At 42.1% G+C, this 57,671-nt stretch carries 54 protein-coding genes (2 of these 54 cut by a window edge); 32 read left to right on the top strand and 22 right to left on the bottom strand.

Annotation, left to right across the window (positions count from 1 at the left end):
* The 7 genes from urtB to lpoB all read left to right on the top strand — a co-directional run.
* Positions 1-811: the end of an urea ABC transporter permease subunit UrtB gene (urtB, locus tag AC2VOY_RS14535; protein ID WP_491833290.1), read on the top strand. Its footprint begins 857 nt before the window's first position; 811 of the gene's 1,668 nt are visible here — the last part of the coding sequence; its start codon lies beyond the left edge, outside the window; it ends in the stop codon at positions 809-811.
* 8 nt (positions 812-819) lie between these two features.
* Positions 820-1,938 (top strand): urea ABC transporter permease subunit UrtC, encoded by a 1,119-nt coding sequence (gene urtC, locus AC2VOY_RS14540; RefSeq protein WP_491833291.1) that lies wholly within the window; start codon positions 820-822, stop codon positions 1,936-1,938.
* A 1-nt stretch (position 1,939) separates the two neighbouring features.
* Complete coding sequence (gene urtD / locus AC2VOY_RS14545) at positions 1,940-2,761, top strand: urea ABC transporter ATP-binding protein UrtD (protein WP_491833292.1); 822 nt, start codon at positions 1,940-1,942, stop codon at positions 2,759-2,761.
* A gap of 14 nt (positions 2,762-2,775) precedes the next feature.
* Positions 2,776-3,471: an urea ABC transporter ATP-binding subunit UrtE gene (gene urtE, locus AC2VOY_RS14550; RefSeq protein WP_491833293.1), complete on the top strand. Its 696-nt coding sequence runs from the start codon at positions 2,776-2,778 to the stop codon at positions 3,469-3,471.
* A gap of 154 nt (positions 3,472-3,625) precedes the next feature.
* Positions 3,626-5,038, top strand: a complete 1,413-nt coding sequence (locus tag AC2VOY_RS14555; protein ID WP_491833294.1) for a glycoside hydrolase family 1 protein — start codon at positions 3,626-3,628, stop codon at positions 5,036-5,038.
* Between the two features lie 110 nt (positions 5,039-5,148).
* Complete coding sequence (locus tag AC2VOY_RS14560; protein WP_491833295.1) at positions 5,149-6,060, top strand: ROK family protein; 912 nt, start codon at positions 5,149-5,151, stop codon at positions 6,058-6,060.
* 106 nt (positions 6,061-6,166) lie between these two features.
* Positions 6,167-6,787 (top strand): penicillin-binding protein activator LpoB, encoded by a 621-nt coding sequence (gene lpoB, locus AC2VOY_RS14565; protein WP_491833296.1) that lies wholly within the window; start codon positions 6,167-6,169, stop codon positions 6,785-6,787.
* Positions 6,788-6,902: 115 nt separating this feature from the next.
* Here lpoB and sstT read toward each other — a convergent pair whose 3' ends face one another.
* From sstT to AC2VOY_RS14625, 12 genes are all read right to left on the bottom strand, one after another.
* A complete protein-coding gene (gene sstT / locus AC2VOY_RS14570; RefSeq protein ID WP_491833297.1) occupies positions 6,903-8,138 on the bottom strand; it encodes a serine/threonine transporter SstT in 1,236 nt (411 codons plus the stop codon).
* A gap of 238 nt (positions 8,139-8,376) precedes the next feature.
* On the bottom strand, positions 8,377-8,874 hold the full coding sequence (locus tag AC2VOY_RS14575) for a MarR family winged helix-turn-helix transcriptional regulator (protein ID WP_491833298.1): 498 nt from the start codon (positions 8,872-8,874) through the stop codon (positions 8,377-8,379).
* A 208-nt stretch (positions 8,875-9,082) separates the two neighbouring features.
* A complete protein-coding gene (gene proX / locus AC2VOY_RS14580; protein ID WP_491833299.1) occupies positions 9,083-10,177 on the bottom strand; it encodes a glycine betaine/L-proline ABC transporter substrate-binding protein ProX in 1,095 nt (364 codons plus the stop codon).
* A 129-nt stretch (positions 10,178-10,306) separates the two neighbouring features.
* Positions 10,307-11,473: a glycine betaine/L-proline ABC transporter permease ProW gene (proW, locus tag AC2VOY_RS14585; protein ID WP_491833300.1), complete on the bottom strand. Its 1,167-nt coding sequence runs from the start codon at positions 11,471-11,473 to the stop codon at positions 10,307-10,309.
* Between the two features lie 45 nt (positions 11,474-11,518).
* Entirely contained in the window at positions 11,519-12,772 is a 1,254-nt protein-coding gene (proV, locus tag AC2VOY_RS14590; RefSeq protein ID WP_491833301.1) for a glycine betaine/L-proline ABC transporter ATP-binding protein ProV, read from the bottom strand.
* A 482-nt stretch (positions 12,773-13,254) separates the two neighbouring features.
* Positions 13,255-13,989 carry a DUF3157 family protein gene (locus AC2VOY_RS14595; RefSeq protein WP_491833302.1) on the bottom strand — a complete coding sequence of 245 codons (735 nt, stop codon included), beginning with the start codon at positions 13,987-13,989 and terminating at the stop codon, positions 13,255-13,257.
* A gap of 56 nt (positions 13,990-14,045) precedes the next feature.
* A complete protein-coding gene (locus AC2VOY_RS14600; RefSeq protein ID WP_491833303.1) occupies positions 14,046-14,558 on the bottom strand; it encodes a YgjV family protein in 513 nt (170 codons plus the stop codon).
* 85 nt (positions 14,559-14,643) lie between these two features.
* Entirely contained in the window at positions 14,644-15,708 is a 1,065-nt protein-coding gene (gene uxuA / locus AC2VOY_RS14605) for a mannonate dehydratase (RefSeq protein ID WP_491833304.1), read from the bottom strand.
* Positions 15,709-17,190, bottom strand: a complete 1,482-nt coding sequence (locus tag AC2VOY_RS14610; RefSeq protein ID WP_491833305.1) for a mannitol dehydrogenase family protein — start codon at positions 17,188-17,190, stop codon at positions 15,709-15,711.
* Positions 17,191-17,276: 86 nt separating this feature from the next.
* Complete coding sequence (locus tag AC2VOY_RS14615; RefSeq protein ID WP_491833306.1) at positions 17,277-18,248, bottom strand: TRAP transporter substrate-binding protein; 972 nt, start codon at positions 18,246-18,248, stop codon at positions 17,277-17,279.
* 79 nt (positions 18,249-18,327) lie between these two features.
* Positions 18,328-19,617 carry a TRAP transporter large permease gene (locus AC2VOY_RS14620; RefSeq protein ID WP_491834150.1) on the bottom strand — a complete coding sequence of 430 codons (1,290 nt, stop codon included), beginning with the start codon at positions 19,615-19,617 and terminating at the stop codon, positions 18,328-18,330.
* A 68-nt stretch (positions 19,618-19,685) separates the two neighbouring features.
* A complete protein-coding gene (locus AC2VOY_RS14625; protein ID WP_491833307.1) occupies positions 19,686-20,213 on the bottom strand; it encodes a TRAP transporter small permease in 528 nt (175 codons plus the stop codon).
* 303 nt (positions 20,214-20,516) lie between these two features.
* On the opposite strand from AC2VOY_RS14625, the gene uxaC reads away from it, so the two are divergent.
* Positions 20,517-21,917 carry a glucuronate isomerase gene (gene uxaC, locus AC2VOY_RS14630; RefSeq protein WP_491833308.1) on the top strand — a complete coding sequence of 467 codons (1,401 nt, stop codon included), beginning with the start codon at positions 20,517-20,519 and terminating at the stop codon, positions 21,915-21,917.
* 94 nt (positions 21,918-22,011) lie between these two features.
* Positions 22,012-23,523, top strand: coding sequence for a UxaA family hydrolase (locus AC2VOY_RS14635; protein ID WP_491833309.1), 1,512 nt, complete (start codon positions 22,012-22,014; stop codon positions 23,521-23,523).
* 42 nt (positions 23,524-23,565) lie between these two features.
* On the opposite strand, the gene AC2VOY_RS14640 is transcribed toward AC2VOY_RS14635, so the two are convergent.
* Positions 23,566-24,294: an FCD domain-containing protein gene (locus tag AC2VOY_RS14640; protein ID WP_491833310.1), complete on the bottom strand. Its 729-nt coding sequence runs from the start codon at positions 24,292-24,294 to the stop codon at positions 23,566-23,568.
* Positions 24,295-24,450: 156 nt separating this feature from the next.
* Positions 24,451-25,500: a dihydroorotase gene (gene pyrC, locus AC2VOY_RS14645; RefSeq protein WP_491833311.1), complete on the bottom strand. Its 1,050-nt coding sequence runs from the start codon at positions 25,498-25,500 to the stop codon at positions 24,451-24,453.
* 276 nt (positions 25,501-25,776) lie between these two features.
* On the opposite strand from pyrC, the gene AC2VOY_RS14650 reads away from it, so the two are divergent.
* The 6 genes from AC2VOY_RS14650 to AC2VOY_RS14675 all read left to right on the top strand — a co-directional run bounded on the left by AC2VOY_RS14650 (position 25,777) and on the right by AC2VOY_RS14675 (position 31,425).
* The gene (locus tag AC2VOY_RS14650; protein ID WP_491833312.1) at positions 25,777-26,973 is read left to right on the top strand and encodes a YcbX family protein; all 1,197 of its coding nucleotides are present in this window, start codon (positions 25,777-25,779) and stop codon (positions 26,971-26,973) included.
* 96 nt (positions 26,974-27,069) lie between these two features.
* A complete protein-coding gene (gene puuE, locus AC2VOY_RS14655; RefSeq protein ID WP_491833313.1) occupies positions 27,070-28,026 on the top strand; it encodes an allantoinase PuuE in 957 nt (318 codons plus the stop codon).
* A gap of 11 nt (positions 28,027-28,037) precedes the next feature.
* Complete coding sequence (gene uraD, locus AC2VOY_RS14660) at positions 28,038-28,553, top strand: 2-oxo-4-hydroxy-4-carboxy-5-ureidoimidazoline decarboxylase (RefSeq protein WP_491833314.1); 516 nt, start codon at positions 28,038-28,040, stop codon at positions 28,551-28,553.
* A 43-nt stretch (positions 28,554-28,596) separates the two neighbouring features.
* Positions 28,597-29,583, top strand: coding sequence for an allantoicase (gene alc / locus AC2VOY_RS14665; protein ID WP_491833315.1), 987 nt, complete (start codon positions 28,597-28,599; stop codon positions 29,581-29,583).
* A gap of 28 nt (positions 29,584-29,611) precedes the next feature.
* The gene (locus tag AC2VOY_RS14670) at positions 29,612-30,145 is read left to right on the top strand and encodes an ureidoglycolate lyase (RefSeq protein ID WP_491833316.1); all 534 of its coding nucleotides are present in this window, start codon (positions 29,612-29,614) and stop codon (positions 30,143-30,145) included.
* 53 nt (positions 30,146-30,198) lie between these two features.
* Positions 30,199-31,425 carry a urate hydroxylase PuuD gene (locus tag AC2VOY_RS14675; RefSeq protein WP_491833317.1) on the top strand — a complete coding sequence of 409 codons (1,227 nt, stop codon included), beginning with the start codon at positions 30,199-30,201 and terminating at the stop codon, positions 31,423-31,425.
* A gap of 146 nt (positions 31,426-31,571) precedes the next feature.
* On the opposite strand, the gene AC2VOY_RS14680 is transcribed toward AC2VOY_RS14675, so the two are convergent.
* Complete coding sequence (locus AC2VOY_RS14680; protein ID WP_491833318.1) at positions 31,572-32,657, bottom strand: mechanosensitive ion channel family protein; 1,086 nt, start codon at positions 32,655-32,657, stop codon at positions 31,572-31,574.
* Positions 32,658-32,890: 233 nt separating this feature from the next.
* On the opposite strand from AC2VOY_RS14680, the gene AC2VOY_RS14685 reads away from it, so the two are divergent.
* The 4 genes from AC2VOY_RS14685 to AC2VOY_RS14700 all read left to right on the top strand — a co-directional run bounded on the left by AC2VOY_RS14685 (position 32,891) and on the right by AC2VOY_RS14700 (position 35,168).
* Positions 32,891-33,280, top strand: a complete 390-nt coding sequence (locus AC2VOY_RS14685; RefSeq protein ID WP_491833319.1) for a YccF domain-containing protein — start codon at positions 32,891-32,893, stop codon at positions 33,278-33,280.
* Positions 33,281-33,328: 48 nt separating this feature from the next.
* Entirely contained in the window at positions 33,329-34,081 is a 753-nt protein-coding gene (locus tag AC2VOY_RS14690) for an alpha/beta fold hydrolase (protein ID WP_491833320.1), read from the top strand.
* A gap of 9 nt (positions 34,082-34,090) precedes the next feature.
* Entirely contained in the window at positions 34,091-34,495 is a 405-nt protein-coding gene (locus tag AC2VOY_RS14695; RefSeq protein WP_491833321.1) for an OsmC family protein, read from the top strand.
* 148 nt (positions 34,496-34,643) lie between these two features.
* Entirely contained in the window at positions 34,644-35,168 is a 525-nt protein-coding gene (locus AC2VOY_RS14700; RefSeq protein ID WP_491834151.1) for an NUDIX hydrolase, read from the top strand.
* Positions 35,169-35,213: 45 nt separating this feature from the next.
* Here AC2VOY_RS14700 and AC2VOY_RS14705 read toward each other — a convergent pair whose 3' ends face one another.
* Positions 35,214-36,641, bottom strand: a complete 1,428-nt coding sequence (locus tag AC2VOY_RS14705; RefSeq protein ID WP_491833322.1) for a toxin-antitoxin system YwqK family antitoxin — start codon at positions 36,639-36,641, stop codon at positions 35,214-35,216.
* A 729-nt stretch (positions 36,642-37,370) separates the two neighbouring features.
* Here AC2VOY_RS14705 and AC2VOY_RS14710 point away from each other — a divergent pair.
* The 3 genes from AC2VOY_RS14710 to AC2VOY_RS14720 are packed head-to-tail and all read left to right on the top strand — an operon-like array spanning position 37,371 to position 39,279.
* Positions 37,371-38,204 carry a TPR end-of-group domain-containing protein gene (locus tag AC2VOY_RS14710; RefSeq protein WP_491834152.1) on the top strand — a complete coding sequence of 278 codons (834 nt, stop codon included), beginning with the start codon at positions 37,371-37,373 and terminating at the stop codon, positions 38,202-38,204.
* Positions 38,197-38,961: an AzlC family ABC transporter permease gene (locus AC2VOY_RS14715; protein ID WP_491833323.1), complete on the top strand. Its 765-nt coding sequence runs from the start codon at positions 38,197-38,199 to the stop codon at positions 38,959-38,961. The genes AC2VOY_RS14710 and AC2VOY_RS14715 overlap by 8 nt, the downstream gene beginning before the upstream one ends.
* Positions 38,962-39,279: an AzlD domain-containing protein gene (locus tag AC2VOY_RS14720; RefSeq protein WP_491834153.1), complete on the top strand. Its 318-nt coding sequence runs from the start codon at positions 38,962-38,964 to the stop codon at positions 39,277-39,279.
* A 20-nt stretch (positions 39,280-39,299) separates the two neighbouring features.
* Here AC2VOY_RS14720 and AC2VOY_RS14725 read toward each other — a convergent pair whose 3' ends face one another.
* Positions 39,300-40,472: a DUF3541 domain-containing protein gene (locus tag AC2VOY_RS14725; protein WP_491833324.1), complete on the bottom strand. Its 1,173-nt coding sequence runs from the start codon at positions 40,470-40,472 to the stop codon at positions 39,300-39,302.
* Between the two features lie 267 nt (positions 40,473-40,739).
* Between AC2VOY_RS14725 and AC2VOY_RS14730 the strand changes: the two genes are divergently transcribed.
* Positions 40,740-41,651, top strand: coding sequence for an ROK family protein (locus tag AC2VOY_RS14730; protein WP_491834154.1), 912 nt, complete (start codon positions 40,740-40,742; stop codon positions 41,649-41,651).
* Positions 41,652-41,755: 104 nt separating this feature from the next.
* Entirely contained in the window at positions 41,756-41,965 is a 210-nt protein-coding gene (locus AC2VOY_RS14735) for a YtxH domain-containing protein (protein WP_491833325.1), read from the top strand.
* A 128-nt stretch (positions 41,966-42,093) separates the two neighbouring features.
* Here the strand turns inward: AC2VOY_RS14735 and AC2VOY_RS14740 are convergent, their stop codons facing one another.
* Positions 42,094-42,912, bottom strand: coding sequence for a phosphate ABC transporter substrate-binding protein (locus AC2VOY_RS14740; RefSeq protein WP_491833326.1), 819 nt, complete (start codon positions 42,910-42,912; stop codon positions 42,094-42,096).
* A gap of 295 nt (positions 42,913-43,207) precedes the next feature.
* Between AC2VOY_RS14740 and AC2VOY_RS14745 the strand changes: the two genes are divergently transcribed.
* A complete protein-coding gene (locus AC2VOY_RS14745; RefSeq protein ID WP_491833327.1) occupies positions 43,208-43,633 on the top strand; it encodes a DUF3024 domain-containing protein in 426 nt (141 codons plus the stop codon).
* A 71-nt stretch (positions 43,634-43,704) separates the two neighbouring features.
* On the opposite strand, the gene rnb is transcribed toward AC2VOY_RS14745, so the two are convergent.
* Positions 43,705-45,786 carry an exoribonuclease II gene (gene rnb / locus AC2VOY_RS14750; RefSeq protein ID WP_491833328.1) on the bottom strand — a complete coding sequence of 694 codons (2,082 nt, stop codon included), beginning with the start codon at positions 45,784-45,786 and terminating at the stop codon, positions 43,705-43,707.
* Between the two features lie 192 nt (positions 45,787-45,978).
* Between rnb and AC2VOY_RS14755 the strand changes: the two genes are divergently transcribed.
* The 3 genes from AC2VOY_RS14755 to AC2VOY_RS14765 all read left to right on the top strand — a co-directional run bounded on the left by AC2VOY_RS14755 (position 45,979) and on the right by AC2VOY_RS14765 (position 50,580).
* The gene (locus AC2VOY_RS14755) at positions 45,979-46,932 is read left to right on the top strand and encodes a bile acid:sodium symporter family protein (RefSeq protein ID WP_491833329.1); all 954 of its coding nucleotides are present in this window, start codon (positions 45,979-45,981) and stop codon (positions 46,930-46,932) included.
* A gap of 254 nt (positions 46,933-47,186) precedes the next feature.
* Complete coding sequence (locus tag AC2VOY_RS14760) at positions 47,187-49,064, top strand: DEAD/DEAH box helicase (protein ID WP_491833330.1); 1,878 nt, start codon at positions 47,187-47,189, stop codon at positions 49,062-49,064.
* A 322-nt stretch (positions 49,065-49,386) separates the two neighbouring features.
* Positions 49,387-50,580, top strand: coding sequence for an acetate/propionate family kinase (locus AC2VOY_RS14765; RefSeq protein WP_491833331.1), 1,194 nt, complete (start codon positions 49,387-49,389; stop codon positions 50,578-50,580).
* Between the two features lie 162 nt (positions 50,581-50,742).
* Here AC2VOY_RS14765 and AC2VOY_RS14770 read toward each other — a convergent pair whose 3' ends face one another.
* Positions 50,743-51,957: an MFS transporter gene (locus AC2VOY_RS14770; protein ID WP_491833332.1), complete on the bottom strand. Its 1,215-nt coding sequence runs from the start codon at positions 51,955-51,957 to the stop codon at positions 50,743-50,745.
* A gap of 38 nt (positions 51,958-51,995) precedes the next feature.
* On the opposite strand from AC2VOY_RS14770, the gene AC2VOY_RS14775 reads away from it, so the two are divergent.
* The 3 genes from AC2VOY_RS14775 to AC2VOY_RS14785 all read left to right on the top strand — a co-directional run bounded on the left by AC2VOY_RS14775 (position 51,996) and on the right by AC2VOY_RS14785 (position 54,874).
* Positions 51,996-52,424, top strand: coding sequence for a pyrimidine dimer DNA glycosylase/endonuclease V (locus AC2VOY_RS14775; RefSeq protein WP_491833333.1), 429 nt, complete (start codon positions 51,996-51,998; stop codon positions 52,422-52,424).
* Between the two features lie 441 nt (positions 52,425-52,865).
* Positions 52,866-53,684 carry a hypothetical protein gene (locus tag AC2VOY_RS14780; RefSeq protein ID WP_491833334.1) on the top strand — a complete coding sequence of 273 codons (819 nt, stop codon included), beginning with the start codon at positions 52,866-52,868 and terminating at the stop codon, positions 53,682-53,684.
* 119 nt (positions 53,685-53,803) lie between these two features.
* The gene (locus tag AC2VOY_RS14785) at positions 53,804-54,874 is read left to right on the top strand and encodes a YcjF family protein (protein ID WP_491833335.1); all 1,071 of its coding nucleotides are present in this window, start codon (positions 53,804-53,806) and stop codon (positions 54,872-54,874) included.
* Between the two features lie 71 nt (positions 54,875-54,945).
* On the opposite strand, the gene AC2VOY_RS14790 is transcribed toward AC2VOY_RS14785, so the two are convergent.
* A complete protein-coding gene (locus AC2VOY_RS14790; protein ID WP_491833336.1) occupies positions 54,946-56,025 on the bottom strand; it encodes a hypothetical protein in 1,080 nt (359 codons plus the stop codon).
* A gap of 190 nt (positions 56,026-56,215) precedes the next feature.
* Between AC2VOY_RS14790 and AC2VOY_RS14795 the strand changes: the two genes are divergently transcribed.
* The gene (locus AC2VOY_RS14795; RefSeq protein ID WP_491833337.1) at positions 56,216-57,130 is read left to right on the top strand and encodes an aldo/keto reductase; all 915 of its coding nucleotides are present in this window, start codon (positions 56,216-56,218) and stop codon (positions 57,128-57,130) included.
* 104 nt (positions 57,131-57,234) lie between these two features.
* Here AC2VOY_RS14795 and AC2VOY_RS14800 read toward each other — a convergent pair whose 3' ends face one another.
* Positions 57,235-57,671, bottom strand: the final stretch of a protein-coding gene (locus tag AC2VOY_RS14800; protein ID WP_491833338.1) for a TolC family protein. The gene runs 970 nt beyond the window's last position; only the last 437 of its 1,407 coding nucleotides appear in the window; its start codon lies beyond the right edge, outside the window; the stop codon is at positions 57,235-57,237.

The following is a 57,671-nucleotide window of genomic DNA, read 5'->3' on the forward strand; positions in this document are numbered from 1 at the left end:
GATCACCTTTGGGGTGATGGGCGTGATTAATATGGCGCATGGCGAGCTTATCATGATCGGCGCATATACCACATATGTTGTCCAACAATTGCTGCCAAATTCGTCATTTTCGCTGATTTTATCGATTCCAACAGCCTTTATTATTACCGCATTAGTTGGGATCTTAATCGAACGTTTGGTGATCCGCCGTTTATATGGCAGACCACTTGAAACCTTGCTTGCAACTTTCGGGATCAGCCTGATTTTACAACAAGGGGTTCGCTCAATTTTCTCACCATTAAACCGCTCGGTGACGACGCCAGAATGGATGAGTGGCGCACTTGAAATCAACTCTATGCTTTCAATTACTTATAGCCGCTTATATATCATTGTGTTCGCTTTAGTGGTTTTCTTTGGCTTAATGATGATTTTAAAACGTACGCCACTTGGCTTGCAGGTTCGCGCTGTGTCGCAAAACCGAGCGATGGCGCGTGCAATGGGCGTGCATTCAGAGCGTGTGGACTCATTGACCTTTGGTCTTGGCGCAGGGATCGCTGGCGTTGCAGGGGTTGCCTTGTCGCAACTTACCAATGTCGGACCAAGCATGGGCCAAGATTATATTATTGACTCCTTTATGGTGGTTGTATTTGGTGGTGTCGGCAACTTATGGGGCACCTTGGTTGCAGGATTTAGCCTTGGGATTTTAAATAAAGTGATGGAACCTTGGGTCGGCGCAGTGGTTGCGAAGATCTTGATCTTAGCCTTCATCATTTTGTTTATTCAAAAACGCCCATTAGGTTTGTTCCCACAAAAAGGCCGTATGCCAACCTAGGAGGAAATATGATTTTTAATTCGATTTTAAAATCCGATCAAGGTGGCAAGATCCTCGTTAGCCTTTTGATTGTGTTAGCCATTGTGGTGCCAGTTTTAAACCTTGTGGTACCAGAAGGCAATGTTTTACACGTAAGCAGCTATACCGTTTCACTGCTTGGTAAATATCTATGTTATGCCTTAGTGGCGCTGGCGCTCGATCTGGTCTGGGGATATTTAGGTATTCTAAGCCTAGGTCACGGGGTGTTCTTTGCCTTGGGCGGTTATGCCATGGGCATGTATTTGATGCGCTCAATTGGCGATCGCGGCGTATATGCCAACCCAGATCTACCTGACTTTATGGTGGCGCTGAACTGGGATAGTCTGCCTTGGTTTTGGAATAGCTTTGAGCACTTTGGCTTTGCGGCATTAATGGCCTTGGTAGCGCCGGGTATTTTAGCTTTTGTCTTTGGTTACTTTGCTTTTAAATCAAGAGTTTCTGGCGTATATCTATCGATTATGACCCAAGCGCTGACGTTTGCCTTTATGCTTGCTTTTTATCGCAATGAAACTGGCTTTGGTGGCAACAATGGTTTAACCGACTTTAAAGATATTTTAGGTGCAAGTTTAGCCGAAGATAGCACCAAAGTTGCGCTATTTGTCGCCACTTGTATTGCCTTGGTGATTGGTTATTTAATTTGCCGCACCTTAATGAATAGCCGTTTAGGTCGGGTGTTAATTGCTGTGCGTGATGCAGAGCTGCGTACGCGTTTTACCGGTTATGATGTTGACCAAATTAAACTTTGGGTGTTTGTGCTGTCAGCCTTGATTGCAGGGGTTGCTGGCGCTTTATATGTGCCACAAGTTGGGATCATTAACCCAAGTGAATTTACCCCACTTAACTCAATTGAAATGGTCGTCTGGGTTGCCCTTGGCGGACGTGCGACGCTTTATGGCGCAGTTGTTGGCGCATTATTGGTGAACTTTGCAAAAAGCTGGTTCAGTGTCGAGTTTCCAGATATTTGGTTATTCGCCTTAGGTCTTATCTTTGTGCTCGCAACTATGTATCTGCCACAAGGTGTGGTCGGTTTATTTAAGCGTCGTCAGGCAGATAAAAGCGAAACGGCAACAGCAGTGAAGGAGCACTAATATGTTAGAAAGTTTAGCCCGCCGCGACCAAGTTTTTGAGTTTTTAAAGCCAGATATTCACCCTATGATTGATACTACGCATAATATGATGCTGTATCTGGAAGGCGTGAATGTGAGTTTTGATGGTTTTCAGGCGATTAATGACTTAAATCTGTATATTAAAAAAGGTGAGTTGCGCTGCATTATTGGGCCAAATGGCGCAGGTAAAACCACCATGATGGATATTATTACCGGCAAAACACGCCCAGATTCGGGCGAAGTTTGGCTTGGAAGTAAGACCAACTTACTGAAAATGAATGAAGCCGAAATCGCTAATGCCGGCATCGGACGAAAATTTCAAAAACCAACTGTGTTTGAAAGCTTATCAGTTTGGCACAACTTAGAGCTTGCGATGACAGGTGTTCGCCGTGCTTGGCCGTTATTTCGCGCCAAACTTGCGCACAAAGAAGCCGCTGAAATTGAGCATGTGCTTGAAGTGATTGGGCTTATTAATCAGCAAGGGTTATTGGCTGGCGCTTTGTCGCACGGTCAAAAACAATGGCTTGAAATTGGTATGTTGTTAATGCAAAAACCTCAGCTCTTGTTAGTTGATGAGCCGGTGACTGGCATGACGCACCAAGAGATGGACAAAACCGCGCAACTGCTTAACCAACTGGCTGGGGATTACACGATTGTTGTGGTCGAACATGACATGGGTTTTGTGCGCCAAATTGCACAAACCGTAACAGTGCTGCACCAAGGCCATGTGCTGGCAGAAGGTTCGATGGATGCGATGGCCAATCACAGTGAAGTGAAACGTGTCTATCTTGGCAGTGAAGACTAAATCAAGGAAGAAAGATGTTAAAAGTAGAAAAATTAAATCAATTTTATGCAGATAGCCATATTCTTTGGGATCTTGATTTTGCTATGCAGCCAAAAACCTGCCATGTCTTAATGGGGCGCAACGGGGTAGGTAAAACGACTTTGTTGCAATGCATTATGGGGCTGTTGCCTATTCGTGATGGGCAGATAAGCTTTGATGGTCAAGCGATTCATTCGCAGAAAACCCAAGCGCGTCCAAAAATGGGCATAGGGTATGTGCCGCAAGGGCGTCAGGTATTTCCACAATTAACGGTTGAAGAAAATCTAGAAATTGGTCTGATTAACCGCGCCCGTGGCGATCGCAAAATTCCAGATATGATTTATGATTTGTTTCCTGTCTTAGCTGAAATGAAGCAGCGCCGTGGCGGGGATTTATCCGGTGGTCAGCAGCAACAATTAGCCATTGGTCGCGCCTTGGTGTTTGATCCTAAATTATTGATTTTAGATGAGCCAACCGAAGGTATTCAGCCTAATATTGTGCAAGACATTGGCAATATCATTCGTCTTTTGATTGATGAGCATGACTTAAGCGTGCTGCTGGTGGAGCAAAAATTGCCCTTTGCGCGCAAAGTTGGCGATGAATTTAGCATTATCGAGCGTGGTCAAAGTGTCGCAACAGGTCCAATGGATACGCTCGATGATAAGCTGATTTCGCAATATTTGACGGTCTAAGCTATTGGTTTTTTATTGGTTTTAAGTGGTCATTATTTTCGACGCAGATCGCATATTTAGTATCGATTCAATAAAAACCATATAGTTTTACTTTAAAGATAAACATCCTTTGTTATAGTCGATCTCGTATTGGCTATTCAAAGGATTTTTTATTATGGCGAAGTATCAGTTTCCACAAGATTTTCTATGGGGCGCAGCTGCCTCTGGGCCGCAAACCGAAGGCATCACCAACAAAGCTAATCTGTCGATTTGGGATGCGTGGCATCAAGCTGATCCACAGCGTTTCTATAAAGAGATTGGCCCCAATCTTGTTACCGATACCTATAATCGCTATCAAGAAGACGTTGCATTAATGCTTGCAGCGGGGATGAACTCTTATCGCACTTCGATTCAATGGAGCCGCTTAATTAAAGACTTTGAGACAGGCGAAGTATGCCCGGACGCACTTGAGTTTTATCACAAGTATATTGATGAAATGCTGGCAAATGGCATTACGCCCATGATGAACTTATATCACTTTGATATGCCGATGATTTTGCAAGAAAAATATGGCGGTTTTGAGTCCAAAGTAGTGATCGATAAGTTTGTTGAATTTGCCCAACTTGCGTTCAAACACTTTGGCGCTAAGGTCAAACATTGGATCACATTCAACGAACCCATTGTGCCGGTCGAAGGGGGCTATCTGTATGATTTTCATTACCCGAATAAAGTCGATGGCAAGCTTGCAGTGCAAGTTGGCACCAATATTTTAATTGCGCACGCCAAAGCTGTTTTGGCTTATCAAGAAATGAATCAAGGCGGTAAATTACACCCAGATGGTCAAATCGGCGTGGTGCTAAACCTTACTCCATCTTATACCAGAAATGACAGTGACGCCGACAAAGAGGCTGCTTACTACGCAGATCTTTTGTTTAACCGCAGCTTTTTAGATCCTTGCGTGAAAAACGAGATCCCCGCAGAATTATGTGATGTCTTTGAAAAGCACGGCATCACGCCAGATTTAAGCCAAGATGAAATGACCGCGATTAAAAGCGCTAAGATTGATTTCCTTGGGGTAAATTATTATGTCCCGCGTCGGGTCAAAGCGCGTGAAAGCGCATATGAATTGGATACCTTCACCCCAGATATTTATTTTGAAAACTATATCAATCCAAACGGGCGCTTTAATCCATATCGTGATAATAACGAAATTCTGCCAACCGCGATTTATGATATTTCGAAGAATATTCAAGACAATTACGGCAATATCCCATGGTATTTGGCGGAGATCGGCATTGCGATGGATTTAGAATCTGAAGGTCAAGTCCAAGCTGATGGCTACATAGACGATAGTTTTCGCACTGGCTTAATGGAAGAGCATTTAATTCAACTGCACCGTGCGATGCAAGAGGGGGCAAATTGCTTTGGCGTGCATCAATGGACCTTTATTGATAACTGGTCTTGGCTCAACTCATTTAAACGCCGTTATGGACTTTATCGTAACAACTTAGAAACGGGTGAACGTGAACCTAAGCAGCATTTGAAGTGGTTTAAGGACTTGTCGCAAAAAGGTTATTTTGACGTTTAATCTAATATAATGTGAATTGAACGGGTTGAGCCTGCATGATAAATGACGTTGCAGGCTCAATGATCAAGAGTATAGTCAATATATCTATTTTTATATCTAGGTAAACCTTTATGCAGCAGACTTATTACGCAGTGTTTGATATTGGCGGCAGCGCAGTGAAATGCGCCGTCATGGATGAAACCAGTCATATTTATGAAAGAGATAAATTGTCGACAGATGTATCTAATTTCGATGAATTTATCGCACAATTTGACGATTTTATTCATTCTGTAGCCGATGAATATAAACTTTCAGGCATTGCAATTAGTACCTGTGGCGCTGCTGATTGCCAAGAGGGGGTGATTTATGGCGCGAGCGCGATAGATTATATTCATGGCCCGAACTTTAAAACTTGGGCGCGTGAGCGTCATGGCCTTGCATGTGAGATTGAAAATGATGCCTGTTGCGCGCTTTTAGCTGAAGTGTGGCAAGGTGAGGCGCAAGCGGTGCAAGATTGCTGCTCTGTGGTGATAGGCTCTGGGATTGGCGGCGCACTGGTGCGGGATAGAAAAATTATTCACGGCAAGCACTTACATGCTGGTGAGTTCGGCTATATGACAATGATGCAAGATGGCGAGATCAAAACATTTAGCGATTTAGGCTCAACCAAAGGATTAATCAAAGCCGCGGCTAAGGTGCTTGGAAAAGATCCTAAAGAGCTTAACGGCTTAACTGTGTTTGAAGCCGCGCAAGACCCAGACCATCCTGAGCGTAAGGCGCTCAAAGAGGTGATTGATACTTGGTATCAACATCTTGCATTAGGGATCTTTAATATCCAATATGCAATTGATCCTGAAAAAATTATTCTAGGTGGCGCAATCAGTGAGCGTGATGAGTTAATTACTGAGCTTGATAAGCAGATTGATAAGATTATGAAAGCCTTGCCACATGCACAAATTCGTCCTGTGCTCAGTCGTTGTCAGCTTGGAAATGATGCGAACTTGGTTGGCAGCTTATACCATTTTCTCAAGGCGAGTGCGTGATTTTCCCAGTAAATCCGTTACTTGTATAAGAATTCGCTTTTATTTTGCGTCGATCTGAGCTAAAAATAGGAAATAAATAGCTATTTTCTATGGAAAAGGAATCATTATGAAAAAGAATATTTTTGCCTTGCTTGGGCTTTCTATTGCCTTAACCGGTTGTTCGTCACTTAGTTACGATGAAATCTACGGTTCGCAACCAGGCGTGCCACAAACTACAACGCCAAGTAACCAAAGCACACCAGAAGAATCGCAGCAGCAAACTCAAGATGAAGATTATGCGCCGCAAGAAGAAGTGGTGGAGCAAAAAGCAGACACAGCCCAACTGCAAAACGCAGCCTCGCAACTTACAGAAACGATGCTCAGCTCGGCAGAAGTTTCTCAAATTGCAGCAAGTGGTGCGCCAGTGCTTTATGTTGGCACAGTCAATAATGCCTCAGCAAACTACCTTGATACCACAAGCTTAACGACGGCGATTGCCAATCAAATTTATGTTTCGGGCAAATTCGCCGGGATCAGCCAATCGAAAGTGGACGAAGTGCGCTCACAACTTAGCCTAACTTCAGATGAAGAGTTGCCGGATCTAAATAGCGCGGTTCAATATGGCAAGATGCTTGGCGCGCAATATATGTTGTTTAGCCAAGTTTCAGGCGGTAGCCCTACCTATCAAGTGGCGATGCGTATGATGGACTTGAATTCAGGTCTTATTGTCTGGAAGGGCAATCAATAAGCGGTTCTGAGCCTTAGACATAAAAAATTAAGCCATAAAAAATGCTGCATCGGAAAATTTCTCGATGCAGCATTTTTGTTTCAGCGAAAGTTAATTCGATAGCTTATCGCATGGCTTACGCAATTTCTTCAGCTTGCGCCTCTGCTTTACGGCATACCGCAGCAGTGAAGACCACGTCAGTTGAGCTGTTTAGCGCTGTTTCTGCTGAATCTTGGATCACACCAATGATAAAGCCAACACCTACCACTTGTAGTGCGATATCGTTTGAAATGCCAAACAAGCTACACGCAAGTGGGATAAGAAGCAGTGAACCACCAGCAACGCCTGAAGCGCCACATGCTGAAACCGCCGCCACAACACTTAGCAAGATAGCTGTGAAGATATCCACATGAATACCTAGCGTATTTACTGCAGCAAGCGTCAAGATTGTGATAGTGATCGCCGCGCCGCCCATATTAATGGTTGCGCCCAGTGGAATAGACACAGAATAAGTATCTTCATCTAGATCCAATTTACGACATAAGTTCATGTTTACTGGGATGTTTGCAGCACTTGAACGAGTGAAGAATGCCGTTACGCCACTTTCACGCAAGCATTGGAAGACCAATGGGTATGGGTTTTGCTTGGTCATGAAGTAAACAATTGCTGGGTTGATGATGAGCGCCATAATAAACATTGCGCTTAAGAGTACGGCAAGAAGCTGCACATAACCTGCCATTGCAGAGAAACCTGTGTCACCCACAACATAAGCTACCAAACCAAAGATACCAAATGGCGCAAGGCGAATGATAAAGCGAACAAGGGTAGAAACGCCGTGGCTAATGTCATGGAAAACAAGTTTAGTGCTATCACTTGCGTGACGCAAAACTAAACCAAGACCGATACCCCAAGCCAAAATGCCGATGTAGTTTGCTTGAACCAGCGCATTGACTGGGTTATCCACAATTTTCATCAATAAGCTGTGCATGACTTCTGTGATCCCTTGTGGTGGCGTGGTGCCAGAGACCGCATTAGTGAGCTCAATACTGGTTGGGAAAAGAAAGCTTAATGACACCGCAACAAGCGCTGCGCAGAAAGTACCAATTAAATAAAGCACCACGATAGGGCGCATATTGGTGTTTGAGCCTTTGGTTTGATTTTGGTTTGCAATCGACGCTGCTACCAGAACAAATACAAGTAAAGGTGCAATCGCTTTCAACGCGCCAACAAAAATATCCCCTAAGAGTTTGAAGCTTTTGGCGGTTTCTGGTGCGATTGAGGCAAAGATTGCCCCAAGGATGATCCCGATAAGGATCTGCAGCACTAAATTGCCATTGGCAAAACGTGCAACGAGTGAGTTGTTGTGTGACATAACATGAGTCCTAGTTTTAATTTATATCCATGTGTTTATTATAATAATAATCACCCGCGCATTATATCAAAGAAGCATAATGCTAAACGGGTGATTGATTGTAGCTGATTTTTATTTTTAATTGCGAGTGGCAATTGAGGTTTTCTATAAGTTTTTTTGAAAAATTACAGAATTAATCTTAAAAAATCGGATGGATATCCAGTTTTTTGTAAAAACCTTAGCTTTTTAACTGTTATGCTTACTTTTCAATTGGCGCGCTGGATTGAGCTTTATCAATGGCGCCTACTTCCAAAACGGGTGCAACATCCAAATGTTCGGCATTCATCATGCTTGAAATTCGCTGCACTGACGAAAGCAATAAGGATTGCTCCCAGTCTTCGAGCCCTTGAAAGCTTTTAATAAAGTGATCTTGTAATGGAAGCGGGGCTTTTTCAAGAAGCTGTGAACCTTCTGGCGTCAGATACGTATGGACTTTACGTTTATCCAACTGACTACGATGGCGTTTGACTAAATTACGACTTTCTAAACGGTCGATAATCGTTGTCGCCGTTGCTTGGCTCATATTGGTGTTGCGTGATAACTGACGAATGGTGACTTCACCACTATCACGAATCGAGCGCATCAAAAGGAGTTGCGGCGCAGTTAGGCCGACATCTTTGTTGAGTTTGCGTGAGTGTAGATCGATCGCACGGATGATCTGGCGTAAGGCAATTAGTACTTCTTCATGATTGTTCATTATAGACTCCCTAAATCCAGTGCAAAAATACCTGATATTTTCATTAAGGAAAAGTAAAAGATTCAAAAATGGCAAGCGTTTGCACAAAATGGATTCAAATAGGTATTTCCAGATAAAACAAAGGCCACCCAGAGGCAGCCTTTCAGTCTTATTTTATTGTTTTTAATGTGATTTTTTCACTTTGATATGGATTTAACCAAATTGACTGTTATTGCGCCGCTTGTTTGGCAGTATTGATCCAGTTATCAAATGTTTCTTGGTGCGCTTTGATCCAAGCATCGGTTTGCGCTTCGATGTCTGCCGCGCTGTTTTTACCTTGACGCATCATCATGTTCTGCGCGCTCACATCATTAATATTCAGCTTCATGATTTCAAACAGTTTAGCAGCTGCTGGGTTTTCTGCGGCGAAGTTTTTATTTGCCACAATGTGCATGCTGCTGATCGCAAAGCCGTAGTTTTTACCATTTGGCAATGTGGTGTCATCACTTTCTAATGAACCTGGGCCTGATGAAAACGGCACTTCAATCCAAACCACATCTTTACCCGGAACAAGCTCACCACTTACCCAGTATGGCGTCCAAGTGTAGTATAAAATTGACTCGCCTTTCTTATAACGCTCAATCGTATCAGCAATAATTGCGGCATAGTTACCTTGGTTGTGCTCAACGGTTTCTGAAAGACCATAAGCGGGTAATTGGTGTTCAATCACAGCCTCACAGCCCCAACCTGGGTTACAACCGGTTAAATCGGCTTTGCCATCGCCATCTGCGTCAAACAGTTTGGCAATTTTTGGATCTTTTAGCTGCTCAATATTCGTGATGTTATATTTATCCGCAGTTTTCTTATCAATTAAGTAACCTTGGGCTGCGCCTGAAATATAAGTGCCTTTACGATAAAACTTGTCATCACCGCCGGCTTGCTTATATTTATCATCATGTAGTGGCGCCCAGTTAACTGTCATATAGGTTGCATCACCATTGGCAATTGAGGTGTAGGCAACATTATAATCCACTTCTTTGGTCGCCTCGACGTCATAGCCTAGCGCTTCCATTGCTTTATTTACCAACAAAGTTTGGAATGTTTCTTCGGCAACACTTGATTGCACAGGTTGAACGCTCACACCTTCGCCCGGTAAGTCAGCGGCACTTGCATTAAAGCTGAGCATAGACAAGCAGATAGCGCTTGCAAGGCCAGTACGGGTGATCATAGGGTGCAGGCCAAGACTATCCACTTCTTGCTCTGGCTTTTCAACACTAGGTGCCTTGTCTTGCGTGTTTGCGGTGTTTTTAAATAAATGAAACATGAAATCTCCTTGTTCATATTTATAGTTTTACCCGTATCGATTTGGGTATGATTTTGATTTTCTGACGCAGGCATAAATTGACTGATTGAACCTATGCCTGTGTGTATTCTTTTGTGTTAGTGCAATCGGTTATGACTGCTGCTCTAATTTTGCCGCTTTGGTTTTATCCAATTCTTCTTTCTCTTTTAGTAAGCTTTTTTTCAAACGCTTCGGCCAAGAAAGCGGGCCACTTTGATGCCATGCTTGTTTGCCATCGCGGCTTGACTCGCCCATTTTTTGAGTAAATCTATCCAGTAGAATCGCTAAAATAACAATCCCAAGGCCACCGACAGCGGCAAGTCCCATATCTAGACGACCAATCCCGCGTAATACCATTTGACCTAAACCGCCCACAGCAATCATCGACGCGATAACCACCATTGAAAGCGCAAGCATCAGAGTTTGGTTAACACCTGCCATAATGGTTGGCATAGCCAGTGGCAACTGGATGCGATAAAGCATTTGTTTTGGGTTCGCGCCAAAGGCATGACCGGCTTCAATTAAATCTTTTGGCACTTGCTCTATACCTAAAATGGTTAGACGTACAATCGGCGGTAAGGCGAAAATAATGGTTACCACAACGCCGGGCACATTACCGATACCAAATAGCATCACGATTGGCACGAGATACACAAAGGCTGGTGTGGTTTGCATTGCATCCAAGATTGGGCGTATAAATTTAGCCGCGGTTTTACTGCGTGAGAGCCAAATCCCCATAGGTATCCCGATGACCAGACAGAAGAACACGGCAGTTAGTACAAGTGACAGTGTCACCATTGCTTCTGACCATGCGCCGACAAGGCCAATCACAAGTAGACCGATAAAGCTTGAAATCGCCATTTTGCGACCTGCAAATTGCCATGTAAGTAAGACTAAGATAGCAAGCATCAAGAGGGAAGGTGGGCTCACTAGCAAGGTTTGAAAACCGGTTAAAATGAAATCGATTGGCACGCGAATGGCTTGGAAAACAGGGCGACCATAATGAACAAGGCCATTTAACGCGGTTTCAACCCAATGATCAAACGGCAGGACTGCATCTTTAAATGGGTGAACCCAGTCGATATTGTCTGTGCCAGGGGCTGCGGTGGCGTTAAGCCAATCTGAATTGCCCGCAGCATCGGCGGCACTTTGCGCCGTGCTTGGATCGGCATTGGCGGTAGCTTGTTGCGCGGCATTCGACCAAGGGTCTGAACTCGCTGCTGCGTCTGTGGTTTGGCTTGCCGCCGCCCACGGGTCGGTTTGAGTTTCACTACTCATAAATCATCCTTTATCTTTTAAAACTTTATGAAGCTAAATCTAGTATTAAGCTGCTTGTTCGTTGTTTTCGTGTGCTTTGTTTTCAGTATCAAGCACTTGCAGTAGGCGCGTTTTGGTGATCACGCCATAATAATTATGCGCCTCATCAATCACTGGCAGTGCATAAGGTAAGTCTGCCACTTGGGTAATACATTCGCTGACAGGGGTCTGCGCATCCAGCGTTTGCACATTTTCAAGCAAGGCATCTGTAAGTGAGCCTTGTTTGTTTTTGGCTTCGGTGAGGCTTTGCTGTGAGACAATCCCAACAAACTTATTGTTTTTCTCGATCACGATGCCGTATTCACGGTCGCTATCAGATAAAATTTGTAGCGCTGCCAGTGGCCCATCTGTTTGTGATTTTTTAAACACAGCGGCTGGTTTTTTACGTGCAATATCTTGCGCGCTATAAACTTGTGCAAGGTTGACGCCATTAAAGAAGGACGCCACATACTCATTGGCTGGGTTTTGTAGGATCTCATCCGGTGTGCCGACTTGCACCACGACGCCATCTTGCATAATTGCAATACGGTCACCAATTCGCATGGCTTCATCTAAATCGTGCGAAATAAATACAATTGTGCGTTTATCATCATTTTGCAGACGAATCAGCTCATCTTGCATCTCGGTACGAATGAGTGGGTCAAGTGCAGAGAAGGCTTCATCCATCAGCAAGATGTCTGGGTCGGTTGCCAATGCGCGGGCAAGGCCAACACGCTGCTGCATCCCGCCAGAGAGCTCATCTGGGTAGGCATCTCTTTGAGTATCAAGGCCAACACGGGCAAGTGCATTAAGCGCTGCTGCTTCGCGTTCGCTGACATCAACGCCAGCAAGCTCTAAACCAAAGGCGGTATTCTCAATCACACTCATGTGCGGCATTAAGGCAAAGTTTTGGAAGACCATGCTGATATGTTGGCGGCGAACCTGCTGCAGTTCGAGATCTGTCATCTGGGCAATATCTTGATCTTTAAACAAGACTTGACCATAGCTTGGTTTGATTAAGCGGTTAAGCATACGCACTAATGTAGACTTACCTGAACCAGAAAGGCCCATAATCACAAAGATTTCTCCTTCGCGAATATCAAGTGAAACATCTTTCACCCCAACCGTTGCGCCGGTGGCTTGGAAAATCTTATCTTTGCTCATGCCTTTCTTAGACATTTGGTAAGCATCGTCGGCTTGCTCACCAAAAATTTTGTAGAGATTTTTAACTTCAAGTAATGCCTGAGGCAACTGGGGAGAGTCTGTACTTGTATCTGCCATGAAACGAATCCTTTTAGGTCTAACTATTTCTGAATGCTATCAGTTTTGGCAGTGTATTTTGATGAACACTGCGAATTGATTAGTACCCTAAACAATTTTTAATTCGATTGCAAAGTGTAATGTTTAATTATTCATCGTTTTTAGGTCAAAAGATACGTATTCTAAGCATTTAATTAAAAATATTTAATATATAACATATTGATATTTAATGATTAATGTTTTTATCTAAACTTAATATGAATTATTTAAATATTTTTTGTTAAAAATTACGGTTCAAAACAGTAATAGCAGTAAATGTATGGTTTTAGGGTGCCTTTGTGATTAAATTTTGATCCATTGGTTTGTGCTTAAATGTTTCGTAGTGTATCTATTTTGAAAGGGTGCAGAGGATGGATGAAACAAGATGGATGCATTCGAGATAAAAAGAAACCCAATTCGATGCCAAGGATCCAATTGGGTTTTGATAGGTTTTTGATGTTGCGTTACCAGACTTCTAAAGCTGTCACCTCAAGTGTGAGATAATGCTTTTTCCATGTTTCAGGTTGCATATCTGTTACCCAAACTTCTTCACTTTCTCGCGTTTGGTTTGCGCGTAGGTAAGTTTCGGGCAGACGTTTAATCGCGCGCCAAACAACGAGATCTTGGCTTTGCACAAACGCCCCTGTGTCATCATAAAAACTCGCTTTGACCGTTACTTTGATCACGTCATCTTTATTTTGACTGCTTAAATCAAAGGTTAATCCGAGGCGATCACCTTTCCATTTGGTATCGACAAGATTAATTTTTACATCACGATAGGTGGTTTGGCCAAAGAGCTCTGGGTGCGCCATCGCCTCTGGTGATAAACGTGGGTTTACATGGGAAGGCGCTTGATTTAAGGCTTGCACAATGTCAGGGTTAGCATTTGACTGTGCTGACGTTGCAACTGTCTCTGCGCTCGGCTTGCTAGTGGCATTTTCTGAACTGGCTACAACCGCAGCGCTGGTTGCAATAGCTGCCGCACTTGTTGAGCTTGGTGTCGAGGCCGTTGTAGTGGGCTTTTCAGTCACAACATATTGCCAAGTGTGATCATCCTTTAGCTCAACCTTAGTCCCATTTTCAAGGGTAAAGGTGGCGATGCTGTTTGCTGCAAAGCTTGAGAAAGGGAGTGCTAAACTAATGTATAAAATGGAATATTTTAGAGAATAAAGCCTGACTGTATTAGACCTGCGACGCATAAGTGAAACTCCTTATTTTTGAATATGCTAAGAGTAATACCTTTTCTTATGGACGGCTAGTTTTTCATATATTTCTCGGTACGGTATATACGGTAAATAGTGGTTAAATTGACACTAAACAGCGTGGCTTCAAGCATTGTTCCACCGATAGAGCCAATGATAATATTGTTTGTTAACCAGCATAGTGAGCCGAGTAAGAAGGTTAACCGCATTTTAATCCCTTTAAGCAAGAAAACGGCAATGGTGCCTAAAATAGCGCCAATAATAGGGAGAATGTCGACGAGCTCATCCACAAGGTAAAACCCGCTAATGAGACTGATGAGTATAAAGAAGCCGGCAACATAAGCGGAGGAAGTACGTAATGCAAGGCCTGTTCGAATTACTGAAATTAAGGTGCTTACTGCGGATATTAAGGAACCAAGTAAAAAGAAATGGATTACATTTGTAAATTGAAAAGCCGCCATCATAATTTTTAACTTTTTATCATCTTTCTGATAAAAGGAGTAAATACCCAGTCCAAAGCTAATAAATCCAATAAATTGAGCTATGTATATTTGAATATCTTCCATCTGCGCTCCGAAGTGCCAAAAACAAAAGCTCATTTGGTTTTAAAATGAGCTTTTACTATTCTGTATTATATTTTGAGTAATTGAGTTAGTTTTGTTTTTCTAAGGAGTCCCAAGCGCCTAAGATATACATGATTCCAAGTGCGCGATCATATAAGCCATATCCCGGCCTTGCCCACTTTTCTTCTCCCCAAATATGACGGCCATGGTCTGGTCGAGCATACCCTTGATAATTATATTTATGAAGCGTTTGAATAACTTTCACTGTATCGACTGAGCCATCACAAGCACGGTGTGAGGCTTCGATAAAATCACCATTTTCGAAACGTTTTACATTACGGATATGAATAAAATGTACGCGCTCATGTACAGATTCAAGTATATCTGGAATATCATTATTCGCTGAGCCTAGTGAACCACAGCAAAGACTTAAACCATTATATGGGCTATCAACAAGCTTTAAAAAGCGTTGGATATTTTCTTTATTCGTGATAATTCTAGGCAGCCCAAAAATAGGGAATGCAGGATCATCTGGATGAATCCCCATTTTTATGTCGCATTCTTCACACACTGGAATGATACGCTCCAAGAAATATTTTAGGTTTTGCCATAGATTTTCGGCTGTAAAACCTTCATATTGTTTAAATGTTTCTTCTAATTTAGCAAGGCGTTCAGGCTCCCAACCTGGCATAGTGACATCAACATCAGTGGATAGTTTTTTTATTAATTCAATCGGATCAATGTCTTGAATTTTACTTTTTTCAAAAAAAAGTGCATTCGAACCATCTTCCATTTGTTTATATAGATCCGTGCGGGTCCAATCAAAAACAGGCATAAAATTATAGCAAACAACTTTAACTCCAACCTTGGCAAGACGGCGTAATGTTTCAATATAATTATCTATATATTTATCACGAGATGCTAGGCCAAGTTTTATGTCTTCATGCACATTGACGCTTTCTACTACATCAATATTAAAGCCAGCCTTTTCAATGTGATCTTTTTCGGCAATGATCCGTTCCATTGGCCAAACTTCACCTGCTTGGATATCATGAAGTGACCATACAATGCCTTCAACGCCTGGAATTTGCTTAATATGAGCAAGGGTAATTTTATCATTCCCCTCACCATACCAACGAAATGTCATTTTCATTTATAACTCCTTGCTTTTTAAAAATTGTTGAATAGATGCTTTTGCCCCTAGCTTTAACAGCAGTTGTAAGGCAGTTTCAACTTTAGTTTTAAATGTTTGGTTGACGGCTAAATGTGAGCTAAAGACTTCTTGAATATTAAGATATTGACTGACAATCTGATCTTGAGTTGAATGCTCCCAGATAGATTTTAATTTTGAACTTAATGGGTCAAGAACATCAATAGGTAGATTATTTTCATCCATTTGACTTGTATATTTAATCCATGCAGCAAGGGCTAAGATTAATCCATCCACATTAACTTGATTATTTATGCCGTATTCTATTGTTTGAAGCCAACGTTGAGGTATTTTCTGCGAACCGTCCATCGCAATTTGCCAAGTTCTATGTTGGAGCGCTTTATTTTCATAGCGATGAATTAAAGAATCTTTATAAGCACCTAAATCTACACCCTTTACATCGATAGAAGGGGTTATTTCTTTATCCATTAAATAACGGATATAAGTTTTAAAGTCAGAATCTTGCATTGTTGTAGCGACAGTTTCATAACCAGCTAAATATCCTAAATAAGCAATAGCCGAATGCGTACCATTTAATAGCCTTAATTTCATATTTTCAAATGGTATGACATCATCGGTAAAAATAACATTATCAATACCTGCTTTATCCCACCTTGGCTTTTGGTTGTTAAATTTATCTTCAATCACCCATTGTAAGAAAGGTTCTGTCATTACACAGGCCTTATCTTTCACTCCCAGTGCTGATTCGATAATCTCAACATCGCGCTCTGTTGTTCTTGGTACAATACGGTCTACCATGGTACAAGGAAACTGGATATTATCTTTGATCCATTGATAGAGTGTAGGGTCATATGCTTTAGCGAAATCATGAACCACTTTTTCAAGGACATGACCGTTTTCTGGCAAGTTGTCACAGCAAAGTGGCGTGAATGGTGGAATATTGTGTTCTTTTCGATATTTGATCGCATTGACTAAAAAACCAATTACAGATTGCGGTGTATCCAAATGTGCAAGATCGTGAGCGATGAGAGGATGGTTTAAATTTAAATGGCCAGTTGCTGGATTATGACAATAGCCTTTTTCTGTCACCGTTAGTGAGACAACTTTGACATCTTCACTATACATATAACGAAAGACTTCCTCACTTTGATGCCGAGTGAGAACTTTATGGATGGCACCAACCAAATGAGTACTTAAAGTATCATTGTATGCGATACCAACAGAATATAAATTATCTTGTGGAGCCATTAGATCTTGGATCCCAGAACTTCCCCAACTGACGCCAACAATTTTCCAGTTTCCACCTTGCTCTCGGATCAAAGTATCCGTCATTAATGCTTGGTGCGCGCGATGAAAGGCACCAAAGCCAAGATGCACGATACCGACTTTGGCATTCAAGATTTGTGGATCAGGCTTGATGTCAGTATTTGAATCTTTGAAATTATTTAAATTAAGTAAGCTCATAGCAAAACCATAAATAAGTAATAAGAAAATAGAGCCACCGATCTTGATGGCTCGTGTTTAGGTGAGTTTTATATGGAATTAATAATTTATTTTTGAGCTGCTTGAATGCGTTCTAGTAATGAAACAAGCTCTGGGTTTTCTTGTCGGAATTTGTCATAAACTGGCTCAACTGCTTTTTGGAAAGCTGGAATATCACTATTTGTAAAGGTGATATTATATTTTTTCAGTTCAACTAAAGATGAATCGACATAGTTTTTCCAGTTGACTTTTTGTTTCTCAACCGTCTCTTTCGCCACTTTACGAATAGCTTTTTGTTGCTCCTCTGTTAGCCCATCCCACGTAGCTGTTGAGACGACAAGAACATCTGGTACCATAGTATGCATATCGTAAGAGTAAAATTTCTCGACTTCATAGTGACGAGATGAGTAGTAAGATGGAATGTTATTTTCTGCACCATCGACAACCCCTTGTTGTAGTGCAGAGTAGAGCTCACCATATGGAAGTGGGACAGCCGTAGCGCCTAATGCTTTCATTGTGTCAATGGAAATTGGCGAGTTTTGTACGCGAATTTTTAGACCTTGAAGATCACTTGGTTCTTTAATTGGCTTATCGGTATAGAAACTACGTGCACCAGCGTCAAGAAATGCAAGACCAATAAAGCCAGAATCTTTTGATGATGCAAGAATTTCATCACCAATTGGGCCTTCAAGAACTTTGTCATAGCTTGCACGATCTTTAAATAAATAAGGTAGTGCCAGAACATTGTAATCAGGTGCGAAGGTGGTTAATGGTGCAGCACTTACTTTAGTAAATGCGATGGTTCCATTTTGAACCATTTGAAGTAGATTTGTCTCATCACCTAAGGTTCCATTTGGGTAAACTTTTACACGTAAATTGGCTTCTTTTTTTAACTCTTTTGCAAACCAGTCTAATGAGGCGTGCACAGGGTGTTCGGTTGGCAGTGCGTGTGCAAGTTTAAGCGTTGCAGCTTGCACATTGATGGTCAGAGTGGAAGCTAAAATACTAGTCAGTAGGGTTGCTTTAAACATTTTTTTCATCGTTAATATCCTTTTATGTAGAGTACATTGCCTTTTTTATAAGGCTTAGGGTTATTGTTTTCGCTATAACATGTATAAATTACATCTGATATCCTGCTAGTTGCGGGAGCCATAATGAAATTTGTGGGAAAATCGTAATAACAGCAAGTGTAAGAATCATGATTACAAAAAGAGGAATAATTTTGGGGACGACCTCACCTAGTTTAGAGCCTGAAACGCTGCAACCAACAAATAGAGCTGTTCCAACTGGAGGGGTACAAATACCAATACAAAGGTTGAATACTAATATAATTCCAAAGTGAACAGGATCTATCCCAAGAGTCGTTGCGATGGGTAAGAATATAGGTGTAAAAATTAAGACCGCAGGTGTCATATCCATAAAGGTACCGACTACTAATAAAATGATATTCATCAGTAACATAATCATAATAGGGTTTTCGGATGCGGATAAGACAAAATCAGCAATAAACCCTGGGATATCGGCATTTGCCATTGCCCATGACATCATGGAAGAGGTTGCAACCATAAGTAGCACAATTGAGGTTGTCACAACGCTTTCAATGAGCACAGGTAACATGTCTTTCATTTTTAATTCACGGTAGGCGACGCCTAATAGCAAGCTGTAAACGACAGCAATTGCAGAGGCCTCAGTAGCTGTGAATATGCCACCTAAGATACCTCCCATGATGATCACAACTAGGCTTAAACTTGGCAGAGCATCAAGAATAACTTTGCGTTTTTTCTCTTTAAACTCAAATTTCTCTCTAGGTATACCATTTCGTTTACCTAGAAAAACAATACCTAGCATGATGCCAAGGCCCATTAAAATACCGGGTAAGTAACCTGCGATGAATAAGTATTGTACGGATGTGGTGCTGACTAGTGCATATAAGATCAAAATATTTGATGGTGGGATTAAAAGCCCTGTTGGGCAAGAAGCAACGTTGACAGCAGCAGAAAAAGCTCTTGGGTAGGAATGCTTTTCTTGAAGGGGCTTCATTATCCCACCAACAGCAGCAGCAGATGCAGCAGCTGAACCTGAAAGTGAGCCGAACATCATATTAGCAAGTACATTCACATGAGCAAGAGAACCTGGCAATTTACCACCAAAGATCATAGCAAAGTTAATCAAGCGTGAAGCAAGTCCCCCACGGTTCATCAGGTTTCCAGCAACAATAAAAAATGGCAGGGCAAGTAAGCCAAAATTATCTAGGCCATTCGCAAATTTTTGTGAGCTGAGTATCATGGCTTGCTCAATTGGAAAATCGATGAAAATCGTCAGCATCGCAGCAATACCAATAGAAAAAGCAATCGGTACACCAAGTAGAAGCAAAATTAGTAGGGTGCCAAATAACATGACCACTGGCATAAGATCATAAAAAATATCTGGTGCGTTGGATAAGAAATCGCTAGAGAATAAGAGATCAAGTAAAGTCATTACGCTTGCTCCTCATTATTATAATTATTTGTAATTACACTAAAAGCAAGTTGGCAAATTTCAATGACAGCATAATAGCTAATGAGTATTCCGGACAATGGAACCACAAGATACACATACCCCATTTTTAAATTTTCACCAAATAACATTATCCCCGGAGAAATTTGACCATGCTTTAATGTAGTGGCTACCATTTCACCTCCGCCATAAATCATTGTGATGGCAGCAAAGGCCAAAATAATTAAATGAATGAGAATACTTAAGATGTCTTTGCCTTTTTGACTTAGTCGAGTGGAAAGAATTTCGAGTGCAAGATGGCGTTTGATGGAGTAGGTATAAGCGCCACCTAAAATACCTATCCACATGAGTAGGTAACGCGAGAGCTCATCGGTAAAGCTAGCTGGATCTTGAAGAACAAAGCGGGTAAATACTTGCCAAACGACAGCTATGATCATGATGGTCATAAATGCAGCTAGTAAGAGTTCCAATCCTTTCCCAAGATAATAGTTGGTCTGTTTGATGATCATTTCATCCTCACTACTTCTGAAGGTTATTTCACATTAATTATTTTTTCGCACATAGTATGATTCATGCGTATTTATTTTCTATTATTGGTATAACACATAAGGGCTGAATTGGTAGGCAATTTAGTGAAAATGCGTTTCAAAAATCTAACTATTGGAGCTGTATCGCATATTCTACAACCAAAAATGCAAAAATAGATTATTCGAAGGCTTAATTTTGAAAAGGCATTGAAAGTTTAAAATTTACTTGCTAGTTTCAATATATATATTGGTATAACAACTTTAACTATCTTTGAGGTTTATCAAATGAAAGCATTTATGGGTGAAGATTTTTTATTGCATAACGAGGTTGCAAAGCGCCTTTATCATGAAGTCGCTCATGACTTACCGATTTTAGATTATCATTGCCATTTACCTCCTGAGCAGGTTGCGCAAGATTACCGATTCGAAAACTTGACTGATATTTGGTTAAGAGGGGATCACTATAAATGGCGAGCAATGCGTAGTAATGGTATTGATGAGCAGTTTTGTACTGGAAACGCAAGTGATAAGGAAAAATTTTTAGCTTTCGCTAGATGTGTACCTTATACATTAGGTAACCCTATTTATCATTGGACACATCTTGAATTGCGAAGACCATTTGGTATTACAGGTATTCACTTGAATGAGAGTAATGCAGAAAAAGTATGGAATGAGTGCAATGAAATGCTTTCAACACCAGAATTTTCAGCACGTTCTATCATGAAAAAAATGAATGTTGAAATGGTAGGGACAACAGATGATCCGATTGATGATCTTAGTGCGCATAAAAAGACCTTTGAAGATGAAAGTTTTGATATTCAGATGCGTCCAAGTTGGCGTCCAGATAAATCATTTAATGTGCAAGCTCAGGGGTTTGCCTCTTATATAGCAAAGCTTTCACTAGTTTCAGATATTGAAATCAAGACATTTGAGGATTTAAAGAATGCGCTTTCTAAGCGTTTAGATTATTTTGCAGATCATAACTGTAATGTGGCAGATCATGCGCTTGATACTGTGGTCTTTGCTAGAGCTTCTGATAGTGAGCTTGATCAAATCTTGATGAAAGGGCTGAGCGACCAACAAGTGAGTGAGTATGAAGCTGCTCAATTTAAAACGGCAGTGTTAATTTTTTTAGGTCATGAATACACAACACGAAACTGGGTGCAGCAATACCATATAGGAGCTCTGCGTAATAATAATAGTAAAATGCTTCAGTTATTAGGACCAGATACAGGGTTTGATTCTATTAACGATGCTCTTATTGCGAAGCCTCTTGCACAGCTCTTAGATACTTTGGAGCAAGATAATGCGCTGCCTAAAACGATTCTTTATACCTTAAACCCAAGAGATAATGAAGTGGTAGCAACCATGTGTGGTAACTTCCAATCTCAAGTGCCAGGTAAAATCCAATTTGGCTCTGGTTGGTGGTTTAATGATCAAAAAGATGGTATGGAAAGGCAGATGACACAATTGGCTCAACTTGGATTATTGAGTCGCTTTGTCGGTATGTTGACAGATAGTCGTAGTTTTCTTTCATACACTAGACATGAATATTTTCGTCGAATCCTATGCCAAATGTTAGGAGATTGGGTTGAAAAAGGTGAAGCTCCAAACGACTTTGAACTTTTGAGTAAAATGGTTTCTGATATTTGTTACCACAATGCAAAGCATTATTTTAACACCTAAGACTCTAGTTAAATTTGTTATATCGCTTGGCTGTTAGATTCATCTGATTGCCAAGTTTTATGATTGGACACTTTACTATGCTAAGGATTTATAAATGGATAGGTTCATTCAAGTTCACGAGCAAGATAATGTTGCAGTGGCATTAACAGATCTTAATCTAGGGGAGGTTATTTTTCATAAGGACACCCAGATTGTTCTTAAATCTCAAATAGCTCGAGGCCACAAATTTGCATTAATCGATCTTGAATATCATCAAGATGTCTTAAAATATGGCTATCCAATTGGGCATACCTTAAAAAAGATACAACAAGGTGAGTTACTCAATGAAAATAATCTTAAAACAAATTTATCAGCCATAGTTAACTATAAGTATAGTTATCAATTGAATAAACTAAATCAAGACTTAATGGAACGAAAAGTCAATTTGTATCGTCGAAAAAATGGTCAGGTTGGGATTAGAAATGAGCTATGGATTATTCCGACAGTGGGATGTGTGAATGCGATTGCACGTAATTTAAAGGCACAATTTTTAAATCAAATAAAGTTTTCCCAACAAGGTTCCGATAACCAGGATAACTTTGATGGAGTACATGTATTTTCGCATCAATTTGGTTGTTCCCAGTTAGGTGATGATCATTTGCAAACCCGAGTTCTATTACAAAACCTAGCAAAGCATCCAAATGCCGGTGGAGTATTAGTATTGGGCTTAGGTTGTGAAAATAATCAGATCAAAGCATTTGAAGAAACTTTGGGTGAGTACGATAAAGACAGAGTTCAGTTTATGGTTTGCCAACAGCATGATGATGAAATCCAAGTTGGACTTGCACATTTACATACCTTGTATAGCAATATGCAATACGATAGGCGGGAAGTGGGTAAAATCCGTGAAGTTAAATTTGGTCTTGAATGTGGCGGATCTGACGGGCTTTCAGGTATCACAGCAAATCCATTATTAGGACAATTTTCAGACTATGTGATTAGCCACGGTGGTACTAGTGTACTGACAGAAGTCCCTGAGATGTTTGGTGCAGAGCATCTTCTTATGCAGCGTTGTATCTCGCAAGATGTTTTTGATAAGACCGTTACTTTAATTAATAATTTTAAACAATACTTTATTGATAATCAGCAACCTATATATGAAAACCCGTCACCAGGTAATAAAGCTGGGGGAATAAGTACACTTGAAGAAAAATCACTTGGCTGTACCCAAAAAGCAGGTCAAAGCGCTGTCATGGATGTTTTGGAATATGGGGAGAGGCTAAAAACACCTGGCTTGAACTTGTTGAGTGCACCAGGAAATGATGCGATTGCCACCTCTGCTTTGGCAAGTGCACATTGCCATTTAGTCTTATTTACAACAGGACGCGGTACTCCTTATGGTGGACCTGTACCGACAGTAAAAATTGCGACGAACTCAGATCTTGCTCAGCGTAAACCACACTGGATTGACTTTAATGCAGGTGTACTGGTTGAAGGGAAGAGCATGAAAGATACATTAAATTCCTTTATTGATGAAATAGTTGCCATTATTAATGGGAAGTTTACTAAGAATGAATTTAATGATTTTAGGGAAATAGCTGTATTTAAAAAAGGTGTTACATTATAAGAGTCCAGATCAGCACTTTATATATTGATATAACGTGCTGATTTAATTTATTTTCACACTCTCAGAGTATAAGAAGCGATCATAATCTTCAGTCGTTGCATCAAATAACATTTTTTTTGTATTTTCTATGTGTTTCCAAGTTTGATATTTAGCTTTTTGAGGATCTTTTTGTAAAAGAGCTTCAACAATAGCATCGTGATCATCACACCAACTTCTTATTTTCTCTGGTGCAATGTGCTCATGCAGTTTACGCCAATACGGGTTTTGTTCCCTGCCATTTGATAATTGCTCTGCTAAATAAACCATGACAGAGTTTTGTGTACAACGAGCAAGTTGAATATGAAATTCTCTATCCCAGTGAGAGTCTCGGGAGTGATCATCGGCACGAGCTTGCTCTTGAATTTTCATTAATGCCACGAGATCTTGTTTGCTGGCTTGAGTAGCTGCAAACTCGGCTAAGTTACTTTCAAATAATTGGCGAGCTTGTAATAATTCAAATGGTCCCCATGATTGAATTGGTGAGTTGGCTTCAACATCTATAGCCTGAGGACAGGTGTTAATTACTCGAATACCTGAACCTTTTTTAACTTCAACATACCCTTCGACTTCGAGCATAATCATTGCTTCACGTACAACAGTGCGGCTTACATCCATTTGTTCGGCAATTACCCGTTCAGAGGGGAGCATGGCATCAACTGGGTATTTTTCATTTGTAATCTCAGCTTTGAAATGGCTAGCTATCTTTTGGTATAACTTACTTACTTGTTCCATAATTACCTATATGCTCAGTTATCAATAAATTTATTATACCAATTTATTGTACTTGATTTCATATAGGTTGAATATAAAAAAACCAAACCGTTTAATGTTTGTAACAAATTAAATGATTTGGTTTTAAAATCAACTTAATGCAGTGAAATTAGGGCTCTAAACGACCTGCCAATCCATCATTTCGCCGGCGCCTAGTGGCACGACTTGATTACTACCAAATTCATATGTTTCTGGCACTTGCCACGGTGTTTTTTGCAGTGTGATCGTATCTGAGTTGACATCTAGGCCATAGAATTTAGCGCCGTTGATACTTGCGAAAGCTTCCAGATTTTCAAGTTTGCCTGCGGCTTCAAACGCCGTTGCGTAAAGCTCAAGCGCTGCGTGCGCGCTATAACAACCTGCGCAGCCACACGCATTTTCTTTGCGATCTTGCGCGTGTGGCGCAGAATCTGTGCCTAAGAAAAATTTAGGATTGCCAGAGGTTGCCGCTTGGATCAGCGCAGCTTGGTGAATGTTACGTTTTAAAATTGGTAAGCAGTAAAAATGCGGGCGAATGCCGCCGACAAGCATATGGTTGCGGTTAAATAGCAGGTGTTGTGGGGTAATCGTCGCGCCCACATTGTCATTGGCGTTTGCAACAAACTCAGCTGCTTCTTTAGTTGTGATGTGCTCAAGGACAATCTTAAGCTGAGGCATCGCATCCACAATCGGTGCAAGTTTGCTTTCAACAAACTCTGCTTCACGGTCAAACACATCGACATCGTGATGTGTGACTTCTCCGTGGATCAAAAGCAAAATGCCAAGCTTTGCCATTTCTTCAAACACAGGGTACATGTTTTCGATATTGGTGACGCCTGAGTCTGAGTTAGTAGTCGCGCCAGCAGGGTAGAGCTTACAAGCCACAACTTGACCGCTTTGGTGCGCATCACGAATGTCTTGCACACTTGTTTTGTCCGTCAAATACAAGGTCATTAAAGGTTTGAAATTAGGATTTGGGTTATGCTCAGCGATGCGTGCTTGATAGTCGAGCGCCATCTTTACATTGGTGATCGGCGGGACTGTATTTGGCATCACCACAGCGCGGCCATTATAGCGGCTGATATCTCTGACTGTGTCTTTTAAGACGTCACCATCACGTAGGTGAACATGCCAGTCATCAGGGCGGATCAAGGTAAGTGTTTGTGGCGATTGGGTTTGCTGAGTCATTTTTTCATCCAAAGGTTGATCTTTATTAACGCGCCAAGCTTGCATCATAGGTTGAAATGATGCGAAGTCGGCCTGTCCTCTGGAGCCATATTTTAACACGCAAACGCTTGCGCTGCGATGTTTATTTAGCTTTCCATTCAAACCATTTTAAGATTTAAATCCAAACCAAACGATTGCTCAATCCAACCCAAGCTATAGGCAAATTATATTTCCTATGGCAGACTTAACAACAAATAAGTATTCTGTTTTGATAAATTTTTAGGCGAAGGACGTTTTATGCCCACCCAAGATATCTCTAGCTCTCGAGCATCTGCTCATGCAAACCTTTCGAGTATTCATATTTACCCTGTTAAATCTGGCGCTGGCATTGCGCTTTCAAATGCCAATGTCGAGCGCCAAGGCTTGAGTTTTGACCGCCGTTTTATGCTTGCAGACAAAGACGGCAAAATGCTTACCGCACGCCGATTTCATCAGCTGCTGCAATTAAAATCTGCTTTAACTCCGCAAGGGCTAGTGCTGAGCTTTTTAGACCAACACCTCACGCTTAATTATCAAGATTTTGAACGAAAGCCAGTGACGTGCCAAGTTTGGGGAGATAGCTTTGAAGCGCTTTCTACCCATGAGGCCGCTAATAAATGGGTTAGTCAAATCGTGGGCCAAGCCGCTCAGCTATTGTATACGGGTGAACAGTCAGCGCGTATACGCGAAAAAATTGCCACCAATGTCAGTTTTGCGGATGGCTATCCACTATTATTAATCGGCCAAGGTTCGCTCGATTTGCTGAATCAAAAATCGCCAGAAACTCACCAAATGGCGCAATTTCGTCCAAACTTGGTGATTGATGGGATCGCGCCTTTTGCCGAAGATGGTTGGAAGCGGATTCGCATTGGGGAGGTGGAGTTTGAATTGGCAAAGCCGTGTATCCGCTGCGTGTTAACTACGGTTAATCCACAAACGTCAATGAAGAGTGAGCGCAATGAACCGATTCGCACTTTATTGGATTTTCGCGCAGATGCCGAAGCCAACATCTATTTCGGCCAAAACCTAATCGCCAAAAACGAAGGCGTGATTTACGCAGGAGACAAGGTCGAAATTTTAGAAACCCAGACTGCGCCGGTTTATCCTGGCTATCAGCAAGCAAGTGTCTCTGATGATGCGCAGTCAAGTGCACCAGTACCTGAGCCACAAAAATCGACCCCGCCGGTGCAAACATTTCAGATAGAAGTCGATGGTCAAACCTTTGAAGGGGATAATCAAAGCGCTTTGCTCGAGCAAGCTGAGAAAGCTGGGATCAGCATTAAAAATAGCTGTCGCGCCGGCCTTTGTGGGGCATGTAAAGTCAGCCTTATTTCAGGTGATGTTGAGCATGCCGATGTGCCGGCTTTAAGTGAGGTGGATAAAGTGCAAGGCCGTGTGCTGGCGTGCTCTTGCGTGCCACAAAGTAAGATTAAAATTAATACCCAAAAAAGCTAAGGGTGTTTTTTGTACAATAAGTGATTGCGATTTGATCGAGATTGTATACAATAATTAAAACAATCTTGTTTTATTTTCATCAAAGGAGTGATGAGTATGCCTGCGACAAATCTCGATCCCGCATTAGAACTCGACCCAAATTATCCACGAGACTTGATTGGCTATGGCGCCACGCCGCCTGATCCTAAATGGCCGAATCAAGCACGTCTTGCGCTTTCATTTGTACTGAACTATGAAGAAGGTGGTGAACGCTGCATTTTACATGGGGATAGAGAATCCGAAGCTTTCCTTTCTGAACTGCCCGGCGCTGCGCCTTTTTTACACGCCAGACACATGAGCATGGAGTCAGTGTATGAATATGGCTCACGTGCTGGCGTTTGGCGTGTGCTACGTCTTTTCCAAGAATTTAACTTCCCACTGACTGCGTTTGTTGTCGCCATGGCCGCGCAGCGCCATCCAGATGTGATTAAAGCCTTGCAACAAGCAGACCATGAAATTTGTAGCCATGGTTATCGCTGGATTGATTACAAAGATATGCCGATCGAAGAAGAAAGAGCACAAATGCAACAAGCGATTGATATCTTAGCGTCGATCACAGGTGAGCGGCCTCTGGGTTGGTACACAGGGCGCACCAGCGTCAATACGCGTCAATTAGTTGCAGAAGAAGGCGGCTTTTTATATGACAGTGATGCCTATGATGATGACTTGCCGTACTGGCATACCCAAGGCCCAAAACCGCAACTTGTGATCCCTTATACCTTAGATACCAATGACATGCGTTTTGCCACTGCGCAAGGTTTTAACTCCGGTGAGCAATTTTACCAATATCTGAAAGATAGCTTTGATACCTTATATGCAGAAGGTGCGACTGCGCCGAAGATGATGTCTGTGGGCTTGCATTGCCGCTTGATTGGTCGCCCTGCGCGGATTGCTGCGCTACGCCGCTTTATGGAGTATGTCGCCGAGCATAAGGATGTGTGGGTATGTCGCCGCATTGATATTGCCAAGCACTGGCATGAAAACCATCCGCATCCAGATTTAGCCGCAAAGTAGGGAGCAAGATGATGGCAGAGTTTCAAACTTGCACCCCAAGTCAAATGAGTGAAGCTGAGTTTGTGCAAACATTTGGCAGCATTTATGAGCACAGCCCATGGATTGCCAAAGCTGCGTTTGATGAGGGGTTAACCCAAGAAGATAATCAAATACAGCATTTGCAAGCACGGCTTGCGCGCATTTTTGTTCACGCAGATGACAAAGCCAAATTGCAAGTGATTTTAGCGCACCCAGATCTAGCAGGCAAAGCGGCGGTCGCAGGTGAGCTGACGGCTGAGTCCAGCGCAGAGCAGCAAGGCGCCGGCATTCATCTTTGCTCAGCGCAAGAATTTGAAAAGTTTCAGCTCTTTAATCAAGCCTATAAAGACAAGTTTCACTTTCCGTTTATTATGGCTGTGCGTGGCGCAGATAGATATAAAATTTTAGCGGCATTTGAAACCCGCCTTGAAAACAGCCCTGAGCAAGAATTTGAGCGCGCAATTGATGAAATTAATAAGATTGCAGCATTCCGCTTAGCCGATCTTTAACCTATTTTATAGATAAAAATTTAATCTTAACAAGGAAGAAAGCATGACACAGGAAGTTGAGTTTACAAAAAAAATTAACCTTGCCGATGCCAAATTTGGCGCCGTAGCAATCTATGCCACAGATGACTTTTTTGCCGATAAACAGCGTCTTCTCAGCCATGATGCGGCTGTATTTAAGCCGGATGTATATGATGAAAATGGCAAATGGATGGATGGTTGGGAGTCACGTCGTAAGCGTTGTGAGGGCTATGACTATTGCATCGTGCGCCTTGCGATGCCGGGCGAGATTTTTGGCTTAGACATAGATACTAGTCACTTTACCGGCAACTACCCACCGAGTGCGTCAGTCGAAGCATGCTTTGTGGCAAGCGGCGATCCTGATGACAATACAATATGGCAAGAAATCCTACCTGCGCAAAGCCTACAAGGTGATCATCACCATTTGCATGCGATTGAATCACAAGAGATTTTTACTCATATTCGTCTTAATATCTACCCTGATGGCGGTGTAGCGCGTCTGCGCGTCTATGGTCAACCGCATATTGATTGGGAACAAGTCGGCACTGAGCAACTTGATTTTGCAGCAGTTGAAAATGGCGGTCGTGCACTCGCTTGTAGTGATGAGCACTTTGGCGTGATGCAAAACTTACTTGCGCCAAATCGAGGCGCAAATATGGGCGATGGTTGGGAAACCGCACGTCGCCGCACGCCTGGTAATGACTGGGTGATCATCGCCCTTGGACATGCCTGTGAAGCGCAAAAAATCATTGTCGATACGGCGCACTTTAAAGGCAACTATCCTGACTCATGTTCGATTCAAGCTGCCTTTGTGAAAGGTGGTACGGACGATCAAATCGAAACCCAAAGCCTCTTTTGGCGTGAACTGCTGCCTAGCCAAAAGTTAAGCGCAGATCATATCCATGAGTTTAGTGATTTAGCCCAACTTGGCGCGATTACGCATATCCGCTTAAATATCTTCCCAGATGGCGGCGTGAGTCGTTTGCGTGTGCTTGGCAACAAAGTGGATTAAACCAACAACGGATTAAGGGTAAACACAAATGACGGATTCAATACGCCAACTTGAGATAGCGCCACTGACCCCAGAAAGCTTTGCACCGTTTGGGGATGTGATCCAAACGCAAACGAGCGAATATTTTATGATAAATAATGGCTCGACCAAGCGCTTTCATGATCTTGCTTTAGTGGATGTTGAAGACGGTGGCGGGCGCGCGATCTTAAGCATATTTGAAGCGAAACGTTTGGACTATCCACTCGAAATTCAAATGATGGAACGTCATCCGCTTGGTTCGCAAGCCTTTGTGCCTCTTTTGGGGCAGCCATTTTTAATCGTGGTCGCGCCAAAAACCGAGCAGTTGGATCCGTCACAAATTAAAGCTTTTTATTCCGATGGTAGCCAAGGCGTGAATTATCACAAAGGGGTGTGGCACCATCCGGTATTAGCGTTAACTGATAATGATAAATTTTTAATTGCTGATCGCAAAGGCAATGGCAAAAATTGCGACGAAGTTTTTCTACAGCCAGAGGATTTTTGGTCTTTAGATCTTGCATCTTTACCATTTTCAACGTCTTAGAAAAATAACTCAAGTGATTAGTGATAGTAAAATAGAGAAGAAGGAAAAAGTGTATGGATGCACACATAGTAGAATGGCTCAACCTCATGGTGCGTTGGGTACACATGATTGTTGGGATTGCATGGATAGGGGCATCTTTTTACTTTATTTGGCTTGAAAATAACCTCAACCGAGTCAATCCCAAAGATGGCTTAACTGGGGATTTATGGGCTATTCACGGCGGTGGTATTTATCATCTAGAAAAATACAAACTTGCGCCTGAAAAAATGCCAGAGCACTTGCATTGGTTTAAATGGGAAGCCTATTTTACATGGATCACCGGCGTGACCTTGTTAAGTGTGGTGTATTACTTAAATGCCAAGGTATTTTTACTGCTGCCTGGCTCAGAGTTAAGCGCGCTGCAAGGGATAGGTATAAGCTTGGCATCTCTAGCCGCAGCTTGGATTATCTATACATTTTTGTGTGATTCGGCTTTAGGCAAAACCCCTGTTTTATTGGGCATTGTGCTCTTTGTTGCGCTTGTTGGGGCGGCATATGGCTTTAGTCAAGTCTTTAGCGGTCGCGCGGCCTATATCCATGTTGGCGCTGTGATCGGCACCATCATGGTTGGTAATGTGTTCTTTATCATTATGCCGGCGCAGCGAAATTTAGTCGCCGCAATTAAAGCCGGCACCACGCCAGATCCAAGCTTGCCAGCAAAAGGGCTGTTGCGCTCGCGTCACAATAACTACCTGACGCTACCTGTGCTTTTTATTATGATCAGTAACCACTTCCCAAGTACTTATGGCAGTGAGTATAACTGGTTGATTTTAGCAGGGATTGCTTTCTTTAGTATTTTGGTGCGTCACTACTTTAACACCCGCCATGCAACGCAAAAATTTGCTTGGGCCTTGCCATTGGCAGCGCTTGGGATGATAACGCTTGCTTTTGTGACCTCAAATAATATGGATCCTAAGCCAAATAAAGTGCGTGAAATTGTCCAAGCACAAAAAGCGGCTGAAGCAGGGCAAGCGGCGCCTGTACAAGGTGGGTTTAGCCAAGTTGAAGCTGTGATCCATGAGCGCTGCACCACGTGTCACTCGGCATCGCCAACGAGCGATCTCTTTGCCACCGCGCCACTTGGGGTGTTGCTGGATACACCAGAGGAGATCAAATCTCACGCGGCTCAAATTGAGTCGCAAGTGAGCAGCAAGATCATGCCGTTAGGCAATATCACTCAGATGACAGATGATGAGCGTAAGCTTGTGATTGACTGGGTAAAAGCTGGGGCAAATTTATAAACCAAGTTTGCTGACATATTCTTAGATAAATATGAGCGCTAAAAAGAAAATCCCGCATCCGTAGCCATGTGTCTTGGACCTCAATTTGGCAACGCGTATTGCGGGATTTTTTTTGCTTATCGTTTTAAAAAAACAGATTCAAACCGTTAGGCTTGTGTGAGCGCAGGGGAATCACTTTCTAAATGCAGGGTTTGGGTTGGGAAAGCAATATCTGCGTCATGCTTGTGAATAATCGCCATGACCTTTAGTAGCACATCTTGTTTGACTTCTTGATAGCGAACCCAATCAATGGTGCGGGTAAAGGCATAAAGCATGCAATCAAGCGATGAAGCGCCAAAGCTATTAAAGCTGACGATAATCGTTTGATGTTGCGCGATATCTGGATGGTTTTTTAGCATGGTTTTGATTTCTTCTAATATCGTTTCAAGCTTTTGATTATCTTGATAACGCAAACCAACGACTTCACTAATGCGGCGGTTATGCATGCGTGATGGGTTCTCTACCACTATATTTGCAAAGACAGAGTTTGGCACATATAAAGGACGCTTATCAAAGGTGCGCAGTGAGGTCACGCGCCAGCCAATTTTTTCGACTGTGCCTTCGATGTTACGGTCTGGCGAGCGTACCCAATCGCCAACTTTAAATGGCTTATCAAGATAAATCATCAAGCCGCCAAAAAAGTTTGAGAGTAAATCTTTGGCTGCCATACCCGTAATTAAACCACCGACACCACCAAAGGTTAATAGGCCGGATAAGCTTAAGCCAAAGGTTTGAAGTATGGTAAGAATCGAGAAAAACGCAATCACCAGTTTTAGCAGTTTGGCGACCGCATGAATGGTGGTTGGATCTTTTTCTGGATCTTTGAGGTATTGTTTCTCACCATTGCGCACTAAACGCATCAATGCCCAAGTGGGAATAATGATCAGCACAAATTGTTGCAGCATACCAATCCAAGGCGCGGTATAGGCAAACTTCATTTTTAAAATCAGCTCAATCCCTGTTAAGGTCGGCCAACTCCAGATCAACATGCTGACAGGGCTTTTAAGCGCGACTAAGATCACATCATCCCAAATCATCTGAGTTTTTTTGGCTAAATTGAACAAACGGCGATAAATGATTTTCCACAAAAACCAAAGCCCAATGCTGATACATATTGAGATAAACAGATCAGTGGTCCACTTTTCACTATTTTCAATAATATAAGATTGAATAGATTCAACCCAGTTGTTCATACGTAACCTCAGGTTTGTTTGTCAAAATGAAGCATTTTAAGCGCTTCTGATGTAAAATGGTCGCTATTGTGTCAAAAAACGCGACAATTCTCTATAGGCATACTGGGATAGATCATCAAATAAAATTAAGTTTCTGTATTAAAAATAATTTTTATATACCTAAGCATAAAATCGTTTGAATAAAAGCCTAACTTTCATTAACCTAGATTTAACACTTTAATGGAGCTTTCACTATGCGTTTACTTGGAAATATTATTTGGTTTGTTTTTGGCGGCATTTTCATGGGCCTAATGTGGTGGTTAATTGGCTTACTATGCATTTTGACGATTGTTTTAATTCCTTGGGCCAAAGCGTGTTTTGTCATCGGTCAGTTTACTTTCTTCCCATTTGGGAATGAAGTTGTGAAGCGTCCACAACAAGATATCGGCACAGGCGCACTCGGCACCCTTGGTAATATTTTGTGGTTTATTGTAGCTGGCATCTGGCTAGCAATCGGTCACTTGGCATCGGCTGTTTTTTGCTTTTGTACCATCATCGGGATCCCGTTTGGTATCCAGCACTTAAAACTTGCTGTTGTGTCGATTGCGCCGATCGGTCAAACCGTTGTGCCAATTCAAGATTAATCAAGATTTGCGATGACTCATCCAAATGAACCCCCAATAGGACGGGACATGACAGAACAATTTGTGCTGATCCACGGCGCATTACATGGTGGTTGGTGTTGGGACAAACTTGTCCCATTGCTGCAACAAGAAAAACCATTAGCAAAGATACATACGCCGACCTTATTGGGGCTGGGTGCGCGCCAAGCTGAGCTATCCTCATTGAAAGGGGTTGACTTATCGGCGCAAATCAAAGATATGCAAAGCTATATTAAGGCGCTGCCAACAGGTAAAACCACACTTGTGGCCCACAGCTATGGCGCTTTGATTGCGCTCGCGTTGCATGAAGCCATGCCGGGGCGCTTTGATGAAGTCATTTTGTTAAACGGTTTGATTTGCGATCAAGGCGCAATAGCGAAAAGCGTGTGGTCAAACGAGTTGCGCTGTATTCGCATGGATCAAGCCATTATGCACAAAGGTGTGATGTGTTTTTATGCCACGCCGTCAAGAGATATGGGGATCCCAAAAGCGCATCGGGAATGGATGGATGCCAACCTAACGCCACATCCAGTGGCTTGCTATGAAGAGCCAATGCCATTAAAAAGACCGTTAAAAACTTTAAACAATGTCCGCTATATTGAGTGCGCATTATCAAATATGTTGACGGCAAGTATCAGCATCGCCTATATCAAAACATTCTTAGGCTGGCCTGTCTCACGAATTCCAAGCGATCATGAAGCTATGATCACAGATCCAGAACTTGTGGTGGCGCATATATGTCATCCCCCACAAGATACATTTCTTCATTCTCTTAAAAAATAAGGTATTAGAATGCAAGCACAAGTCACATGGGTGAATAACCTCGAATTTTTAGGTCAATCTGACTCTAGTCATAGTGTTTTAATGGATGGTCAAGGCGGCGCGAAAGGCCCAAGTCCAATGGAAATGGTTTTGATGGGAGCGGGTGGTTGCAGCTCTGTCGATGTGATCGATGGGCTTAAATCTGCCAATCAAGCTGTGACGGCTTGCGTCGCTAAACTGACCACGCAAAGACGCGAGACTGCGCCGCGCATCTTTACCCAAATCAATATTCATTTTGATGTGACTGGCAAAGACTTAGACCCACAAATCGTTGCGCAAGTGGCGAAAGATTCGCTCGAAAAATATTGCTCGGTTTGCTTGATGCTTGGCGCTGGTGTTGAAATGACGCATTCGGTGAGTATTCATGCCGTTTAAGAACTTTGCCACGCTTGACCCTAAGTATGATATTGCCCTTGAAGATTCGCTTTTTAAACAAGCCGACTTGTTAGCCAGCGACACTTTATTGCAAAATAAGCAGCAAAATCTGCCTTTTTGTCCGCAAATTGAAGCCTTATTCTCGCAGATGCCGGTGTTAAATATTGCGGTGCACCCAGATGTCAAAACGTTACTTACGAAGCCAAACTTAATGCTTACCCGCCATGCGACACGAGCAATTGTGTGTGACGGTGATGATATTCTTCTGATGCATACTAAAAGGTATCAAGATTATTCACTGCCAGGCGGCGGCCTTGATCAAGGCGAAGATCCGGTGCAGGGGATGATGCGAGAATTAAGTGAAGAAACTGGCGCGCAAAATATTCGTGACGTGCAAGCGGTTGGGATTTACGAAGAGTATCGCCCTTGGTATAAAGCCGACGCCAAAATTATGCAGATGTATTCGTATTGCTATCGCTGCTGCGTTGATAAAGATCTTGGTGATACTTCACTTGAGCATTATGAAGTGCATAATGGGATGCAAGCTAAATGGGTAAATATCCATGAAGCAATTGCTTATAATAAACAAACGATAGCAACCAGTGAAAAGAAAGGCATGAGTATTGAGCGTGAAACTTATTTGCTTGAGCTGATTGCTGCGGGCAAAATTTAACTAAGCCTAGCTTGATGCTAAATGAACGCGGTGTGACAAGACTCGCTACACACCGCGAACTTGATTAGAACCATTCAGTGAATCGTCGTTCTTTTCATGTTCAAGGCTATAATAACAGCGGCTTTGCAGCGCTTGTTCACCATAAAAGAGCAATAAATCATCTTTCTTTTCAGGGTCGAAGATGTGGGTTTTATGTTTATCCAATTCACCTGATTTATTATAAACGTATTTGGCAATTAATTCGCCATTTGGGGTATAAAGATGCCAGTCCCCAAGGCGTTTGTCATTTTTGTAGCGCCCTTTGACTAATAATTCCCCAGCTAAGGTTTCTTGCACAAATAAACCGTTTTTATCATCATTAATATAATAAGTTTTTTCTAAGTAAGATGGATAACGAATATTGTTTTGATGCAGTTTAATCCAGCGGCCAAATTTAAGTTGATGTTTATACTCGCGTCGATGAATCATTTGTTGATTATCGTTATAGCGTTCAATTATTTCATGTTGTTGTTTAGTATCTAAAAAATAATGTGACACGAGTTTTTCATCACGATAGATGCTTTTGACTGTGGTGGTATCCTCTCCCTGATAACTAATTTTAATCTCAGATATAAGCTGACCGCGTTGGTTGTATTGGATTTCGCGGGTGAGTTTATTTGGTGATTGAAAATGACGCTGATATTTCACTCGCCCATCAGGGAAGTAATAACGTTGCAGCCCAACGAGTTGCCCATCATTATAATTAAGCTCTTTAATTAAAATGCCAGTATCTGTGTATTCACGCAATTGCCCTTGTTTGCGGCCATTTTTGAAATATACCACAGAGGTCAAGACGCCATTTTCAGCCCACACATGGCGTGCACCATCACGCACGCCCGCAATAACATTGGTGCGCGATTTGGTTTGCCCATTTGGGTAATATTCAAATTGTGAGCCGTCTAGTTGGCCATATTCAAAATGTTTTTGCCGCAACAGCTCGCCATTTGAGGTGTAAAAAATATCTGGACCGTGACGCTTTCCTTCGAAGTTAGCAAAGGTTTCTTTGAGCTTGCCATTGGCGTAATAGCGCTTTGACATGCCACTTAATTGGCCATTGATATAGTGATCGGTCTGAATGAGGTTACCTTGGGGATCATAGCAATTAATGTCACCGTCAAATTGACCATGTTCATTGAACTTGCCTTCTTGTTCGACCTGACCATTTGGATGGTAAAATTTAAATGCGCCCACTTTTTTTGCATCGGTTAACGAGGGGGATGTGATTTGACCCTCAAAGCGTAATTCGCCATTGAGGTAAAAAAGTTTAACCGGCCAGAGTGCTTGCGAGTCGTCTTGAATAAGCGGTTTTTCTAGATAAAATTTTGCGCTCTCGCTGCGCTCGGTTGGGTGCCAGTTATTATCTAGATATATGCTTGCAACACTTTGAAAGCTAATGAATAAGCTTGATAGTAAGAAGAGATAAAAAGAGCGCATACATAACCTTTAGACCGAACTAAGCACTGCGAAGAAAGCTAAACTAAGTAACTTTGCGTGCATTTTAGATAAATATTAAATCAATTAACAGACCACAACACCGGCTTAAAATCAGCGCGAGAGGGTGATAACTATATCCTTTACAATATAAAGGATTAATGGTGTGTAAATCTGTTTTAAACTAGCTAAATGTGATCTCTGAGAGTTTTAATCTGCCAAAATGAATAAATGTCACATTTCATACATTTGTATGATGAATTGATATAGGTTTTTTGTTAGTGGGCTCAATGTTTTTGATTGGCGGCTTAGAAAAGTTACACAGGGTGAACAAAGAGTGAAGCAAAACTAACTAGAAGAGTGTGTTATGATAGGTTTGGGACGTAAATTTAAGCTTATTGTGATGAAATATAGCGAGTATTTGGGTTATCAATACGCGTCTGTTTTAACAGTAAGTAGAAGAATATTAAAGGAATAACTATGCACTTTGACACTAAATTAGAGCTAAATCTAAGCGCTAATCTATATAAGATAGGACTCGTGCTTGTATTGGGACTTTTCTCCTTGGCAAGTTATGCGCAATCAGAGTCAGCCGATTCGGTGCCCGCTGCGCCTGCAGTGACGCAGCTTGGGCAAAGTGAACAAGCGCAAGCCAAAGTGCGTGAAACAGCGCTTGACGATCACAACCAAAGCTTACAAGATCTGCAAGCGATTAAAGCTAAACTGGCACAAATTGAAGCCAAAGCGAAAGAAAAGCAGCAAACCGCTGATCCGGCCAAATACTCGACTAGTGAGCTGCTCGACCGTCCTTTAATGGAGCGTTATATCTTAGATGAACTCAAAGATATTCGTCTTCAACAACAAGATCTAGAACGTCGTTTGATTATCCAAATTACCGACCGTGAGTTAAGTGTGGCGGATAAGTCTCTAAATTATGCGAATGTGACGGTCACTTATTTCTTCTATATTATTGCAGGTGTTGCATCTTTGGTTGCATTGGTTGGCTGGCAGTCACTTAAAGAAATTAAGCACAATACCAAAGAAATGGCGGATAAGCGTTTAAACCAAATTGCCATGTCGTATGAGAAAAAGTTCAGCGCACTGGAGCGAGATCTAAAACGTAAAACACGGATCATTTCAGAAAATAACCGTGAAATTGAAATTATTAACGAAGTGCATAACCTTTGGCTGCGCGCGCAGAGCTCGCAAACCCCAGAGCAGCAAATCGAAGTGTATGATGAAATCTTAAAAATCCGTCCCGGAGATCTCGAAGCCTTGACCTATAAGGCTGATGCCGCAATGGCGATGGGGCAATATCACTGGGCGCTAAGCATTTGTAATCGCGTTCTTGAGGTGGATGATAGTAACGCGCATGCGCTCTATCAACGTGCTTGTGCTTATGCACGACTTGGCGTAGAAGAGCAAGCCATCTCTGATTTAGCTTTGGCGATTGAAGCGAGTTGCTCATTGCGCGAACTGGCGGCAGAAGAAACGGATTTTGAATCCCTACATGGCAATGAAAATTTTGACAACTTAATCGAGAGTGCAGACGTTTGTAATGGATAACAGTAGTGTGTTGGCGAGCCAAACTCGTTTGAAATCATTTTTTCAGGGCTGTGTGGCAATGTTGCCACTGTCCATTGCCGTGATCCCTTGGGGCATTTTGGCAGGCTCATTTGCCATAGATGCCGGCTTTACTCTCTTTCAAAGCCAAGGTTTGTCTTTATTTATGTTTGCTGGCGCCGCACAATTGGTGGTGGCAGGTATGGTGAAGGCTGGGGCAGGACTAGTGAGCTTAATGCTAACAAGTTTACTTATCACCGCAAGGCATCTACTTTATGGGCTTGCGATGCGCGATAAAATCAAAGATATGCCACTGCGTTGGCGCTTGCCGTTAGGGTTTTTATTAACCGATGAGTTGTTTGCGATTTGTGGGCATCAATCTAAGCAAGAGTTTGAACCATGGTACGCCTTGGGCGGGGGCTTGAGTTTTTATCTGACTTGGAATATCGCGACTTTGGCCGGTATTTTTGCAGGGCACAATATCCCTAATCTTGAGCAATATGGCTTGGACTTTGCAGTTGCAGCGACCTTTATTGCGCTTATTTTACCTAAAGTCACAACGAAACCTATTTTTGTTACTGTGCTAGTGGCGCTTGGGGCGAGCCTGCTACTTGAGTATTTTCAAGTTTCAGGACGCTTGATGATCGCCAGTATTCTAGCGATGTTAGCTGGCTATGTCTGCAAACTCAAGCAAGATGCAAGGGATGCTGCGCAATATAGCGCTGAGGTTTCATCCACCCAAGCAAGTGATAAGGAATAAATTATGTGGTTCACAATAATAATTTTAAGCTTGATTGTGTTTGCGAGTCGTTATTTATTCCTCTCGCCGAATTTACCAATTAAATTGCACCCGCACTTGCAAGGGATTTTAAGCTTTGCAAGCCCTGCGGTTCTCACCGCTATTTGGGTGCCAATTGTGTTTTTTCCTGAGGGTGAGCTTGCCCTTGGCTTAGATAACCCATATTTAATTGGCGCTATTTTAGCCGCAGGGCTCGCTTATTTTACAAAAAATATTTTATTGACCAGTGTGCTAAGCATGATTGTGTTTTTTGTCTTAAAAATGAATCTACTTGCTTAGCGACTTGAAAGCGATAGGTGTTACGACACTGGTTTTGCTTTTAAGCCATACGGAATATTTTTAATTACAGGCTGCGTGTTATCTTTACGATTAAGTTTTGGGATAGCACGCGCGCCTTGCCAATCTAACAGCATAATAGCTAAGACATTTCTGTGCTCGCCACTATCCTTATCTGGGCTGCCTTGGGTGGAAAGGATATACCCATATTCAGGGTCGATTGCTTGGCTGATTGCCGCTTGGGTTTTCGCCACCACAGGATCATCATCTAAACCTGCGAGTAAAAAATTAATCCCCACCTCTGCAATCACATCCGGCTTCGTTCTGCGGATAATTTCATCAATATTGGCGCGATAATAGTCATAAATCCATGCAAATTCTTCTTCATCGAGTTGATGCTGATAATATTCCGTTGCGCCAAAAATAATATGACTTAAGCCGTAAATTTTATTTGAAAATTGCTGATCGCTTAAGCTTTTATCCTTCGCATCTGGATAAGTGCTTTGAAAACTTTGCTTAAATTCTTGAGTATAGTCGGCAACATCTAATTGGCGCAGCCAATAGACTTGATTTGCAAGTTGCGCCGCCCAGGCTTTGATCATGCCTTCATCGGTAAAATAGGTTTTAAAATCAGCCTGTTTTAATTTTGCTTTGAGTTTCTCATCTGCAAGCCCCATCAGCTCATATTCATCTGCGCGCGCCATGGCGCCTAATATATCCACCCCATAAACCAAATAATCAGGATGATATTTTAAGGTTTGCTGACGCAGTTTACTGCGTGTGGTTTTGGCATTATCAAAGCTCTGGTTGCGTCTTTTTATATAAGCATCAAAGGCATCGGTTTGGTCAATTTTGCTGCTGATAGTATTTAGTTTACTGGCCACACGCGCTAAGTCTGACCAAATCGCTGGCAAGTAGCGTGGGTCTTGGGTTTGGCGGTACATACGCAACCCATAATGAGCTTGAGTATATGGCGCTAAAGTAAAGAGCTCTTTTTCAAACTGCTCGCGTATAGTCTCGGCTTGCTGTTGATATTTGAGAGTAAGACTGCTGCTTGACTGCGCTTGAGTTGAAATACTTGTGGGCGCAAGCGTCGCTGTGGAAGCTGTTTTTGCTGCTAAAGCGGTCGAAAATAGGCAGGCAATACTTAAGGCTAAATAAGTTGGAAGACGTAATCGAGAGGTGGTTGCAAACATAAAACATCCTTTTTGAAGAGATCTCATGGTATATCTCTCTATTTATAAGTTTTTTTTGTCGCAGGAGAGCAAAAATCATGAGATAAATTTTCGCGATAAATTAATTTTAGATTAGTCTTGTTTTGATTTATGTCTAGTCCTTTTTGAGCATAAGTATGGTATTTATATAGCATTGCCTTTTATCGCGAACAGTGATGCCACAGTTTTGTCGATTCAAGGCGTTGGGGATATACCAAAGCATTTTATAACAATAAAGGATAATTTATGCTGCGCCTAGGACTTGATATTGGTGGAACAAAAATAGAAGCGATTGTGATGGATAGACAAGGTGAGGTGATTTTTCGTAAGCGCACGCCAACCCCAAAAACATCCTATCCAGATTTTATTGATGCCATCGTACGCTTAATTTCAGATGCCAAACGTTATTATCCTGAAGGCTTTAGTATTGGCGCGGGATTGCCAGGCGCGATTAGCCCTGATACCGGAGCGATTAAAAATAGCAATATTTTGACCTTAAATGGTAAAGATCTGAAATCAGATTTGAGCTATGCCTTGGGCCAAGAGGTGTTTTTAGCCAATGATGCCGACTGTTTTACACTCTCCGAGGCAATGGATGGGGCTGCAAGTGGTGCACCGATCGTTTTTGGCGTGATTTTAGGGACAGGCTGCGGCGGTGGTATCGTGATTAATCATCAATTAATTGTCGGGCCAAATGCAATTACTGGCGAATGGGGGCATAACCCATTACCAAGTTATGATAAAGCGCAAGATGGCGACTGCACGCCGTGTTACTGTGGTCAACCTTTGTGTATTGAAAACTTTATCTCTGGCACGGGTTTTCAAACGCGCTTTAATCTAAATCATCAAACCCATTATACCTCACCTGAAATTATTGCTTTAAAAGAAGCGGGGGATCCAGACGCGATCGCACACTATGAAAACTTTATTGATATGCTCGCACGTAGTCTTGCAAGTGTGATGAATCTGCTTGATCCGCATACCATAGTTATAGGCGGTGGGATGTCAAATGTTAACAGTATTTATCCAGATGTGTTAAATCGAGTGCTCAACTACCTATGTAGCGAACGTTGTAATACCAAGATAGTTGCAGCAAAATATGGTGATTCAAGCGGGGTGCGCGGGGCAGCATGGTTGCCACAAACGATGCGTCATGCTTAAGGCACATTAAAAATAAGTTATTTTTATGTTAACTCGTAGACTTCATTAGCTTTTCCTGTAAAATCCAAAACGTTATTTACAAATCAAATGATTTAGGAGAAAAGATGCGTTTGATTATTTGGGCTGCATTGGTAGCCGCAGGTGTTTATATTGGCATTACTTATCAAGATGAGATCTTAGATGCACTAAATATGCGTGAGATGGAAAGTGTGCAAGATAAACTAGAAGATGCAAATAGCGATTTGAAATCTAGCTTCACTGAGTTATCAGATAAAGCAAACGAAAAGCTAAATGGTCTGAAAGAATCTAATTAAGTGAGCATAATAAGCTAACCATAGCTATTTAACTTGCTATAAAAATAGCCTCCTAATTGCACATTTGTGACTTAGGAGGCTTTTTTATATCTGCTTGATGAACTTGCTTATCAAAACTTGTAGCAAGATTATTTCAGGTGCACCGCTGCGTAACCATATTGTTCAATCAGGTTTTGCGCTTTCTCTGAGTGCAAGAAATCAATAAACTTTTGCGCTTCGGCTGAGATGTCACCTTGACGCGTCACGATTAAAAATGGGCGCGATAATGGGTATTTGTGTGACACTATGTTCGCCTTAGTTGGATGAATGCCTTCTATATCAATCGCTTTGATAGAAGGTTCAATCGAACCAAGGGAAACAAAACCAATTGCTTGACGGTTATGGTTGATAAGTGTTTTGACCATGCTGTTGCTATTCACCACAAGGTTTTGTGGATTAATGTCAGACACTTGTTTGCCTTTAATGATTTGGGTTAAACCAAGTAGGCTTTCAAAACTTGAGCGAGTCCCTGAAGATGCTTCTCGGGTCACCACTGCAATTTCTCTATCTTCACCACCGACTTGTTTCCAGTTAGTGATTTTACCTTGATAAATTTTAGCTAAGTCTTCTTGGCTAAGGTTGTTAACAGGGTTTTCTGGGTTGACCACAATCGCCAAACCATCTGCTGCGATATTGATATGATCTAGCTTCTTTTGTGCTTCTTCTTCGGTTAAATAACGCGAAGACATACCAATATCTGCCACCTTATTGAGCACCATAGTGATGCCAGCGGTTGAACCTACGCCTTGTACAGCGATAAAATCATCCGGATGCTGATTGTTATAGGTTTCTGCCAACACATCCATCACACGTGCAACCGAGGTTGAACCTGAGACAATAATTTGCTTTGCTTGAGCGCCTGTTGCCAGACAAAGAGAAAGGATAGCGGCAAGTCCGATGCGAACCATGAATTACTCCATTTATGTAAAAGTTTGCCAATAGCGGCATAAAAGTGATCTAAATCGAAATTATAAGACAAAATGATGACAGATTTGTGACGAGAGGGGGCTGTTTAGCTTGGTGTTTTTAAAGGACTGGCACAAAAAAGTAAAATAAAGCGGGGATATTTTGCTTGAACTTAGCTCGCAAATTATTGTGAAATATCAGATTTTCTTCGCCAAATGGTTATTATAGAAGTCTGATATAAGTGAATCTGCCAAACTCAGCTATGCTTTAGGTAATCAATAACTTAGAGGGGCGACTATGACCTGTGAATTTACTTGGCATCAAATTAAGCATCAGGCGCAAGAGGTATGCAATTTTCGTAATGAAAACTGTCCAAGTGAAGTGGGCAAAGTCTTACTTGATTGTGCAGCAGAGTGCTTTATGTTTCAGATTGGTGTTTTGCCTGTGGATGCGCTGCATTTTACTCAAGTTATTGATGTTGCTAAAATAGAATCAGATGAGAAGAGTCAAACTTGGCAGTTGTTTTATATCGATGCGCAAGGCCAGTGGCTGATTTATCCGGTTGCACGTCTTTGTGAAAAGCAAACGAGTTTGCCACCCGCGCTGCAAAATGCTTGCAAGCAGTTAAGCAGTCCAAGTTGCACGGATAAAACTAAGGCCCAAGCATTGCTTGAGATTTTAAGAATTGATCCCCTCAATATTATCTGGGAAGCCAATCATTAACATCATTTTATAGCAGAAATAAAAAAGCTAGGCCAATCTCGCGCCTAGCTTGTTTGATTCAGATTAGCTGCTTATTTCGTTTCAGAGCCAGTTTCAGAGCTATGCACAATTGCATCCGCTTGCTTATCTTCCTCGCTTAACGATTCTAGCGGTGCAGCGACTAAGTTACGCTGTGCTTGGTTCACTTCAACCAGTTGCACATTCAGCGTATCACCAAGTTTATACTTGATGCTCTCATCAATGGTCACTGTGCCTTCTTCAGTTGAGCCTTTAATGCGCTCTTTATCATCTAAAACAAGGCTTAGCGGAATAAACGCACTGGCGCCATTGGCGGTTAAGCGCACGCGCATGCCGGCGCGGTTGACATCAAAAATCTCTGCTTCAAACACAGTTTTGTTTTCTACATCAGCGGCTAAGGTGCGCGCATACAGCCAATTCCCCACGCCACGCTCTGCCATGTTGTGCTGACGGCGATGCAGTGACAACTCTTCACCAATCGACTCATCTGGGCGCTGTACAGGCTCTTTGCCAAGGATCATAGCTTTAAGCATGCGATGGTTGATCATATCGCCATATTTACGAATCGGAGACGTCCAGGTGGCGTAGATATCAAGGCCCATTGCAAAGTGCGCCTCTGGCTGATGGTTAATTTCGCTATAAGCTTGATATTTACGAATGCGGTTATCTAAGTAGCTTTCGTTTAGGCTTGCAAGATAACGACGCATCGCGCTAAAGCCTTCCAGCGTGACGACAGATTCTGCGCTAAATTCTGGCTTGCTTTGTTCGCTTGTTGCCGCGCTTCCCGTTTCATCTGCATCCGTGTTTGCATTATTCATTTCTACATTGTTAACTAAGGCAACCACATCTTTAATGCGATCAGATTTTAAGCCCGCATGGGTGTTAAAAATACCAGAGTTGAAGGTTTCTTTTAAACGGCGACCGGCGCAAATATTGGCGGTGATCATCGCTTCTTCAACCAGTTTATTCGCGCTGCGGCGCATATCAGCGTGAATCGCAATCACATCATTATCTTCACTGAGCTCAAAACGATAATCTGGGCGATCAGGGAAGACAACAGCATTTTGGCTGCGCCATTGACCACGCGCAAGCGCAAATTCATGTAGGGTTTGCACAATTTGGCAAATCTCAGCACTGCCTTGCCAATCTTCGCTGCTGCCGTTTTCTAAGAAATCTGATACATGCTCATAGACGAGGCGTGCGTGTGATTTCACAGTTGCGGCAAAAAACTCAATCTCATCAGAGATGCTGCCGTCGGCTTCAATCATGACTTCACAACATAAAGCCGGGCGCTCTTCGTTTTCTTTAAGAGAGCAAAGATCGTCAGCTAAATCACGTGGCAGCATCGGAATGTTGCGACCCGGAAGATAAATCGTAAAGCCGCGCTCACGGGCAACTTTATCCATCTCATCATCTGGGGTGATATAAGCCGTTGGATCAGCAATCGCAATCATCAGCTTATAACGCTCGCCTTGCTTTTCAATATACAGGGCATCATCCATGTCTTTGGTTGAGGCGCCATCAATCGTGACAAAAGGCACAGATGTTAAATCACGGCGCTCAAGTTCGCTATCATCTTTGATTTCCCAGTTCTCAATCCCTGCTGGTTCACTGTTTGGCAAATCATTTTGCGCAAGGGTGACCCACCAAGGGGCGATCTTGTCATTTGCATCGGTGATTTTTTCAGAAATTTCAGCAAAGAAACCATCGTCACCTTTGAGTGGGTGCTTAGTTAAATGCGCCACCACCCAGTCACCTTGGGCAAGGTTTTCAGGATTTAAGCCTTTGCGTGCTTTGGCGCGGAGTTTGACTTTTTTAAGTTGCGGGTGATCGGGCACCACTTCTAAACGGTTTTTGAAAAACTGCACACGTCCAATAAAACGGGTTAATGAATCTTCAACTAAGCTTTGCGGCTCAGCAGATTCTTTGTCGCCATCGGTGCGAATAATCGCGCTGACTTTATCGCCATGTAAGCATTTTTTCATATGCGGCGGCGCAACAAAATAGCGCGTCTTGCTATCGACTTCTAAAAAGCCAAAGCTCTTTTCCGTTGCTTTGATTGTCCCTTCTTTTTTTGGAAGGTCTTCTTGCATTTGTTGTTTAAGTTGCGCGAGCAAAGGATTGTCTGAAAACATTGGAGTCCTATTGGATTTAGATTTATATACTAAAATATTGGCAGGCATTTTACTTGCTCTTGAGGCAAAAGTATATTCTCTTGAGCCAAATCAATATTCTCGCGTTGCAAAATGGGGAGAGATATTTAATATAGACGCCAATTTTTATTCTAACGCTTCATGTGCGTGTATTTTTATCACAAAAGGCTCATTATGCTTGCCATCATTATTCGCTTATTCCCCCTTTGGGCCGTATTATTTTCAGCATTTGCTTATTTTAATCCTGCGCCTTTTGATGCCTTTAGCGGTTTTATTGTGCCATGCCTTGCGTTAATCATGTTAAGCATGGGGCTGACATTAACCCCTGCGCACTTTAAAAACGTCCTCAAGCATAAATCCGCGGTCTTGATTGGTGTGCTGCTGCAATTTAGCGTGATGCCTTTGATGGCGCTGTTTGTCAGCCATGTCTTTGCCTTTGATACGCCACTGACCATTGGCATGCTATTAGTTGGCACAGTTGCAGGCGGCACGGCGTCAAATGTCCTTTGTTATTTAGCCAAAGGCGATGTGGCGCTGTCGATTTCGATGACGTGCGTCTCGACATTGGTTGGGGTGGCTTTAACGCCGCTTTTAACTGAGCTTTTGGCAGGTCAAAGCGTGGATGTGCCGATGCTGGGGATGTTGATGAGTTTGATTAAAATTGTACTTGTACCTGTTCTGGCTGGAGTTTTGATCAACCACTATTGCCACAATTTTACCCGCCGCATTGAAGCTATTTTGCCGCTTATTTCTATGCTTTTAATTGTCTTTATTATTGGCGTGATTATGGCGATGAACGCGGCGCAGATTCAAAATGTTGGCGCGATCGTGATTTTAGCTGTGATCATGCACAATAGCCTTGGCCTGCTCTTTGGATATTTCACGCCTAAACTGCTTGGCTTTGATGAAAAAATCTGCCGCACGGTTTGTTTTGAGGTTGGATTGCAAAATTCTGGCCTTGCGGTGGCGCTGGCGATGAAGTTTTTCACGCCAGTTTCGGCGGTTGCAGGCAGTTTATTCTCAATTTGGCATAATATTTCTGGATCTATTTTAGCTGGCATTTGGTCGAAGAAATCAGCTAGCACTAAAGAGTTAGAACCTAAGTTGAATGACGCCTCCAAGGCATAAATACGCAACAATAAAAGGCTCGCAAAAACTAGGTTTTTTAAATAAAAATAATAACTTTTGTGAGCTAACTCAATTTTTTACTAGCTTTTTTTTAAAATTCCAGTAGAATTCGCTCCCTTACACAAATGTCCCGCAACAGCTTAAAGCATTTTTCTACCACATCCATGACTTTTAAATGGACGCGAATTTCAGGTAGGTATTAGAAGTAGTCGAGCTTAATGGGACCGAATTTTTCTCCGATATAAAGGGATCCCATGCAAAATACTGAAACTAAATTCAGCGATCTAGATCTAAACTCTTCTCTTCTTACTGCCCTTGATTCAATGGGTTTTGTTAACCCAACACCAATTCAAGCTGCTTCTATTCCACACCTTCTTGCAGGTAAAGATGCATTAGGTAAAGCACAAACTGGTACTGGTAAAACTGCTGCTTTCTCACTTCCTGTTCTAAACAAGATTGATTTAAAACAACATAAACCACAAGCAATTGTAATGGCTCCAACACGTGAGCTTGCGATTCAAGTTGCTGCAGAAATCAAAACTTTAGGTCAAAACATTCGTGATCTTAAAGTAACTGAAATCTATGGTGGTGCATCAATCGTTGACCAAATGCGTGCACTTAAAAAAGGCACACACATTGTTGTTGGTACACCTGGTCGTGTAAAAGATTTAATCAACCGCCGCAGCCTACACCTTGATGAAACCAAAGTATTTGTATTGGATGAAGCCGATGAAATGCTAAAAATGGGTTTTGTTGATGATGTGACTTGGATCATGGAACAAGCACCAGAAACAGCGCAACGCGTATTGTTCTCTGCAACCATGCCGCCAATGGTTAAAGAAATTGTTGACCGCTTCTTGCGTAACCCAGCACGTGTTGACGTTGCAGGTGAAAACCGCACAGTTGCAAAAGTTGAACAACAATTTTGGGTTGTGAAAGGTGTTGAAAAAGATGAAGCAATGGCGCGTCTTTTAGAAACAGAAGAAACAGATGCTTCAATCGTTTTCGTTCGTACTCGTCAAGATACTGAGCGTCTATCTGATTGGTTAAGCGCACGTGGCTTCAAATCAGCAGCATTACACGGTGATATCCAACAGGCGCAACGTGAGCGTACCGTTGAGAACATTAAACGTGGCAGCATTGACATTCTTGTGGCAACTGACGTTGTTGCACGTGGTCTTGATGTGCCGCGTATTACACACGTATTTAACTACGACATTCCATTTGATGTTGAGTCTTACATCCACCGTATCGGCCGTACCGGTCGTGCTGGACGTAAAGGTAAAGCGATCCTACTTGTTCGCACCAACCAAATGCGTATGCTTCGCACCATCGAGCGCGTAACTAAATCAAGCATGGAAGAAATCCAACTTCCACAGCGTGAAAACGTTGCCGCAGCACGTGTTGTGAAACTAGGCCAAGAGCTAGCACTTGAAAAAGATAGCCCAGCACTTGAAAATTTTGCAGAGCTTATCGAGCAACTGCAAGCAAGCCTAGAAGTGGATGCAGCAACACTTGCAGCAATTCTACTTAAACGTCAACAAGGTAAGCGTCCTTTATTCTACACTGGCCCAGATCCTATGATCGAAGCTATCGAGCGTGAAAACAAACGTCGTCGTGAGCGTCGTGATTCACCGCGTGAGCAACGTGATGGTCGTGATGGCGGTCGTAGCAGCTTCGGTGGCGGCAAGCAAGACTGGGATACATACCAGCTGCAAGTTGGTCGTGAGCAAGGCGTTCAAGTGAAAGACATCGTTGGCGCACTGGCAAACGAACTTGGCCTAAGCAAACACGGCATTGGTGCGATTAAACTAGCACCAGGACATACATTTGTTCAGCTTCCAAAAGCAATGAGCTCAGAAACAGTTGGCAAACTACGTAAACTACGTATTCGTCAAAAAGAAGTGGCAGCAGTGGTTTGTGACTTTGATGATTTCCGTGAGTCTCGTGGTCGTCGTGATGGCGCGCGTCCACCTCGTCGTGATGGTGGCAATGGTGGCGGTAACTTCCGTGGTGGTGAACGTGGCGAAGGTCGTCGTTTCAGCGGCAATAAAGAAGGTGCCCGTAGTGGTGAACGTCGTTTTGACCGCAACCGTGGACCAAAAACACGTCGTCCTGCTAAAGACGCATAATCATTAAGTATTAGTGATTAAAAATAATTAGATATAGAAACCGCTGGTCGAGAGATCAGCGGTTTTTTTTATTCGCTACAAAAAATAATTCAAACCTTGAGATGGATCAAACTTATTAACAACTTTGAAAGTTAATTACATAAAAACAGTTGAAAGATTCAAAAAACATTGAATAATGAGGCATAATTAAGTAAATTCATTTCAGCGATTGCATGTTGCTTTCAGTTTTTACAGTTAGCATACAATTTCATAGATGGATCGAATATGACGGTACGCTTTTCTCAACATAAGATACCGCCTCACCAATCAGTAGAGAGTTATTATGTCAAATCAATATGTTTTAGTGATCAATTCAGGCAGTTCTTCACTCAAGTTTGCACTTATCAACGCAGAATCTGGCGACGAGCTTATGACGGGCTTAGGTGAATGTTTTGGCCTTCCTGAAGCGCGTATGAGCTGGAAATATCAAGGTGAGAAGCAAACAGTAGAATTAGAAGGCACAGATGATCACCACCGTAAAGCAATTTCACGTTTAGTAGAAATCATTGCTGATTATGGTTTGACAGACGCAATCGTTTCAGTCGGTCACCGTATCGTTCACGGCGGTGAGAAATTCACGTCAACAGTACGCATCGATGACAACTTCCTGACTGAACTAGAATCAATCACAGATCTAGCGCCACTTCACAACCCTGCAGGCGCTAAAGGTATTCGCGCAGCAATCGATGCTTTCCCAAGCTTGCCACAATTTGCAGTGTTCGATACAGCATTCCACCAAACTATGCCTGCAAAAGCCTACACAGGCGCTATCCCACATGAGCTTTACACTGAATACGGCATCCGTCGTTACGGTTTCCACGGCACTAGCCACTACTATGTGAGCCGTGAAGCTGCGAAGATCTTGAACAAAGACGTTGATAGCGCAAGCTTCATCACTGTTCACCTTGGCAATGGTGCATCTGTATGTGCGATTAGAGAAGGTAAGAGTGTGGATACATCAATGGGCTTCACACCACTTGCTGGCCTTATGATGGGGACGCGCTCTGGTGATCTTGACCCAAGCATCATCGAGTTCCTACTGAAAAAAGGTTGGAGCCAAGAGAAAGTCTTTGACGCACTAAACAAAAAATCAGGTTTCCTAGGTGTGTCTGGTCTAACTTCTGATGCGCGCGGCATTTTGGAGGCGATGGAAGAAGGGCATGAAGGTGCGAAACTTGCATTTGAAGTCTTCACTTATAAAGTTTCTAAGTTCGTTGCATCATACATGGCAGCGCTTGATAACCTAGACGGCATCATCTTCACAGGTGGTATCGGTGAAAACGCATTACCAATTCGTCAAGAAATCTTGAAAAACCTTAAAATCTTTGGTTTTGTTGAAGATGAAAAAGCAGACGAAGCGGCGCGCTTTGGTGAAGGCGGCGTGATTGCTTATTCTAAAATGCTTGATGCATCAGTTATCGTTATTCCAACAAACGAAGAACTTGTGATTGCACGTGAGTGTTTAGAGCGTATCTAATCTAGATAACCGTTCTCTTCTCAAAACAAAAAAGTGAGCCTTTAGAAATAGGGGCTCACTTTTTTATGTCTGGATATTTTTTATCTGTAAAAAGTTTAGTTGATGCTTGGTTTGAATTTAACGAAAAGGCAAAACCTGCATCAAATACAGCAATACTTAGTCTTAAAGCACCTTTTTATCGCGCGCTGCAAGGTTGGCAAACACCATGCAGACTAAGCCCACAGCAGCAATAAACATCAGCGGGAGCGTCCAGTGATTGGTCATTGCATACATAGAGCCGACAATCGTTGGCCCGGTTGCAGCAAAGCCATAACCGATACTTTGCGATAGCCCTGACAGCGCAGCAGCTTGCGCAGGCGTATCGGTACGCAGGCCAACAAAGGACATTCCAATGATAAAGGTGGCGCAGTTACAAAAGCCAAACAAAACTACCCAGACAAGTGCAAATTGCGGTGCAAAGGCAATGCCAAGAACAGTGGCAGATAAACAAAAGCTAGTCAGAGTAATTAATGGACGCTGCAATTTGGCGCGTGACATTAATGGGATCAGCACAAGGCCAGGCAAAATCGTCGCAAACTGCATCAAGCTATATAGATATCCTGCTTCAATTTCTGAATAGCCAATTTCATTGAGCATTTTCGGCAGCCAGCCGGCAAAGGAATAAAAAGTAAAGGAGTTTAAGCCTATGCCTAAGGTCACCTGCCAAGCGACCGGTGAGCGCAGCAGGCTACTCATTTTAGTGTGAGTGTCAGTGGTTGTGCTCGGCGCCGCTTTGGTACGGGTAAAGACCTTAGGTAACCAAATCAAAAGCGCAAGTAAAGGGAAGATTAAATTAAACCCAAGGGCACCTTGCCAGCCTGAAAGAGCGCCGATATCTAGGTGTGAAATTGGTACCATAAGACCTGCGCTAATCGTTGAGGCGATCCCCATGGTAAATACATATAAAGATGTTGTGGTTGATATTTTATGCGGAAAGTTTACTTTAACCACCACAGGCAAAAGCACGTTACCAATTGCAATCCCAAGGCCAATTAAGATGGTGCCAAAAAAGAGCGGAAATTCAAACCCAAGTGAACGTAAAATAACGCCAGCGCTAATGCTGACAAGGCCAACAACTAAACTTGGATAAAGGCCGATTTTTCGCGATAAACTGGCGCACATAGGCGAGAAAATTGCGAAACATAGCAATGGGAGCGCAGTTAAAAAACCGGCGCTAGAGGCGGCAAGGGATAAATCTTGCATGATTTGCCCCAGCACTGGCGCAACACTGGTAAATGGCGCTCGTAAGTTAGCTGAAAGTAATAACACCCCAATAAATATAAGTAACGTAGCAGACTTTATGGGTTTATCTTGTAAGTTACTCGACGCTTTTGTCATAAATACTTCTTGTTTTTTATCGTTAAATGGAAAGATATATGCGAATTTGGTCCGTTCACCCAAGTTATTTAGATACAAAAGGATTAGTTGCACTTTGGCGTGAAACGCTTTTGGCGCAAAATGTGCTCCTTGGCAATACTAAGGGGTATAAAAACCACCCGCAACTCGATCGCTTCAAAGCGATGCCTGATCCTGTCGCGGCAATTGGAAATTATCTCGATTATATCGCAAAAGAAGCAGACAGACGCAATTATAATTTCAACCACTCTAAGATTGTTAGTCGCGCGCCGTGCTCGCCTATTCCTGTCACCACAGGGCAAGTGGCGTATGAAGTAACGCATCTAAAAAATAAATTGAAAGTGCGTGATGAAAAAAAACTTTGTGAGCTTGAAGCTGCGTCTAAGATTCAGTTGCATCCTTTATTCATCGAAATTGATGGCGATATCGAAGATTGGGAAATTCTCTAAGGAGAAAAGTAAAATATCTGACTAAACTTTTGATATAGCCACTTGGTTTGGGTGGTTATATTGGACGTTTAGATAAGGATATTTTTATGAAAGCAATCACCATTTTTTATTTTGGCATTATCAAGTTGTGCGTCGATGACTGATCCGAGCATAAATTAAAAGCATGTAAAAGTAGATTACTATTTTTATCAATACTGGAAATTATAACCATATATGCCAAATATTAACTCATTTAGTGGTTCAGGTTTTATATTCAATAATTTAATTCCAAGTGAAATGTTGAATGTGTCAGATACGTACAACGAATGATTTGATAATATGTATATAGAAGAATTAAGCGTGAAGTCTATGAATATAAGTGGGATAAAATTAAGATAAATCAGATAAATAGTGACTGAGTTTTGAAATAAAAACTCCATGGTATGTTAATAGGGACATTTGATGAGTGAGGGATTTAAAATGAGACTTTTTACATTATTAATATCTATATTGATGTTAAGTGGATGTGTTGCACCTATCCCAAAAGGTAATGAAAATGTACGTCCATATGATCCGAAGTATAGTGAAGCATACAACATTGCGAATCAAACCATTCTCACTAAGGATTATAAGTATGGGCTTAAAACTATACGCTCACCATTACGTGATTTAACGCCAGAAGAATATCAAGAAGTACGAGAATATAAGCCCAAAATGAGCAATGGTACGATGAATCAATTGATAGGTTTGGCTACTATTTTGACTGGTAATCTAACAGGTATGGTAGACGTTGCTGGTGGTACAGTGTCAAACATGGCGAAATCAAACCATGCTTCAACATTTAGTTTGTTGTTATTAAAAGATAGTAACAATAACGAGATACCTGATGAAATGACTAGTATAGAAAAACAGATTACATCTAATGGGTATGCTGTAGTAGAGATTAACAAGAAGTCCCATGAAGTAATATTAATAAATAAATCATATATAACATCAAACTCCAATAAAATAATTGTAAATTTATTTTTTGATCTATTTGATATTGTTGAATTATCAAATGGTACTTTAACTTATATTAAGACAGGGGATATTTTTGATTTTGATTTATATATGCGAAAGTTAAGTGAAATATTCGGAAGTGATAACTATATATATATTGCACCATTTCAAAAGTTATATGTTCAAGAAAATGGAAAAAAAGTGAGTGTGACTTATTTGAAAAATCCACTCCCCGCTATCTACACAAATGGCAAGAAGTTAGAGTTCATTCAACCACAATAGCGCAGGTGAAGAATGACTGATTGAATCAAAGCAGACAAATTATTATTAATTTGTACATTTTGACACAATAGATCACTACTGTTATTTTAAGATATGTTATTTGAATGATGTGATCATTGATGGAATTGAAAAAACAAAACTTACCCACGCTTTGGTTGCTTGGTAAAACTGGTGCGGGCAAATCAAGCCTTATCCAGTTTTTAACCCAAGGCAGCGACTCATCTCCCCTTGAAATTGGCAACGGCTTTATGCCTTGTACCAAAACGGCGCAGGCGTATGACTTTCCCCAAGACATGCCTTTATTCCGATTTTTAGATACGCGCGGTTTAGGGGAAGCTGATTATGATCCAACAGAAGATATCGCGGCCTGCCAAGGGCAAAGTCACGCCTTGATAGTCTTGGCGAAAGCCGATGAAATGGATCAAAGCCCAGTGATTGCCGCGCTGAAAAAAATTAAAAAATCAAAACAAATCAAACAAGTTTTTGTTGTCCATACTGGGCTTTTGATGCAATCAGAAGATGCTGGCAAGCGCGGCGCTAATTATCATCAAGAAGCGTTTGAAAAAGCTTGGGGCGACTCGCTTGAATCCGTCGAGTTAGACTTTTTATTACCCGCACCGGATGGTTATCAAACCGATCAACTAATTGATAAATTAATGGCATTTTTACCAATTGTTGGCATGGCGCTGCAAGAAAATGAAGATAGCACCCAAGAAGAAGCAAGCTTTTCTAAACATGAAAAAGAGATCCTTTGGTATGCCGGCAGCGCCAGTGCTAGCGATTTAGTGCCTGCGGTCGGTCTGGTCAGCGTGCCTGCGATTCAAGGCAAGATGCTACATAGCCTTGCCAATTATTATGGGATTGAATGGGATAAAAAAGCTTTCTCAAAATTTGCCGCGACTTTGGGCACAAGCTTTGGGCTGCAATATGGGGTAAAACTTGGCATGCGCCAACTGGTGAAGTTTATTCCAGTGTATGGACAAAGTATTGGCGCTGTGACCGCCGCAGTCATGAGTTTTGCCACCACTTATGGCTTGGGGCGTGCGGGCTGTTATTACTTTTATCAGTTACAAAAAGGTGACCCTGTCACACAAGAAGATCTAGAGCAAATATATCAAGAGGCCTTCCAGCGAGCGAAAAAACTTAAAGATGCGCAACAAAAAAATCTGAATAACGCCAACAAAGAGTAAAAAAAGAAGCATAAAAAATGCAGCCGAGAATTCAGGCTGCATTTTAAATTTATGATTTTGGTAGATATGGCTTATAACAAAGCTTTGCCCTTAGCAATTTGCTCGCTCGTTTTAAGTTCACGGTTTTCTAATAATGCTTTGATCTGCGAGTTATTTTCAACATTTACTGGCTTGTTTTGCGCTTTTGCATAGGCTGACAAAGCCAAATAACTCACGAGTTGACCATTGGTTTTAATATAATCTAAATCAAGCGCATGTTGAATTTGCGTTTGAACAAAGGCTTCACGCTCGGCTTGCGTCATGCTTAGCATTGCATCGGGCGCTTCCAGATAGACACTGCCGGAATAAAAGGCATTTTTATAGCGTAAATCCTCCGCATAAACATCTTTTTTATATTTCACGCGGGCAAGGTTTTGCAAGAAGACTGCATCCGACTCTTGTTTTTGCGCTTCTGTCAGCGCATCTTCTAAATGCTTTTCATCTAGCTTAATCGCATCTTTATCTAACACTTCAATCTCTGAATCAAGGTTAAAAATGCGCACCCATGCCAGTGCTTCAATAGGCTTATTCATTGCCTTTTCATAGGTTTCAGCAACCTTTGCTTGCGAGAGCGGATCGCCATGAATGGCTGCACGTTCAAGCCATAAGAACGCGCGTTTGGCTTGTGGCTTCACATCTAAATCTTTGGCATTGGGATCGCCTGCATAGGCTAAGTGGAGTTGATATTCAGCGCAGCTTTGGTTCTTTGTTGCTGCAAAGGCGGTATAGCGAAACATCGCTTGCTGTTTTTGCTCTTGGGTTAAATTTGTTGAGTTTTCAGCAATGTTACTTAAATAACAAAAGGATTGAGGAAACTCAGGCGCAGCCATTGCTAGGCAGGTTTGTGCATCACTTAATTTACGCTGACGATAAAAACGATAGCCCATGCCATAAAGTAAATCACCATCAAGGTTTGGTTTACAGTATTGATTGGCACTCACTTTTGGTAGTACATCACTTTGTTTGAAATTTGGTAAAGTTGCGTTTAAATGTGAGATATCATTGGGATCGCTAGCGCAAGCTGCAAGGGTTAAGCTAAAGCCTGCAAGGATCAGTGTTTTCAGAGAGTTAACAGGGGTTAATGTTTTAAGGGCGTTAAATGAAACCGACATATCGAGTAAAAATCCATATATTTTCGAAACTTGCCATAATATACATGAATTTTTAAAGATCCCCAAACTGCTAAAATCAGCAAAAGAGAGTCACATCATCAAATTGTCAATAATTAAGCATAGAGGACAATATTCACTGGAAATATGAGATATATATCGCTATTGTGTTGGCAGTTCATCTAAAAAGGATATGGTTATTATGCAAAATGTACAACTTGCACCACAAGGTCCTCACTTCTCAAAATTAATCCAAGGTTACTGGCGCTTAGGGGATTGGGACATGAACCCAGCCCAGCGTCTAGACTTTTTAAAGCAGCATTTAGATCTTGGGATCACCACAGTTGATCACGCAGATATATATGGTAATTATGAATGTGAAGCGCTATTTGGTCAGGCTTTGGCGCTTGAGCCAAGTATCCGCGAGAACATTCAGATTGTGACCAAGTGTGATATTAACCTTGCGACGGATAAATTCCCAAGCCGTCAAATCAACTACTATGATACCAGCAAAGCCTACATCACAGCGCAAGTGGAGCAATCCTTAAAGAACTTACATACTGATGTGATTGATGTGCTGCTGATTCATCGCCCTGATGTGCTGATGGATGCAGATGAAGTTGCTGAAGCATTTTTAAGCTTAGAAGCAGCAGGCAAAGTGAAGTACTTTGGTGTGTCAAACTTTACGCCACGTCAATTTGAATTATTACAATCACGTCTAGACAAACCACTTGTGACCAATCAAGTTGAAATTAACCCACTTAATTTTGAAGTGGCACATGATGGCACGCTAGATTTAATGCAGCAATTACGCGTCAAACCTATGGCTTGGTCTTGCCTTGCTGGTGGTGACATTTTCAGTGGCAGTAGCGAGCAGGCCAAACGCGTACGCGCTGAGCTTGAAAAAATTGCAGCAGAGGTGGGCGCTACCGGGATTGATCAAGTGATCTATGCTTGGGTGATGACATTGCCTTGTGGCGCATTGCCAATTATTGGCTCAGGTAATATTGAGCGTGTGCGTAGCGCTGTGGATGCACTGGATATTTCACTGACGCGTGAGCAGTGGTATCGCGTGTGGCAAGCATCAAAAGGTCACGCTGTGCCATAGTCGTAAATAAATCGACGTAACACAACAAAAAGTCCTAGCCTTTATAAGAAGTGAAATGACTTTCAATATCTGGCTAGGGCTTTTGTTTGTGATTTACTTAGAGATTAAGACTCAGTCTCATCAGTCTCTGGTGGGATTTCAGGTGCGATATCTTGTCCACCAAGTGATTGATATAAAACCGCTTGATTGGAGAGTTGGTTAAACTTATTCAGCAATAAGGCATCGCGCGAACTGCGGCGGCTTTGCTGCGCAGTCAAGAGATCCGTCAAATCTACCGCGCCATTATCAAAGCGGCTTTGGTAAATATGCTCTTCTTCTAACGCATTGTTATATTGCTGGGTTAAATGCTCTGCTTGTTCAAAGTAGTTTTGACGATCGGATAGGGCATTGTCGACATCTTCAAACGCGCTATATAAGGTTTTACGATAGTTGACGACCGCAGTTTGATAATCTACATCTGAAATTTTCTTATCAATTTGCATCCGGTTCCATTGTAAGAAAGGCAAGAATAACTGAGCGCCTAAACTGCCAAGTGGATCGC

Source organism: Vibrio sp. KMM 9700 (assembly GCF_058545285.1).

Bases quoted from the DNA above. Each gene is read 5' to 3' on its own strand.
- AC2VOY_RS14670 (WP_491833316.1), top strand. From the start codon at position 29,612: ATGACGGATTCAATACGCCAACTTGAGATAGCGCCACTGACCCCAGAA.
- AC2VOY_RS14615 (WP_491833306.1), bottom strand. From the start codon at position 18,248: ATGAAAAAAATGTTTAAAGCAACCCTACTGACTAGTATTTTAGCTTCC.
- AC2VOY_RS14735 (WP_491833325.1), top strand. From the start codon at position 41,756: ATGCGTTTGATTATTTGGGCTGCATTGGTAGCCGCAGGTGTTTATATT.
- rnb (WP_491833328.1), bottom strand. From the start codon at position 45,786: ATGTTTTCAGACAATCCTTTGCTCGCGCAACTTAAACAACAAATGCAA.
- pyrC (WP_491833311.1), bottom strand. From the start codon at position 25,500: ATGACTCAGCAAACCCAATCGCCACAAACACTTACCTTGATCCGCCCT.
- AC2VOY_RS14575 (WP_491833298.1), bottom strand. From the start codon at position 8,874: ATGAACAATCATGAAGAAGTACTAATTGCCTTACGCCAGATCATCCGT.
- AC2VOY_RS14765 (WP_491833331.1), top strand. From the start codon at position 49,387: ATGTCAAATCAATATGTTTTAGTGATCAATTCAGGCAGTTCTTCACTC.
- AC2VOY_RS14715 (WP_491833323.1), top strand. From the start codon at position 38,197: ATGGATAACAGTAGTGTGTTGGCGAGCCAAACTCGTTTGAAATCATTT.
- AC2VOY_RS14685 (WP_491833319.1), top strand. From the start codon at position 32,891: ATGCGTTTACTTGGAAATATTATTTGGTTTGTTTTTGGCGGCATTTTC.
- AC2VOY_RS14600 (WP_491833303.1), bottom strand. From the start codon at position 14,558: ATGGAAGATATTCAAATATACATAGCTCAATTTATTGGATTTATTAGC.
- AC2VOY_RS14635 (WP_491833309.1), top strand. From the start codon at position 22,012: ATGGATAGGTTCATTCAAGTTCACGAGCAAGATAATGTTGCAGTGGCA.
- AC2VOY_RS14595 (WP_491833302.1), bottom strand. From the start codon at position 13,989: ATGCGTCGCAGGTCTAATACAGTCAGGCTTTATTCTCTAAAATATTCC.
- AC2VOY_RS14555 (WP_491833294.1), top strand. From the start codon at position 3,626: ATGGCGAAGTATCAGTTTCCACAAGATTTTCTATGGGGCGCAGCTGCC.
- AC2VOY_RS14625 (WP_491833307.1), bottom strand. From the start codon at position 20,213: ATGATCATCAAACAGACCAACTATTATCTTGGGAAAGGATTGGAACTC.
- urtD (WP_491833292.1), top strand. From the start codon at position 1,940: ATGTTAGAAAGTTTAGCCCGCCGCGACCAAGTTTTTGAGTTTTTAAAG.
- sstT (WP_491833297.1), bottom strand. From the start codon at position 8,138: ATGTCACACAACAACTCACTCGTTGCACGTTTTGCCAATGGCAATTTA.
- AC2VOY_RS14740 (WP_491833326.1), bottom strand. From the start codon at position 42,912: ATGGTTCGCATCGGACTTGCCGCTATCCTTTCTCTTTGTCTGGCAACA.
- AC2VOY_RS14700 (WP_491834151.1), top strand. From the start codon at position 34,644: ATGCCGGTGTTAAATATTGCGGTGCACCCAGATGTCAAAACGTTACTT.
- AC2VOY_RS14690 (WP_491833320.1), top strand. From the start codon at position 33,329: ATGACAGAACAATTTGTGCTGATCCACGGCGCATTACATGGTGGTTGG.
- AC2VOY_RS14745 (WP_491833327.1), top strand. From the start codon at position 43,208: ATGACCTGTGAATTTACTTGGCATCAAATTAAGCATCAGGCGCAAGAG.
- AC2VOY_RS14705 (WP_491833322.1), bottom strand. From the start codon at position 36,641: ATGCGCTCTTTTTATCTCTTCTTACTATCAAGCTTATTCATTAGCTTT.
- AC2VOY_RS14650 (WP_491833312.1), top strand. From the start codon at position 25,777: ATGCCCACCCAAGATATCTCTAGCTCTCGAGCATCTGCTCATGCAAAC.
- AC2VOY_RS14610 (WP_491833305.1), bottom strand. From the start codon at position 17,190: ATGAGCTTACTTAATTTAAATAATTTCAAAGATTCAAATACTGACATC.
- proX (WP_491833299.1), bottom strand. From the start codon at position 10,177: ATGTTTCATTTATTTAAAAACACCGCAAACACGCAAGACAAGGCACCT.
- puuE (WP_491833313.1), top strand. From the start codon at position 27,070: ATGCCTGCGACAAATCTCGATCCCGCATTAGAACTCGACCCAAATTAT.
- AC2VOY_RS14795 (WP_491833337.1), top strand. From the start codon at position 56,216: ATGGTTATTATGCAAAATGTACAACTTGCACCACAAGGTCCTCACTTC.
- AC2VOY_RS14755 (WP_491833329.1), top strand. From the start codon at position 45,979: ATGCTTGCCATCATTATTCGCTTATTCCCCCTTTGGGCCGTATTATTT.
- AC2VOY_RS14695 (WP_491833321.1), top strand. From the start codon at position 34,091: ATGCAAGCACAAGTCACATGGGTGAATAACCTCGAATTTTTAGGTCAA.
- AC2VOY_RS14680 (WP_491833318.1), bottom strand. From the start codon at position 32,657: ATGAACAACTGGGTTGAATCTATTCAATCTTATATTATTGAAAATAGT.
- AC2VOY_RS14620 (WP_491834150.1), bottom strand. From the start codon at position 19,617: ATGCCAGTGGTCATGTTATTTGGCACCCTACTAATTTTGCTTCTACTT.
- AC2VOY_RS14675 (WP_491833317.1), top strand. From the start codon at position 30,199: ATGGATGCACACATAGTAGAATGGCTCAACCTCATGGTGCGTTGGGTA.
- AC2VOY_RS14790 (WP_491833336.1), bottom strand. From the start codon at position 56,025: ATGTCGGTTTCATTTAACGCCCTTAAAACATTAACCCCTGTTAACTCT.
- AC2VOY_RS14785 (WP_491833335.1), top strand. From the start codon at position 53,804: ATGGAATTGAAAAAACAAAACTTACCCACGCTTTGGTTGCTTGGTAAA.
- alc (WP_491833315.1), top strand. From the start codon at position 28,597: ATGACACAGGAAGTTGAGTTTACAAAAAAAATTAACCTTGCCGATGCC.
- proW (WP_491833300.1), bottom strand. From the start codon at position 11,473: ATGAGTAGTGAAACTCAAACCGACCCGTGGGCGGCGGCAAGCCAAACC.
- uxuA (WP_491833304.1), bottom strand. From the start codon at position 15,708: ATGAAAATGACATTTCGTTGGTATGGTGAGGGGAATGATAAAATTACC.
- AC2VOY_RS14770 (WP_491833332.1), bottom strand. From the start codon at position 51,957: ATGACAAAAGCGTCGAGTAACTTACAAGATAAACCCATAAAGTCTGCT.
- uxaC (WP_491833308.1), top strand. From the start codon at position 20,517: ATGAAAGCATTTATGGGTGAAGATTTTTTATTGCATAACGAGGTTGCA.
- urtE (WP_491833293.1), top strand. From the start codon at position 2,776: ATGTTAAAAGTAGAAAAATTAAATCAATTTTATGCAGATAGCCATATT.
- uraD (WP_491833314.1), top strand. From the start codon at position 28,038: ATGGCAGAGTTTCAAACTTGCACCCCAAGTCAAATGAGTGAAGCTGAG.
- AC2VOY_RS14725 (WP_491833324.1), bottom strand. From the start codon at position 40,472: ATGTTTGCAACCACCTCTCGATTACGTCTTCCAACTTATTTAGCCTTA.
- AC2VOY_RS14775 (WP_491833333.1), top strand. From the start codon at position 51,996: ATGCGAATTTGGTCCGTTCACCCAAGTTATTTAGATACAAAAGGATTA.
- AC2VOY_RS14780 (WP_491833334.1), top strand. From the start codon at position 52,866: ATGAGTGAGGGATTTAAAATGAGACTTTTTACATTATTAATATCTATA.
- proV (WP_491833301.1), bottom strand. From the start codon at position 12,772: ATGGCAGATACAAGTACAGACTCTCCCCAGTTGCCTCAGGCATTACTT.
- AC2VOY_RS14640 (WP_491833310.1), bottom strand. From the start codon at position 24,294: ATGGAACAAGTAAGTAAGTTATACCAAAAGATAGCTAGCCATTTCAAA.
- AC2VOY_RS14760 (WP_491833330.1), top strand. From the start codon at position 47,187: ATGCAAAATACTGAAACTAAATTCAGCGATCTAGATCTAAACTCTTCT.
- urtC (WP_491833291.1), top strand. From the start codon at position 820: ATGATTTTTAATTCGATTTTAAAATCCGATCAAGGTGGCAAGATCCTC.
- AC2VOY_RS14560 (WP_491833295.1), top strand. From the start codon at position 5,149: ATGCAGCAGACTTATTACGCAGTGTTTGATATTGGCGGCAGCGCAGTG.
- lpoB (WP_491833296.1), top strand. From the start codon at position 6,167: ATGAAAAAGAATATTTTTGCCTTGCTTGGGCTTTCTATTGCCTTAACC.